Annotated in this window: 46 protein-coding genes and 1 tRNA gene (2 of these 47 only partly in view); 21 read left to right on the forward strand and 26 right to left on the reverse strand. The window is 66.9% G+C overall.

All coding sequences use genetic code 11. From position 1 onward, the window contains the following. The 5 genes from NQJ30_RS01025 to NQJ30_RS01045 all read left to right on the forward strand — a co-directional run. A protein-coding gene (locus tag NQJ30_RS01025; protein ID WP_255767865.1) for a TatD family hydrolase crosses the window boundary here: on the forward strand, window positions 1–63 show its 3' end. The gene continues 843 nt to the left of window position 1, outside the view; only the last 63 of its 906 coding nucleotides appear in the window; its start codon lies beyond the left edge, outside the window; its stop codon occupies window positions 61–63. Between the two features lie 281 nt (window positions 64–344). Next, window positions 345–1,502 carry a ubiquitin-like domain-containing protein gene (locus tag NQJ30_RS01030; RefSeq protein ID WP_255767866.1) on the forward strand — a complete coding sequence of 386 codons (1,158 nt, stop codon included), beginning with the start codon at window positions 345–347 and terminating at the stop codon, window positions 1,500–1,502. 185 nt (window positions 1,503–1,687) lie between these two features. Next, window positions 1,688–2,560, forward strand: a complete 873-nt coding sequence (rsmA, locus tag NQJ30_RS01035) for a 16S rRNA (adenine(1518)-N(6)/adenine(1519)-N(6))-dimethyltransferase RsmA (protein ID WP_255767867.1) — start codon at window positions 1,688–1,690, stop codon at window positions 2,558–2,560. Next, window positions 2,557–3,519, forward strand: a complete 963-nt coding sequence (locus NQJ30_RS01040; RefSeq protein WP_255767868.1) for a 4-(cytidine 5'-diphospho)-2-C-methyl-D-erythritol kinase — start codon at window positions 2,557–2,559, stop codon at window positions 3,517–3,519. Before rsmA ends, NQJ30_RS01040 begins: the two co-directional genes overlap by 4 nt. Before the next feature lie 39 nt (window positions 3,520–3,558). Beyond that, window positions 3,559–5,394 carry an ABC-F family ATP-binding cassette domain-containing protein gene (locus NQJ30_RS01045; RefSeq protein WP_255767869.1) on the forward strand — a complete coding sequence of 612 codons (1,836 nt, stop codon included), beginning with the start codon at window positions 3,559–3,561 and terminating at the stop codon, window positions 5,392–5,394. A gap of 104 nt (window positions 5,395–5,498) precedes the next feature. Here NQJ30_RS01045 and NQJ30_RS01050 read toward each other — a convergent pair whose 3' ends face one another. Further along, window positions 5,499–6,125: a TetR/AcrR family transcriptional regulator gene (locus NQJ30_RS01050; RefSeq protein WP_255767870.1), complete on the reverse strand. Its 627-nt coding sequence runs from the start codon at window positions 6,123–6,125 to the stop codon at window positions 5,499–5,501. 161 nt (window positions 6,126–6,286) lie between these two features. Here NQJ30_RS01050 and NQJ30_RS01055 point away from each other — a divergent pair. From NQJ30_RS01055 to sufU, 9 genes are all read left to right on the forward strand, one after another. Next, a tRNA-Gln gene (locus NQJ30_RS01055) sits at window positions 6,287–6,358 on the forward strand. Window positions 6,359–6,466: 108 nt separating this feature from the next. Further along, on the forward strand, window positions 6,467–7,942 hold the full coding sequence (gene glmU, locus NQJ30_RS01060; RefSeq protein ID WP_255767871.1) for a bifunctional UDP-N-acetylglucosamine diphosphorylase/glucosamine-1-phosphate N-acetyltransferase GlmU: 1,476 nt from the start codon (window positions 6,467–6,469) through the stop codon (window positions 7,940–7,942). Between the two features lie 2 nt (window positions 7,943–7,944). Beyond that, window positions 7,945–8,925, forward strand: coding sequence for a ribose-phosphate diphosphokinase (locus NQJ30_RS01065; RefSeq protein ID WP_190988511.1), 981 nt, complete (start codon window positions 7,945–7,947; stop codon window positions 8,923–8,925). 217 nt (window positions 8,926–9,142) lie between these two features. Continuing rightward, window positions 9,143–9,733: a 50S ribosomal protein L25/general stress protein Ctc gene (locus tag NQJ30_RS01070; RefSeq protein WP_255767872.1), complete on the forward strand. Its 591-nt coding sequence runs from the start codon at window positions 9,143–9,145 to the stop codon at window positions 9,731–9,733. Window positions 9,734–9,813: 80 nt separating this feature from the next. Beyond that, window positions 9,814–10,404: an aminoacyl-tRNA hydrolase gene (gene pth, locus NQJ30_RS01075; protein WP_255767873.1), complete on the forward strand. Its 591-nt coding sequence runs from the start codon at window positions 9,814–9,816 to the stop codon at window positions 10,402–10,404. 119 nt (window positions 10,405–10,523) lie between these two features. Beyond that, a complete protein-coding gene (locus NQJ30_RS01080; protein WP_255767874.1) occupies window positions 10,524–13,262 on the forward strand; it encodes a LuxR family transcriptional regulator in 2,739 nt (912 codons plus the stop codon). A 70-nt stretch (window positions 13,263–13,332) separates the two neighbouring features. Further along, window positions 13,333–15,915, forward strand: coding sequence for a helix-turn-helix transcriptional regulator (locus NQJ30_RS01090; protein ID WP_374113205.1), 2,583 nt, complete (start codon window positions 13,333–13,335; stop codon window positions 15,913–15,915). 489 nt (window positions 15,916–16,404) lie between these two features. Beyond that, window positions 16,405–17,730: a SufS family cysteine desulfurase gene (locus NQJ30_RS01095; protein WP_255767877.1), complete on the forward strand. Its 1,326-nt coding sequence runs from the start codon at window positions 16,405–16,407 to the stop codon at window positions 17,728–17,730. A 25-nt stretch (window positions 17,731–17,755) separates the two neighbouring features. After that, a complete protein-coding gene (gene sufU, locus NQJ30_RS01100; RefSeq protein ID WP_255767878.1) occupies window positions 17,756–18,205 on the forward strand; it encodes a Fe-S cluster assembly sulfur transfer protein SufU in 450 nt (149 codons plus the stop codon). Between the two features lie 91 nt (window positions 18,206–18,296). Here sufU and NQJ30_RS01105 read toward each other — a convergent pair whose 3' ends face one another. Genes NQJ30_RS01105 through NQJ30_RS01115 form a run of 3 tightly spaced genes read right to left on the reverse strand, consistent with a single transcriptional unit; the run spans window position 18,297 to window position 20,600 of the window. Beyond that, complete coding sequence (locus tag NQJ30_RS01105; RefSeq protein ID WP_255767879.1) at window positions 18,297–18,518, reverse strand: SCO4848 family membrane protein; 222 nt, start codon at window positions 18,516–18,518, stop codon at window positions 18,297–18,299. A 4-nt stretch (window positions 18,519–18,522) separates the two neighbouring features. After that, window positions 18,523–19,020, reverse strand: coding sequence for a DUF2505 domain-containing protein (locus tag NQJ30_RS01110; protein WP_255767880.1), 498 nt, complete (start codon window positions 19,018–19,020; stop codon window positions 18,523–18,525). A gap of 47 nt (window positions 19,021–19,067) precedes the next feature. Continuing rightward, entirely contained in the window at window positions 19,068–20,600 is a 1,533-nt protein-coding gene (locus tag NQJ30_RS01115; RefSeq protein WP_255767881.1) for an SDR family oxidoreductase, read from the reverse strand. A 226-nt stretch (window positions 20,601–20,826) separates the two neighbouring features. On the opposite strand from NQJ30_RS01115, the gene mfd reads away from it, so the two are divergent. Further along, a complete protein-coding gene (mfd, locus tag NQJ30_RS01120) occupies window positions 20,827–24,501 on the forward strand; it encodes a transcription-repair coupling factor (RefSeq protein WP_255767882.1) in 3,675 nt (1,224 codons plus the stop codon). Window positions 24,502–24,507: 6 nt separating this feature from the next. Continuing rightward, window positions 24,508–25,329 (forward strand): metal-dependent hydrolase, encoded by an 822-nt coding sequence (locus NQJ30_RS01125; RefSeq protein WP_255767883.1) that lies wholly within the window; start codon window positions 24,508–24,510, stop codon window positions 25,327–25,329. A gap of 109 nt (window positions 25,330–25,438) precedes the next feature. On the opposite strand, the gene NQJ30_RS01130 is transcribed toward NQJ30_RS01125, so the two are convergent. From NQJ30_RS01130 to nirB, 6 genes are all read right to left on the reverse strand, one after another. Continuing rightward, window positions 25,439–25,684 carry a hypothetical protein gene (locus NQJ30_RS01130; RefSeq protein ID WP_255767884.1) on the reverse strand — a complete coding sequence of 82 codons (246 nt, stop codon included), beginning with the start codon at window positions 25,682–25,684 and terminating at the stop codon, window positions 25,439–25,441. Window positions 25,685–25,747: 63 nt separating this feature from the next. Next, window positions 25,748–26,473, reverse strand: a complete 726-nt coding sequence (gene deoC, locus NQJ30_RS01135) for a deoxyribose-phosphate aldolase (RefSeq protein ID WP_255767885.1) — start codon at window positions 26,471–26,473, stop codon at window positions 25,748–25,750. Window positions 26,474–26,663: 190 nt separating this feature from the next. Continuing rightward, a complete protein-coding gene (locus tag NQJ30_RS01140) occupies window positions 26,664–27,524 on the reverse strand; it encodes an FAD-dependent oxidoreductase (RefSeq protein ID WP_255767886.1) in 861 nt (286 codons plus the stop codon). 182 nt (window positions 27,525–27,706) lie between these two features. Then, the gene (locus NQJ30_RS01145; protein WP_255767887.1) at window positions 27,707–28,855 is read right to left on the reverse strand and encodes a uroporphyrinogen-III synthase; all 1,149 of its coding nucleotides are present in this window, start codon (window positions 28,853–28,855) and stop codon (window positions 27,707–27,709) included. A gap of 14 nt (window positions 28,856–28,869) precedes the next feature. Further along, the gene (gene cobA / locus NQJ30_RS01150; protein ID WP_255767888.1) at window positions 28,870–29,904 is read right to left on the reverse strand and encodes a uroporphyrinogen-III C-methyltransferase; all 1,035 of its coding nucleotides are present in this window, start codon (window positions 29,902–29,904) and stop codon (window positions 28,870–28,872) included. 2 nt (window positions 29,905–29,906) lie between these two features. Continuing rightward, entirely contained in the window at window positions 29,907–32,564 is a 2,658-nt protein-coding gene (nirB, locus tag NQJ30_RS01155) for a nitrite reductase large subunit NirB (protein ID WP_255767889.1), read from the reverse strand. Window positions 32,565–32,855: 291 nt separating this feature from the next. Between nirB and nirD the strand changes: the two genes are divergently transcribed. Further along, entirely contained in the window at window positions 32,856–33,227 is a 372-nt protein-coding gene (gene nirD, locus NQJ30_RS01160) for a nitrite reductase small subunit NirD (protein WP_255767890.1), read from the forward strand. Between the two features lie 9 nt (window positions 33,228–33,236). Here the strand turns inward: nirD and NQJ30_RS01165 are convergent, their stop codons facing one another. Both NQJ30_RS01165 and NQJ30_RS01170 read right to left on the reverse strand, forming a co-directional pair. Beyond that, window positions 33,237–35,090, reverse strand: a complete 1,854-nt coding sequence (locus tag NQJ30_RS01165; RefSeq protein WP_255767891.1) for a phospho-sugar mutase — start codon at window positions 35,088–35,090, stop codon at window positions 33,237–33,239. Window positions 35,091–35,232: 142 nt separating this feature from the next. Further along, window positions 35,233–36,051 (reverse strand): purine-nucleoside phosphorylase, encoded by an 819-nt coding sequence (locus tag NQJ30_RS01170; RefSeq protein ID WP_255767892.1) that lies wholly within the window; start codon window positions 36,049–36,051, stop codon window positions 35,233–35,235. Window positions 36,052–36,168: 117 nt separating this feature from the next. On the opposite strand from NQJ30_RS01170, the gene NQJ30_RS01175 reads away from it, so the two are divergent. Together NQJ30_RS01175 and NQJ30_RS01180 are read left to right on the forward strand one after the other, a co-directional pair. Continuing rightward, complete coding sequence (locus tag NQJ30_RS01175) at window positions 36,169–37,587, forward strand: NAD(P)H-quinone dehydrogenase (protein WP_255767893.1); 1,419 nt, start codon at window positions 36,169–36,171, stop codon at window positions 37,585–37,587. Window positions 37,588–37,652: 65 nt separating this feature from the next. Next, on the forward strand, window positions 37,653–38,336 hold the full coding sequence (locus NQJ30_RS01180; protein ID WP_255767894.1) for a hypothetical protein: 684 nt from the start codon (window positions 37,653–37,655) through the stop codon (window positions 38,334–38,336). A gap of 44 nt (window positions 38,337–38,380) precedes the next feature. Here the strand turns inward: NQJ30_RS01180 and NQJ30_RS01185 are convergent, their stop codons facing one another. The 7 genes from NQJ30_RS01185 to NQJ30_RS01215 all read right to left on the reverse strand — a co-directional run bounded on the left by NQJ30_RS01185 (window position 38,381) and on the right by NQJ30_RS01215 (window position 47,604). Beyond that, window positions 38,381–39,838, reverse strand: a complete 1,458-nt coding sequence (locus NQJ30_RS01185) for an aldehyde dehydrogenase family protein (RefSeq protein ID WP_255767895.1) — start codon at window positions 39,836–39,838, stop codon at window positions 38,381–38,383. A gap of 73 nt (window positions 39,839–39,911) precedes the next feature. Beyond that, window positions 39,912–40,613, reverse strand: a complete 702-nt coding sequence (locus NQJ30_RS01190) for a hypothetical protein (protein WP_255767896.1) — start codon at window positions 40,611–40,613, stop codon at window positions 39,912–39,914. Between the two features lie 116 nt (window positions 40,614–40,729). Next, window positions 40,730–41,743 (reverse strand): pirin family protein, encoded by a 1,014-nt coding sequence (locus NQJ30_RS01195; protein ID WP_255767897.1) that lies wholly within the window; start codon window positions 41,741–41,743, stop codon window positions 40,730–40,732. Beyond that, complete coding sequence (locus NQJ30_RS01200) at window positions 41,740–42,246, reverse strand: carboxymuconolactone decarboxylase family protein (protein WP_255767898.1); 507 nt, start codon at window positions 42,244–42,246, stop codon at window positions 41,740–41,742. Before NQJ30_RS01200 ends, NQJ30_RS01195 begins: the two co-directional genes overlap by 4 nt. Before the next feature lie 159 nt (window positions 42,247–42,405). Next, entirely contained in the window at window positions 42,406–43,968 is a 1,563-nt protein-coding gene (locus tag NQJ30_RS01205; RefSeq protein ID WP_255767899.1) for an FAD-dependent oxidoreductase, read from the reverse strand. Further along, window positions 43,965–46,187, reverse strand: a complete 2,223-nt coding sequence (locus NQJ30_RS01210; protein ID WP_255767900.1) for a molybdopterin oxidoreductase family protein — start codon at window positions 46,185–46,187, stop codon at window positions 43,965–43,967. Before NQJ30_RS01210 ends, NQJ30_RS01205 begins: the two co-directional genes overlap by 4 nt. 1 nt (window position 46,188) lies before the next feature. Beyond that, window positions 46,189–47,604: an MFS transporter gene (locus tag NQJ30_RS01215; RefSeq protein WP_255767901.1), complete on the reverse strand. Its 1,416-nt coding sequence runs from the start codon at window positions 47,602–47,604 to the stop codon at window positions 46,189–46,191. Window positions 47,605–47,875: 271 nt separating this feature from the next. Between NQJ30_RS01215 and NQJ30_RS01220 the strand changes: the two genes are divergently transcribed. Continuing rightward, the gene (locus tag NQJ30_RS01220; RefSeq protein ID WP_255767902.1) at window positions 47,876–49,288 is read left to right on the forward strand and encodes an MFS transporter; all 1,413 of its coding nucleotides are present in this window, start codon (window positions 47,876–47,878) and stop codon (window positions 49,286–49,288) included. A gap of 128 nt (window positions 49,289–49,416) precedes the next feature. On the opposite strand, the gene NQJ30_RS01225 is transcribed toward NQJ30_RS01220, so the two are convergent. The 6 genes from NQJ30_RS01225 to NQJ30_RS01250 form a co-directional block, all read right to left on the reverse strand. Further along, the gene (locus tag NQJ30_RS01225; RefSeq protein ID WP_255767903.1) at window positions 49,417–50,148 is read right to left on the reverse strand and encodes a glutamine amidotransferase; all 732 of its coding nucleotides are present in this window, start codon (window positions 50,146–50,148) and stop codon (window positions 49,417–49,419) included. Between the two features lie 126 nt (window positions 50,149–50,274). Further along, entirely contained in the window at window positions 50,275–50,715 is a 441-nt protein-coding gene (locus NQJ30_RS01230) for a YybH family protein (protein WP_255767904.1), read from the reverse strand. A gap of 18 nt (window positions 50,716–50,733) precedes the next feature. After that, window positions 50,734–52,548: an acetyl/propionyl/methylcrotonyl-CoA carboxylase subunit alpha gene (locus NQJ30_RS01235; protein WP_255767905.1), complete on the reverse strand. Its 1,815-nt coding sequence runs from the start codon at window positions 52,546–52,548 to the stop codon at window positions 50,734–50,736. Window positions 52,549–52,678: 130 nt separating this feature from the next. Further along, a complete protein-coding gene (locus NQJ30_RS01240) occupies window positions 52,679–53,347 on the reverse strand; it encodes a Maf family protein (protein WP_255767906.1) in 669 nt (222 codons plus the stop codon). 9 nt (window positions 53,348–53,356) lie between these two features. After that, complete coding sequence (locus NQJ30_RS01245) at window positions 53,357–55,882, reverse strand: MMPL family transporter (RefSeq protein WP_255767907.1); 2,526 nt, start codon at window positions 55,880–55,882, stop codon at window positions 53,357–53,359. Window position 55,883: 1 nt separating this feature from the next. Further along, on the reverse strand, window positions 55,884–56,552 hold the full coding sequence (locus tag NQJ30_RS01250) for a TetR/AcrR family transcriptional regulator (RefSeq protein ID WP_255767908.1): 669 nt from the start codon (window positions 56,550–56,552) through the stop codon (window positions 55,884–55,886). Between the two features lie 162 nt (window positions 56,553–56,714). Between NQJ30_RS01250 and NQJ30_RS01255 the strand changes: the two genes are divergently transcribed. Next, a complete protein-coding gene (locus NQJ30_RS01255) occupies window positions 56,715–57,308 on the forward strand; it encodes a hypothetical protein (protein ID WP_255767909.1) in 594 nt (197 codons plus the stop codon). A gap of 134 nt (window positions 57,309–57,442) precedes the next feature. Here NQJ30_RS01255 and NQJ30_RS01260 read toward each other — a convergent pair whose 3' ends face one another. Continuing rightward, window positions 57,443–57,671, reverse strand: the final stretch of a protein-coding gene (locus NQJ30_RS01260; protein ID WP_255767910.1) for a dicarboxylate/amino acid:cation symporter. It continues 1,244 nt past the right edge of the window; the window shows 229 of its 1,473 coding nt (coding positions 1,245–1,473); the start codon falls outside the window, past its right edge; its stop codon occupies window positions 57,443–57,445.

A 57,671-nucleotide genomic window follows, 5' to 3' on the forward strand; every position in this document is an offset into this window, starting at 1 on the left:
CTCGCCGCGCTCTGCGCGAAGATCGGCGAAAATACCGTGCGGGCATACGGTTCCTGGGCTTAAATCCACCCGCGTTCCCGCCGCCCCCGCACATACTAAGTATGTGAATTTCTTGGCCGCTTTATAACGCTACGGTTACAGTGGAGAATTATTAGCCGGGGTCGGGGAAGGCCTTCGGATAATTTCACTTCACTCGCAGAAGTCCAGGCACGTCTCTGATGCTGCCTGCCCCGAGAGGGAAGTGTGGCGGCGCAATGATGCCCGGAGCTGTCCCCAAGGGCCTGCGCCGGCTATTTTACTGCGTTTTTCCCCGTGCCCGGATGGATCTAAAGTTACGGGCAATCGTGGTCAAGCTCTTCACAACGGACGGCAAGTTCAGTTTTATCAAGATTGGCACCCAACTCGTGGTGCTCTGCGCGCTGGTGGTAGGCCTCGTCGCCTTCGTCGGAAATAACAAAACCGTTACCCTGAACGTCGACGGGAAAGTGACTTCGCTCCAGTCCTTCGGTGGCACGGTTGGCCAGGTAGTGAAAAGCGCAAACGTGGAACTGAAGCCGGCTGACCGCGTCTCGCCCTCGGCGGACGCGAAAGTGGAGAACGGCACTGTTATCAACGTCAACATGGCCAAAGCCGTGAAGGTCAGCCTGGACGGCGCGGAGAAGACCGTCAGCACCACCGCACCGGATGTCGATGGCCTCGTCACCGAGCTCGGTGTCTCCAGCGCCTCGTCGGTTTCGGTGCCCAAGGAAGCCCAGCTCGCAGTGGCAGGCTCCTTTGTTTCCATCTCCACCCCCAAAACCGTCAGCATCGTCGCCGACGGCAAGGTCTCCACGGCCACCACGACGGCGGGAACCGTCGCCCAGGTGCTCGATGATGCCGGCGTCACCCTCGGCGTCGATGACCGCACGTCGCAGCCCGGCAACGCGCACGTCGTGAACAACATGGTGGTCAAGGTCTCCCGCGTGGACACCAGCCAGACGGCCGCCACCACCGAGGACGTGGCCTTCGACAGCATGAGCACCGAAAGCGCCGACCTTTTCAAGGGCGAAAAGAAAGTCACGCAGGCCGGCGTCGCCGGCAAGGTCGACAAGACCTTCAAACTGGTCATGGTGGACGGCCGGGAAGCTTCCCGGACGCTGGTCTCCGAGGCCGTCTCGGTCCAGCCTGTGACGGAAAAGGTCACCGTGGGCACCAAGCCCAAGCCGGCGGCAGCAGCAGCGGCCGGCGCCAACACCGGCGCAGCGGCCCCGGCCATGATGAACGAGGCCATGTGGGACAAGATCGCGCAGTGCGAGGCCGGCGGTAACTGGTCCACCAACACGGGCAACGGGTACTACGGCGGCCTCCAGTTCGATGTCCGGACCTGGATCGGTTCCGGCGGCGGCGCGTACGCACCGAATGCCAGCCTCGCCACCAAGGCGCAGCAGATCGACATCGCCAACAAGGTCTACGCACAGCGCGGCCTGCAGCCCTGGGGCTGTGGCTGGGCCGCTTCAAGCTAGGCACCGTTCAAACACCTGTGCCGGCGGCAGCTGACCACAGCCGCCAGCGAGACAGGCATCAGTGGCCGGTCCCGGGAAACCCGGGGCCGGCCACTGCCGTTAACCCGGATCGGAGAACGCCCGGACCATCCGGGAACGCGGCGAAGCGGGCGGTGCGCTGATGGCCGCCGGGATAGGATACCTACGTGACTGAACCGACTGCCGCTGCGCCCGCACCCCTCTTCGGTGCCTCCGACATCCGCCGGCTGGCAGACGAAATCGGCATCCGGCCCACCAAGACCCTTGGCCAGAACTTCGTCATTGACGGCAACACCATCCGCCGCATTGTGTCCGTGGCCAGCATCGGGTCGGAGGAGACCGTACTGGAAGTCGGCCCGGGCCTCGGTTCGCTCACGCTGGGCCTGCTGGACGCCGCGAAGGCCGTGGTCGCCGTCGAAATTGATCCGGTCCTCGCCGCGAAACTCCCGGAAACCGTGCGGACCTGGCGGCCCGGGGCGGGGGGCTCCTTCCACCTTGTCCAGGCCGACGCGATGAAGGTCACGTCCCTGCCCGTTCAACCCACCGCCCTTGTGGCGAACCTTCCGTACAACGTGGCCGTGCCGGTGGTCCTGCACCTGCTCCAGCACTTCCCGAGCCTGCAGCACGGACTGGTGATGGTCCAGGATGAAGTGGCGGACAGGCTGGCCGCCGGGCCCGGTTCGAAGACGTACGGAGTGCCGTCCGTCAAAGCCGCCTGGTACAGCAGCATGCGCAAAGCCGGGGTGATCGGCATGAACGTGTTCTGGCCCGCTCCGAAGATCCACTCCGGCCTCGTGGCGTTTACCCGGCGGGAAGCGCCCGTCACAACAGCCACCCGCGAGCAGGTTTTCGCCGTGATTGACGCCGCGTTCGCCCAGCGCCGCAAGACCCTGCGGGCGGCCCTGGCGGGCTGGGCGGGCGGTGCGGCAGAAGCCGAACGCTGCCTGGTGGCCGCCGGCGTGGACCCCACAGCGCGGGGCGAAGTCATCGACATCAACGCCTTCGCACGGATTGCCGAAGCCCGCGGGGCCACGGCGTGAATGCCCTGGCCGGGCGGTTCCCTGCGCGGACAGTGCGGGTGAAGGCGCCGGGAAAAGTCAACGTTTCCCTGGACGTAGGGCCGCTGCGCGCGGACGGCTACCATTCGGTCGCCAGCGTCTACCTGGCGGTCTCCCTCTATGAGGAGGTCGCGGCCACCAGCACGCAAACGCCCGGCATCACCGTCAGCATCAGTCCGGCGAGCACCCTGGACCTGGACGGGGTGGACATCCCGCTGGATGAAAACAACCTGGCCTACAAGGCCGCCGCCATGATGGCCGATGTGTCGGAGCACGCCACCGGCGTGCATCTGGAGATCACCAAGCGTGTCCCGGTGGCCGGCGGCATGGGCGGCGGCTCGGCCGACGCCGCCGCCACCCTCCTCGCCTGTGACGCCCTGTGGAACAGCGGGCTGTCAAAGGACGAGCTGGCACACATCGCCGCCGACCTGGGCGCCGACGTCCCCTTTTCGCTGCTCGGCGGCACCGCCGTCGGGCTCGGCGTGGGCGACGAACTCTCACCGGCACTGGTCAGGGCACAGACGGACTGGGTCCTGGTGGCGGCGGATTACGGATTGCCCACGCCGGAGGTCTTCCGCACCCTGGACCGGCTCCGGGCAGCCGAAAGCCTCGATGCCGCCGAGCCGACCGCCGTGGATCCCCAGGTCCTGCAGGCACTGCGCGGCGGGGACGCGGACGCCCTGAGCAGGGTCCTGGTCAACGACCTCCAGCGGGCCTCCATTGAACTGGCCCCTGGACTCCGCGCTACGCTGGGACGTGGCGAAGCGCTCGGTGCCCTCGCCGGGATCGTCTCCGGCTCCGGACCCACCGTGGCACTCCTGACCCGCAATCCCGCCGCCGCCGAAAGCCTCGCCGAGGACCTTCGGCATTACGGGCTCACGGCATTCCCTGTCCACGGGCCCGTCCATGGCGCCCGCATCATCTCCGATACCCTCCTCTAAGCTCCCAACCCTTTACCCCGCAGCAGAAAGCAGTCCCCTTTGGCACACCTTCTTGGCGGCGAAAACCTCACAGTTTCGTACGCAACGCGAACCGTCCTGGACGGGATCACCCTCGGACTCGAGGAGGGTGACCGGATCGGCATGGTGGGCCGGAACGGTGACGGCAAGTCGACACTGATGCGCCTGTTGGCCATGCGGTCTACCCCGGACTCCGGCCGGGTGACCAAGCGCAGTGACGTCAACATCGGTTACCTCGACCAAAGCGACGTGCTCGACGGCGACCTCACCGTCGGCGCCGCGATCGTGGGGGACCAGGCCGATTACGAATGGGCCCGCAACCCGCAGATCCGCGAGGTCATGGGCGGGCTGGTGTCCGACGTCGACTGGCACGCCAACGTCCACGCCCTCTCCGGAGGGCAGAAGCGGCGCGTGGCGCTGGCCAAGCTCCTGATCGAGGACCATGACGTCATCATGCTGGACGAGCCGACCAACCACCTCGACGTCGAAGGTGTCGCCTGGCTCTCCCGGCACCTGAAGACCCGCTGGCGCGCCAACCAGGGCGCTTTCCTGGTGGTGACCCACGACCGCTGGTTCCTCGACGAGGTCTGCACCAAGACCTGGGAAATCCACGATGGCATCATGGACCCGTTCGACGGCGGCTACGCGGCCTACGTCCTGGCCCGCGCCGAGCGTGACCGGGCAGCCTCGGTGACCGAGAGCAAACGCCAGCAGCTTGTGAAGAAGGAACTCGCCTGGCTGCGCCGCGGCGCCCCGGCCCGCACGGCCAAGCCCAAGTTCCGCATCGAGGCCGCCAACGCGCTGATTGCGGACGTCCCGGAGCCGCGTGACTCGACGGCCCTGAGCAAGATGGCCACGGCCAGGCTCGGCAAGGACGTCCTGGACCTCGAGAACGTGTCCCTGGACTTCCAGGGCGGCGATGCCGGCCAAAAGCTCTTCGACAACATCACCCTCCGCCTGGCCCCGGGCGAGCGGCTGGGCCTGGTGGGCGTCAACGGCGCCGGCAAGACCACCCTGCTCAAGCTTCTGAACGGTGAGATCCAGCCGAGCTCCGGCAAGTTCAAGCGCGGCAAGACCGTGGTCACCGCAGTGCTCACCCAGGAAGTCAAAGAGCTCGACGACGTCTCCGACCTTCGCGTCATCGAAGTCATCGAACGCGAGAAGCGGTCCTTCAACGTGGGCGGCAAGGAGTTCACGGCCGGCCAGCTTGTGGAGCAGCTCGGCTTCACCAACGAGAAGCAGTGGACCCCGGTCAAGGACCTCTCCGGCGGTGAGCGGCGCCGCCTCCAGCTGCTCCGCCTGCTCGTGGGCGAACCCAACGTGCTGATGCTTGATGAGCCCACCAACGACCTCGACACGGATACCCTCGCCGCCGTCGAGGATGTCCTGGACGGCTGGCCCGGCACCCTGGTGGTGGTCAGCCACGACCGCTACCTGCTGGAACGCGTCACCGACCACCAGATGGCGCTGCTGGGCGACGGCAAGATCCGTGCCCTGCCGCGTGGCGTGGACCAGTACCTGGAACTGCGCGAGTCCGCCCTCGCCGGCTCCACCATCACCGGCGGCGGCAACCCCGTGACCGGCGCCGGCGGCAGCCCAGCCCCCGCCGCTGCAGCAGCTTCCGGAGCCTCTGAAGCCGAAAAGCGCGACGCCCGCAAGGCCAAAAACCGGATCGAACGCCAGCTCGGCAAAGTCGAGCAGGCCGAAAAGAAGATCCACGACCAAATGGTCAAAAGCACGGCCGAGTCCGACTTCGACGCCCTCGCCGAACAAAACAAGAAGCTCAAGGACCTGGCCGGTGACCGCGAGGCCCTCGAACTCGAATGGCTCGAAGCCCTCGAAGTCCTCGGCGAGTAGTCACCTTGGGTGCCGGAACCGGCCCTTCGACGTCGCTTAGACACGTCGCGTAGAAGGAGCAGCACGCAGAGGACAGGTGCCCCGCGCCCGAAGGCGACCACGGCTCATTCTTCGATCTGCAGCTCCGGGTCTTTTTTGAGGCCGGTCAGGCCGTTCCAGGCGAGGTTGACCAGGTGCGCGGCGACGGTGTGTTTGTCCGGCTCGCGGGCGTCCTGCCACCACTGGCCGGTCATGGCCACCATGCCGACGAGCATTTGGGCGTACATGGCTCCGTCCTGGGCGCTGAGACCGCGGCGGTCGAATTCGTCGGACAGGATGTGCTCGACGCGGGCGGTGACGTGTGACAGCAGGGTGGAGAAGGCGCCTTCGGGCTGGGACGGGGGAGCGTCCCGCATCAGGATCCGGAAGCCTTCGGTGTGGTCTTCGATGTAGGTGAGAAGGGCCAGGGCGGCACGTTCCACGAGGACGCGAGGCTTGGCTTCCTCGGTCAGGGCTGCGGTGATCGCGTCCAGGAGGATCCGGAATTCGAAGTCCACCACCTGGGTGTAAAGGCCTTCCTTGGAGCCGAAGTGCTCGTAGATCACGGGTTTTGAAACGCCAGCGCAGGCTGCGACTTCCTCGATGGTTGTCCCGTCGAGTCCGCGTGCGGCGAACAGCCCACGGCCGACGTCGATCAGTTGGCTGCGCCGCTGAACGCCTGTCATCCGTGCCCGGGGTGGGTTGTTACTCACATTTCCATCATGCCTTAGGGGCCTTGGCTGGCGCGGTTGAAACGGCCGGAAAGGCCTGCGGGACCGGACTTGGAAGGCTGTGTTTCCGGCCCGTGTCGCGAGCGGCCCTGAACCCATGGCAAAATAACTACTTGTGCCTTGGCCTTGCGCCTCCGGCACGGTCCGCCCTGGTGTAATGGCAGCACCCCGGCCTTTGGAGCCGTGGAGTATAGGTTCGAATCCTATGGGCGGAACTGCTGTGCCGAGAGCGTCCAGTAGTATGAACTCGGTGCCCCGTAAGGCTTGTGGCCGGCCCGGCACCGCCCCAGCGCCACGCGCAATCAAGCAAGGAGAGCCCGTACGTGATCCCCGAGAATACCGGCCCGGCCGCCGTCATCGTTCTGGCAGCAGGCGCAGGTACCCGGATGAAATCCCGTACCCCCAAGATCCTGCATGAGATCGGCGGCCGCTCCATGGTGGCCCACGCCCTCCTTGCGGCACGCAGCATCAACCCCGGCCGGCTGGCCCTGGTGGTCCGCCACGAACGTGACCTGGTGGCCGGCCACCTGAACGAACTGGACCCCGAGGCGCTGATTGTGGACCAGGATGAGGTCCCCGGCACCGGCCGCGCCGTCGAAGTGGCACTGCTCGCCCTGGATGCCAAGGAAGAACTGACCGGCACCGTGGTGGTGACCTACGGCGACGTTCCGCTGCTCAGCGGCGCACTCCTCGCCGATCTGGTGGCCACCCACGAACGCGAGGGCAACGCCGTCACCGTCCTGACGGCCCTGCTGGATGACGCCACGGGCTACGGCCGCATCCTCCGCGGCGACGACGGTTCTGTCACCGGCATCCGCGAACACAAGGACGCCACTGAGGCCGAACGCCTGGTCCGTGAGGTCAACTCCGGTATTTACGCCTTTGACGCCGCCGTGCTCCGGGACGCACTGGTCCACGTCACCACCGACAACTCACAGGGTGAAAAGTACCTCACCGATGTCCTCAGCCTCGCGCGCCAGGCCGGCGGCCGGGTTGCCGCGGTCGTCACCGAAGACCGCTGGCAGGTGGAGGGAGCCAACGACCGCGTACAGCTCGCCGCGCTCGGGGCGGAACTCAACCGCCGCACGGTCGAAGCCTGGATGCGTGCGGGAGTCACTGTCGTTGACCCCGCCACCACGTGGATCGATTCCACTGTCACCCTGGACGAGGACGTCCGCATCCTCCCCAACACGCAGCTGCACGGCGCCACCACTGTGGCGAGGGACGCCGTCGTCGGCCCCGATTCCACCCTGACGGATGTCCGCATCGGCGAGGGGGCAAAGGTGATCCGCACCCATGGTTCCGGGTCCGTGATCGGCGCGGGCGCCGCCGTCGGCCCCTTCACCTACCTGCGGCCCGGCACTGTGCTGGGCGAAACCGGCAAGATCGGCGCGTTTTACGAGACCAAAAACGTCACCATCGGCCGAGGCTCCAAGCTGTCCCACCTCGGCTACGCCGGTGACGCCGAAATCGGCGAGGACACCAACATCGGCTGCGGCAACATCACTGCCAATTACGACGGCGAGAAGAAGCACCGCACGGTGATCGGTTCGGGCGTCCGCACAGGTTCCAACACCGTGTTTGTCGCACCCGTCACCGTGGGGGACGGTGCTTACAGCGGCGCCGGCGCGGTGATCCGCAAGGACGTCCCGGCCGGGGCGCTCGTCCTGTCCGTCGCCGCCCAGCGCAACGCCGAAGGGTGGGTTGTTGCAAACCGCCCCGGCTCGCGCTCGGCAGAGTTGGCCACAGCCGCGTCAGACTCCTCAAATTCCCCAGCATCAACAGAAGAGGGCAAGTAATAATGAGCGAAATTACGGCACACGGCGAAAAGAAGCTGGTGCTAGCCGCCGGGCGGGCACACCCCGAACTGGCGCGGGAAATCGCGAAGGAGTTGGGGACCGAACTGCTGCCGATTGACGCCTACGATTTCGCCAACGGGGAGATCTACGTGCGCGCCGGCGAGAGCGTCCGCGGCACCGACGCGTTTGTCATCCAGGCGCACCCCGCCCCGCTGAACAACCACTTGATGGAACAGCTGATCATGATCGATTCGCTGAAGCGTGCCTCCGCCAAGCGGATCACGGTGGTATCCCCGTTCTACCCGTACGCCCGCCAGGACAAGAAGGGCCGCGGCCGCGAGCCCATTTCCGCCCGGCTCGTGGCGGACCTGTACAAGACCGCGGGCGCGGACCGCATCATGAGCGTTGACCTGCACACGTCCCAGATCCAGGGCTTCTTCGACGGCCCCGTGGACCACCTCATGGCCATCCCGCTCCTGGCGGATTACATCCGGACCAAGGTGGGCGCCGACAACGTCACGGTCGTTTCCCCGGACACCGGCCGCGTGCGCGTCGCCGAGCAGTGGGCGGAGCGGCTCGGCGGGGCCCCGCTGGCGTTTGTGCACAAGAGCCGCGACCTCACCGTCCCCAACCAGGCCGTATCCAAGACCGTGGTGGGCCAGGTTGAAGGCCGGACCTGCGTGCTGATCGATGACATGATCGACACCGGCGGAACCATCTCCGGAGCCGTCCAGGTGCTCATGAACGCCGGGGCCAAGGACGTCATTATCGCCGCAACCCACGCCGTGTTCTCCGACCCCGCCGCCCAGCGGCTGGCCGAATCCGGTGCCCGCGAAGTGGTGGTCACCAACACCCTGCCCATCGCCTCCCACCAGCGCTTCCCGCAGCTGACGGTGCTGTCCATCGCGCCGCTGATCGCCCGCGCCATCCACGAAGTGTTCGACGACGGCTCGGTCACCAGCCTGTTCGACGGCAACGCCTAAAGAGCTCCCGCGGCGCCGGCCCCGAATTCATGCGTTTTCAGTTTTCGGGTGCGGCGCTGGTAGGATTTTCACGATACCTTGGCGAGGGAGAGCAGTCTCCGTTATCGACTGGGTCTGAATCTCCCTTCCGGAAGGGCGCCGCACGGCGCCCGGCGTTGAAGGTCGCAACAGACCTCCGCCCTTGCTGAACACCAGTTATTCTTCCGAGGAGATACGCATGTCTGAGCAGAAGCTCGCAGCAGAAGTACGCACCGAATTCGGCAAGGGCTTTGCCCGCCGCGCGCGCATGGCCAACCTGATTCCCGCCGTCATCTACGGCCACGGCGCCGAGCCGATCCACATCACCCTCCCGGCCAAGGCCACCACGCTGGCAGTTCGCACGGCCAACGCCCTGCTGTCCCTGGACGTCAACGGCGACGAGCACCTGGCCCTGGTCAAGGACGTCCAGCGCGACCCCATCAAGCAGATCATCGAGCACATCGACCTGCTGACCGTCCGCAAGGGCGAAAAGGTTACCGTGGACATCCCCGTCCACGTTGTTGGCGAAGTTGCTCCCGGCAACGTCTTCAACCAGGAACTGACCGTTATCTCCCTTGAGGCCGAGGCAACCCACCTGCCCACCGCCGTCGAGGTTGACATCGAAGGCCGCACCGCCGGACAGCACATCCACGCTTCCGACCTGGTCCTGCCGAAGGGCGCCACCCTGCTGGCCGACGCCGACGCCCTGGTCATCAACATCTCCGAGGCCGTTGAGGTTGCAGAAGAAGGCGAAGAAGAGGCAGCAGCCGCACCGGCAGCAGCCGAGTAACCACTTCCCAGATTCGCAGCTGTGGCCGGACCCCTTGGGGTCCGGCCACAGCCATGTCCGGACCACCCTAGGATGGAACAATGACTGACACCTGGCTGATTGTGGGCCTCGGAAACCCCGGCACCGAATACAAAGGCAACAGACACAACGTTGGCCAGATGGTTCTTGACGAACTGGCCGGCCGGCTCGGCGGAAACTTCAAAACCCACAAGGCCCGGGCGCAGGTCCTCGAAGCGCGGCTGGGGATTGGCGGGCCGCGCCTGGTTCTTGCCAAGCCGATGAGCTACATGAACGTTTCCGGCGGACCCGTGGGAGCCCTGGCGAATTTTTACGGCATCGGACCGGATCGCGTGGTGGCGGTACACGACGAAATCGATATCCCGTTCAACACCATCAAGCTCAAATGCGGCGGTGGCGAGGGCGGCCACAACGGGCTGCGGGACATCTCCAAGGTGCTCGGCACCAAGGACTACCTGAGGGTCCGGGTGGGAGTCGGCCGCCCGCCGGGCCGCATGGACACTGCCGATTATGTGCTCCGTGATTTTGGCACCACAGAACGCAAGGACCTGCCGTTTCTGCTGGATGAGGCCGCCGATGCCGTGGAAATGCTGGTCAAAGACGGGCTCACCGCAGCGCAGCAGAAGTTCCATCCGGCGAAAACCGACGTGTAGCAATTAGGACCAATAACCCGTAATCCCTGTTCAGCCTTCCGTCCCTGGGGGTAGTCTTCTTCCTAAGCGGGGGGGCGAAGGGGCTTATCCCGCTTTATTGGGATGTAGGGGATAAGTTCATGTCAATCGAGCCACTTAGCTGGGAACGTGGGTCACAGGTCAAGGACCCTGAGCTGCGGACGGACACCTCCGGCATGTCAGAGGCGCAGCGATGGTCCGCGCCGGCACGCAGTGCCAATCTCGAAGCCGTGCGCACGGCGCTGACAAGCCCCGACTCCCTCGGGGTGGTCATCACCGGCGGCCGCGGTGTCGGCAAATCATCCTTGGCCCGGACTGCCGTATCCGAACTTGGCCCGGACGTCTGGACCCTGCAGTTGCGCAGCGGGAACACCGCGGGAGACACCCCCTACGGCTGCCTGGCATTCCTCCTCGCACGTCTTCCCCAGGCCTACATGGGCTCGCCGACTGCCATCCTGCGGGGCATCACGTCCCTGATCCGCAGCGACGCCGCCGGCCGCCAGTGCGTCATCACCCTGGACACCGCCGGCAGCATCGATGACATGAGCGCCGGCGTCCTGCTGAACATCCTGCTGACCGGAACCGCGCGAATCGTAGCCGTGGCACCCAAAATCAGCGACCTCCCGGCGGACTTCCATTGGCTCCTCACCGACCGCCGGCTGACTGAGGTCCGGCTGGACAACCTTAATGAGCTGCAGACCCGCCAGGTACTGCTTTCCCTGCTGGGCCACCGGGTCTCCTCGTCCCTGGTCAGCACCTTCCACACCATGGTGGGAGGAAACCCGCTGCTGCTCAAGGCGCTGGTGGCCGAGCAGCAGCAGTCCGGAAACCTGGTGCTGTCGGATTCCGTCTGGACGCTGCGGGACAAGGTAGTGCTCGACGGCGCCGCGAGCCTTGAGGACATCGTGCGGTCACGCTGGTCCCGGCAATCCCCGCAGGAGCGGGAAGTCATCGAGATGCTCTCCTGTGCACGGCGGGTGGAGCTGTCAAGGCTCACCGCTGTCTATGGCGCCGGAATCGTGGCGGACATGGAGGATGGCGGACTTCTGGAGATCGACGCCTCCGAGAGCCGCTGGGTGGCACTGCGTGAAATGTACCTCGGCGACGTCGTGCGCTCCTGGCTCAGCATTACCCGGCGGCGGGAACTGCGGAGCCTGCTGCTGGACGGCCAGGAACCGGACCCCGCAAGCATGACCATGGAAGAGCTGATGGCGTTCGCCGCCTGGACCCATGAGTGCGAGGCAGAGCTGAGCCCGCGCATGGCGCTCGCTGCGGCTGAAGCGGCCGTGCAGGTCTTTGACCCGCACTACGCCCTCAAATATGCAGAGACGCTGAAACGCAACGACGCCCAGTGGGTGGCCGGCCAACGGCAGAAGGCTGCCGCCTATCTGCTCCTTGACCTTCCCGTCCAGGCGATGGCCGCACTGGACGACATCTCACAGCCGCAGCTGGACAGCCTGGGCGTCCTGGAATACGCCCAGGTCATCGCGGCAAAATCACGGGTCATGGTGTGGCTGCCGGATCATGCTGCCAGGGTACCGGCCCTCCTGCAGACGGCACGGGAGCGGCTCGCCGCGGAGCCTGACAATGCGAAGGAATGGCCCGACACTGCCGCCGTTGCGGCCAACAGGATTAGCCTGAGCGAATTCGAGTATCAGGTGTTCGTGGGGGACTACGCAGCAGCCATTCCGGGTTTGGAAGCCGCCGCCGACCCCGAGCTGAACCCCGATCTTTGGTTCCGGATGAATTCAGGAATGATCCTGATGACGGCGCTGGCCATGACCGGGCGGGAGATGGATGCCCTAAGCCTGATGAGGCAGCTGGGCGGCCAAATTTCGGACGCCGGCCACATCGTGGGACTGCGCGAGACTTTCACGGAACGGGCTTACAACGTCCTGCTGACCGCCGGGCAGTGGCGCCGCTGCATCGACCTCCTGCATCCGTCCGCCTCCCGGGAGGCCCACCAGCTTCCCTATCGAAGCGCGGCCACTGAGCTGGCGGCCGGGATCGCCTACGTCTTCGCAGGCCGGGGCGCCGTGGCGCTGGATTCGCTCCTGTCAGCTGTGGCGCAACTCGAACTGCGCCCGGCCCAGGGGATCCGCCGTGAAGCCTATGCAGCGGTTGCGTTCGCTTATGCGCAGTTGGGAAATGCCGGCCAGTCCAGGAAATATCTGGACAAACTGCACCGGACCGGCGGCGTCGCCGACCATGCGACCAGGAGCATCACTGACTTCTGCGCGGACATGGCCGGCCGGTGGCTGAACGACACCGAGGCGGTCAACCGCCTGAAGGAAGCTGCCCGCCGCGACATCGCGGCCGGCAGGTACACGCTGGCCGGAATCAGCCTGCTGGGGGCCACGGTTCACGGGACGGAGGCTGACTTCCGCCTGCTCGAGGAAGTTGCCGGTCACCGCCAGGGTCCGTTGGCGGAAATTTCGCGTTTGATTGCCGTGGGTACCCGTACCCATGACGCCAAGACCCTGCTTGCCGGCGGGGAACTGTCCGCCACCCTGGAACTTGATGCTGTTGAAGCCCGTTGCATGGCGCTGGCGGTGGACTTTGCCCGCCAGGCCGGCGACCCCGCCGCAGCAAGGACTGCCCAGGCACGGCTGGACATCCTGGCTGGCACGGTGCCCAGCCTGCCCATCGTGCCCAGCAGCGGCAGCCCGCTCTTAACCAGCAGGGAACGGCAGATTGCGCGGCTCGCGGGCAGGGGTGCGTCCAACCGCGACATTGCGCTGGACATGGGCGTCTCCGTACGCACCGTCGAAGGCCACCTTTACCAGGTTTTTACTAAACTTGGAGTGACATCCAGGGGTGATCTGACTGGACTCGTCTAACGGCCACTCATCGAAACCGGGCCGCCTGCTCACGGGACGGCGGCAGCCGCTGGATCGGATCTGCAACATTATCCGGAGCCGAACCAGCCAGGCAGTGTTCCTGATGGCGGGCCCCGGCATTGGCAAGTCCGCGTTGACCGAAGCCATCACCGAGCGGTTGGCGTCTGACATGATTATTGTTCAGATCCATGGAAGTTCCTCGCTCTCCCGGGTGCCGTTTGGCATCCTGGCACCGTACACGGCCGAGCTGACCGCCGAGGATTCGGTCTCACCCGTGGCCGTCCTGCGGTCCGTATGGAGCTACTTTGAAAAACTCAAGGCAGGACGGGACGCGCCGTTGCTGCTCGTGATGGACGATGCCCATCACTTGGACGAGGCTACGGCCGCCATCGTGGCAGACATGATCTCCGCCGGCTGGGCCAGCGTTGTGGCGGCAGGCAGGCCCAGGCCCGGACTGCCTCAGCCCCTCGCGCAGCTCTGGTATGACGGACTGGCCGAACGCGTGGACCTTCGACCCTTGAACCGGGAACAAATCGAGGAAGTCCTTGCCCACGCACTGGCCGGCACGGTCCCCGCCGAAACTGTCGACACCATCTGGAACGCTTCCGGCGGCAATCCACGGCTCCTCGATGCCCTGCTCCATGACGCCGCAGAAGGAGGCCAGCTCGCCAAGCGGAACGGGATCTGGATGCTGCTGGATCATTTGCCGGCCGAAGGTCCGCGGCTGATGGATGTTGTGGTGAAGGACATGCTGCGCCGCACGCCCGAAGAGCAGGAGGCCCTGAAACTTATCGCGCTTGCGGGGCCCGTGAGCCGCAAAGTGATCGAGGACATCTGCGGCGCCGAAGTGGTGCGCTCCCTGCTTGACCAACAGATGGTGGTTGAAGGTCAGGGCACCCCTGCAGATCTCCGGATCTGGAACGCGATGTTCGGAGACGCCCTCCGCCTGACCATTTCCGTATCCCGCAGCCTGCAGTTGCTGGAAACGGTGCGCGGGCACTTGGATACGTCCCCGGCCGGCCCGGAAGGGCGGTTGCGTGCCGTCGAGTGGGCGCTTGAATGCGGACTGAAAACACCGGAGCCCGAACTGCTCGAAGCGGCCGGGACCGCGTTGGCGCACTTCAGGAACCGGAGCGCCCGGACCATGGCGGCCAAGATTTCCGACCCGGCACTCGTGCCCGAGGCCCAGGCCATCCAGGCCAGGGCCCTGTTCAACGAAGGCGACCATGCCGGCGCGGCAAAGCTTCTGGACGAATGCTGGCTGCAGCTTGGTTCCGGCGCCGCGGCCGCCCCGGCGCTTATGCTCAGGGCACTGGTCCATCAGGCACTCGGAACACCGCTGGCACTCTTCGCAGCCGAGTCCCGCGAGCTGCTGCGCCGCGCCTCCGCTGCAACCGGCACAGCCACGGCCTGGCAGGAACAGCTTCTGCGAATCCTGGAATTCGGCGAAGCCGGGAACTGTGAAGCACTCGACCACGAGGTCCAGGACCTTCGGAGCAGAAACCCCGCCAGCGTGACCGACCACGCCCTCCGCACGGTCGGAGCCGCCCTGTTGGCACAAGCCCGCGCGGCAGCCGGGTCCGCCGTTCAGGGCCTGGATGCCGCCCTGTTGGCGGCTTCAGAAGTCGCCGCCTTGGAAAGCGGCGTGTTCTTCTTCAAGGAGTTGGTCCTCGGCCGCTTGGCGGCCGACTATTTGGCCCTGGGAGACTGGGAAGCAGCGGAGCGGGAGCTGGTGGACTATGCAGCGGCTCAGCCCCGGGACGCGGCAGCGTTCGCCGGCAGCATCCAGGTGCTCCGCGGCTACTCACTGCTGCGGCAGGGGCGGATTGAACGCGCCTACCAGACCCTGTTGCCTGCCGTCGAGACCCTGAGGCTCAACGATCCACTGCAGGTCTTCCGGTTCGGGTCCGCGCTGGCTTTCTATGTGGCAGCAAGGCTGGGTGACGCCGCCCAGGCCAGCCGGCTTGAGCTCGATTACAAGGATTCCCCGCAGGGTTCAGCCGGCCAGGAGCTGATGGCAACCGCCTACGCCGCGGCGGGTTCGGAGTACGTGGCCCGTGACGGAAAGGGGCTTGCGTCCCTCCACACCCTGGCCACCATCCCGGAAGTCTCTGCCCGGGGCGGCATGCTTCTCGAACTGTTGGCGTTGTGCTGGGACTTGGGCGACCATTCGGTGATTCCCCTGGTACAGAACCTGGCGGGCAACGTCCAGGGCCGCTGGGCCGCGGCGCTGCTCACGCTCGCGGAGCATTGGGAGTCCGCCGACGGCGACGCCCTCATGGAGATGGCGGCCCGGCTTGAAACAGAGGGCTTCGTCAACGTAGCCAGGGAAGCCTACGCCCGGGCAAGTTCGGTGCTGGAAGCCGTCGGCGAACGCCGCCGGTCGCGGCAGGCGGTGGCTCTGCGCGAGAAATGCGACCACGAACTTGGCGAGCGGTTCCGGGAGGGACAGTTCATCGCAGCGGCCCCCACGGTTCACCTCACCCGCCGCGAACAGGACATCGTGGAGCTGGCAGTCCAGGGGCTCACGGACCGGGAAATCGCCCAGCGGCTCATGGTCTCCGTCCGGACAGTGGAGGGCCACCTGTACCGCACCTACGTGAAACTCGGGGTGCGGAGCCGTGACGAACTCTCCTCAGCCCTGGCGCACTAAATCCGCCACGCCCGCCAGGCAAACCAGGTCCGCCCCGCATGGTGCCTGCTGCCGCGCGCCCGGAGCGGGTTTACCTGCTGTGCCAAGGCCTGTTCTGGCTTCGAGTGTCCCCCCTGCCGGAATACGCGTATCAGCCGGCCAGGACCCGGTAGCCATACCGCCGAAGTAGAGTACTGCCTACTCGTGCTGTCCGGATCCACGTGCGATTAACTTGATTCGGGAGGAAAGAGCGGCGAAAGCCCTCCACCTCCCGCCATCAGACTTTCCAGGTCTTGTCTCAATGTAATTTTTCCGGCCACGTCGCCGGACCGAGACTGGGCCGGCGACGTCAGAGTCTTCTGAGACCGAGGCTCTCCCCCCAGCCGTCGCCGGCCCTCCTATCCGCGGGCTGAAGCCCGGAGCCGATGTGGCGGCCGTCCCCGGGCGGCCGCCACATCGGTGTTGTGGGACAATTGAATGTCAATCTATTGGCATCTCAAGGAGTTCACTTTGGCATTCGTAACCACGCCGGCCACGCTGGAACGCGCCGTTCCGGCCATGGACAACGCCGAGGTACTCAGAATCAGGAATGACTTCCCGGTGCTGGACCAGCTGGTGAACGGCCAGCCGCTGGTGTATTTGGATTCAGGCGCCACGTCACAGAATCCTTTGAGCGTCATCGAAGCCGAGCAGGAGTTCTACGAACAGCGCAACGCGGCCGTGCACCGCGGAGCGCATCACCTTGCGGTCGAAGCCACCGAAGTCTTTGAAGACGCCCGGCAGACCATCGCGGACTTCATCGGGGCCGATTACGCGGAAACCGTGTGGACTTCCAACGCCACCGAGGGCCTGAACCTTGTCAGCTACGCGCTCTCCAATGCCGCCCTGTGGTCGGCCCAGGGCCGCGGCGACGCCAGGCTTCGGGAGCTGGCAGTCGGCCCGGGGGACCAGATCGTGGTCACCGAAATGGAGCACCATGCCAACCTGATCCCTTGGCAGGAACTCGCCTTCCGTACCGGAGCCACCTTGCGCTACATCCCCATCGACGACGCCGGAGCCCTGCGCCTGGACGTTGCGGCCGAGATTCTGGGAACCAAAACCAAAGTCCTCGCCTTCACCCACGCGTCCAATGTCCTGGGAACCATCAACCCCGTCAGCGAGCTGGTGGCCCTTGGCCGCGCGGCCGGAGCCCTGGTGGTGCTGGACGCCTGCCAGTCCGCCCCTCACCTGCCCCTGAACGTCAAGGACCTCGACGTCGACTTCGCCGTCTTCTCCGGCCACAAGATGCTCGCACCTACCGGTATCGGGGTGCTGTATGGCAAACAGGACCTCCTGGATGTGCTGCCGCCGTTCCTGACAGGCGGTTCCATGATCACCACCGTGACCATGGAACGGGCCGAGTACCTGCCATCCCCACAGCGCTTCGAAGCCGGCACCCAGCGAATCTCGCAGGCCGTGGCCCTTGCCGCTGCCGCCAGCTACCTTACGGAAACCGGACTCGCCCGGGTGCACCGCTGGGAGGCGGACCTTGGTCAGCGGATGGTGGCAGGCCTTGAAGCCCTTCCCGGAATCCGCGTCCTGGGTCCCGCCGCCGGGCAGGAGCGGATTGGCCTGGCCGCGTTCGACGTCGACGGGGTGCACGCGCACGACGTCGGGCAGTTCCTGGACTCCCGGGGGATCGCCGTCCGGGTGGGGCACCACTGCGCACAGCCGCTGCACCGCCGTCTGGGGCTGACGGCCACCACCAGGGCGAGTGCCTACCTGTACAACACCACCGACGACGTCGACGCCTTCCTGGAGGCCGTTGCCGGGGTCCGCTCCTACTTCCGCGTCTGACGCGGTCACCGAAGGTATACCGAATATGAGCCTTGACCAGCTGTATCAGCAAATCATCCTCGACCACTCGAAGGCCCGCCACGGCAGCGGCCTGGCCGGCCTGGAAGCACCTAAGGGCGCAACCACCGGGCAGTCACACCAGCTGAACCCCGTCTGCGGGGACGAAGTTACCCTTCGCCTCGCGGTGGAAGACGGCAAAGTGGCCCAGATTTCCTGGGACGGAGCCGGGTGTTCCATCTCCATGGCGTCGGCCTCGGTCCTGAGCGAACTCGCGGAGGGGCTGACGGTGGATGAACTTCACGCGATCATCGGCAACTTCCGGGAAGTCCTGCGTTCGCGTGGAAAGGTCCACGCGGATCCGGAGATCCTCGGTGATGCCGCTGCATTCGAAGGTGTGGCCCGCTATGCAGCGCGCGTCAAGTGCGCCATGATTTCCTGGGTCGCTGCGGAAGACGCCCTCAACCAGGCAGCCTAGAAGTAGAGCGCAAGCAGAAGCGCCTCCGTGCCGGCGGGCACAGGAGGCGCTTCTTTGGTTTGTCGTCCGGCCGGGACGCTTTATTGGTTTGTCAGCCGAAAAGCCCCATCACGCCAATCACCGCGGTCGCGGCGCCCAGCACCATGGAAATGCTGACCAGCACCACGTGGACGGTGAGGAACTTCGTTGCCTTGCCCTCGGCGTCGCGCGCACGGGGATCCTTCATGACCCGGCGCAGGAACTGCGGCCACACCACCAGCGACCAGACGCCGGCGACGATCAGCACCAGCGCAGCAAACAAGGGAAGCTGCATGGAGTCAGTGGCTTTCGAGCCAGGCCTGGGCCTGCTGGGACTGGATGTTCAGGGCCTTGGCGACCATCGGTTCGGCTGCTTCGGCGATCTTGCTGCCCAGGAACGGCACGGACGAGGTGACGTTGCCTTCGAGTTCAATCCGGGTGCTGCCGTCCTCGGCAACGAGCCGCTGGACAGCAGTCACGTCGAGGGGAGCGCCGGCAATCTTCAGCTTGATGTTGCTCTGGCGGGACCCGTCAGCTGCCGGCGCCTCCCAGTTTTCCACTTGGGTGACGGTGAGCTTTTCGCCGACGAACTTGCGGGCAATTTCCGGCAGGCGGGTGGTGGGCAGGGTCCGGACCGAGGTGGTGCTGAAGGCGCCGGCCGTGTCGCCGTCCACGGCGAAGGACTCCAGCGTGCCGCCGACATATTCGCTGGTGTGCCGCTGGAAGTCCTCGTTGATGAAAACAGCAGCGACGCTGTCAACGGCATGCGGAAGGGTGGTGGTTGCACTCAGTGCCATGAATCCTCCAGTGATACGGGGTTGGTACGCTTTTTGCTCCCCACATCTTACGGGGCGGCGGGCGGGTTACTGGAACCGGCAGTCGTCCGGCCGGCATCGGCGATCTTCCGCGCGGCAGTGGTGATGTTCCGTGCCATCGCCGGAAAAATGAGGCTGTGGAAGGGCAAGACGGCCAGCCAGTAGAGCCTGCCGCTGAGGCCTTTGGGGAAGAAAATGGCGCGCTGCCGGTAGCGGCTCCCGCCGCCGTCGGGCTCAACGGACAGTTCAAGCCACGCGCGCCCCGGCGCCCGCATTTCCGCCCTCAGGCGAAGCAGTTTGCCGCGGTCAATCCGTTCCACCCGCCACCAGTCCACCACCTCGCCGGGAGCGAGGTTGCCCGGGTGCCGGCGTCCGCGCAGGAGGCCCGCGCCGCCGGTGAGTTTGTCCAGCCAGCCGCGGACCCGCCAGGCCAAGGGCAGGGAATACCAGCCGTTCCGGCCCCCGATCCCCTCGATGACTGTCCACACGTGTGCCGGGTCCACGTCCCCGTGGAACGTGCGCTCATCCACGAAGACCTTGTGGCCGGCCCACTCGGGGTCGCTGGGCAGGGGATCGGCGTCCACGCCGGCGCTGGCCCACGTGGTCTCCACCTGACCGTCGCGCTCCTTGCCCAGGGCCAGGGCAACTGCACGCCGGTACGGAGTCAGGCCGTCCTCAGGCACGGGAATGATGGAGTCGATGTCGTGCTCGCGGGACACGGCGTCGTGCTGCAGCGACTGGACCAGCGGCAACGACATCGACAGGGGGATGGGGGTGGTCAGGGCCACCCACAGCCCTGCAAGTTTCGGGGCGGGGACCGGCAGCGCCAGGACCACCCGATAGGGCAGCCCGGCCTCGGCCGCGTATTCCTTCATCATGCCCGCATACGTCAGGACCTGGCGGCAACCGATGTCGAAAGTGCGGTTGATGTGCCCGGTGAGGGAGGCTGCTCTGACGAGGTAGTACAGGACATCCCGGACAGCGATCGCCTCGATCCTGTTCCGAACCCAACTAGGCGCCGGCATCAGCGGAAGCGTTTCGGAGAGGTGCCGGATCATTTCGAAAGACGCAGACCCGGACCCGATCACCACACCGGCCTGGAAGACCACCGCGTCCACCGGGCTGTCCAGGAACACCTTGCCCACTGCCTCGCGGGACCGCATGTGAGTGGACAGTTCCACATCGGAGGGGTGGAGCCCGCCGAGGTACACGATCCGGCTGACACCGGCTTCAGCCGCCGCGTCCGCGGCTGTCTGCGCCATGGTCTTTTCCTTGGCCTCAAAGCCAGCCCCGGCAGCCATGGAATGGACCAGGTAATAGAGCACGTCGACGCCCGCCAGCGCGTCGCGGAGGGCACCGCCGTCGTCCAGGCTGCTCTGGACCACCTCCACATCCTTCAGCCAGGGCACGCCGGCGATCTTGGCCGGAGTCCGGACCAGGACCTTCACGGTGTGCCCCGCCTCGAGCAGCCGCGGAACAAGCCGGCCGCCGATGTAGCCGGTTGCGCCCGTGACCAGGACAGTGCGGGGTTCTGTGCGGGGTGGTTCGGTTGTGCCGGTCATGCTGACTCCTTCTTGTCACCCGCGATACGGAGCGCTTGTCACTTATGCCATTCGGAGCGGCAAGTCTTCCGGACGGCCTTGGATCCTGAAAGCTTAGTCCGGCGCGCTGCGCGGTAGGCTGGGATGACCCGGTATTCGCAGCGAATTTCGGCTTTTCGTGTTGCCTGAGCTTCCCCTGAAACACAGGGAAACGCCGCAGGCCTTGAACACCACAGGAGTTTCCGCCATGAGCCCCAGCGCCTCCCGCACAGGTACTGCCACGTCCGGCCCGCCGCTTGCCGGGCTGCGCAGCGTCCTCGCTGAAGACCGTACGTATGCCAGGGTCAAAGCCGAGGCGGAACGGGGCTTCGGTGTCCGCGGGCAGGATTACCAGATCAGCGCGCCGGCAGGGCTCCGGGCCGCTCTGCTCGCAGAAATGGCCGACGGCCTGGCCGCCGGGACTGAGGGAACGTCCGACGGCGGGATCCCCCCGATGGTCCTCGCCGTCACCGCCACGGGACGCGAAGCGGAAGACCTGACGGCTGCCCTGCGCGCCTACCTGCCGGCCGAGTCCGTGGCCGAGTTCCCCAGCTGGGAAACGCTGCCGCACGAGCGGCTCTCACCCCGCTCGGACACCGTGGGGCGGCGGCTGTCCGTGCTCCGGCGGCTGGCGCACCCGGAAAGCTCGACGGCGGGTCCACTGCGGGTGGTGGTGGCTCCCGTCCGTGCGGTGGTGCAGCCGATCGTGGCCGGGCTGGGGGAACTGGTTCCGGTCACCCTGAAGGTTGGCCAGGACGTCCCGTTCACGGACGTTGTCCGCCGGCTGGCCGATGCCGCCTATGCCCGGGTGGACATGGTCACCCACCGCGGCGAGTTTGCCGTCCGCGGCGGCATCATCGATGTCTTTCCGCCCACCGAGGATCATCCCATCCGGGTGGAGTTCTTCGGCGACGAGGTGGACCAGATGCGCTGGTTCGCCGTTGCCGACCAGCGCTCGCTGTCTGCCCCGGGCATCCACCACCCCACGGAACTGCATGCCCCGCCGTGCCGGGAAATCCTGATCACACCGTCCGTGATGTCCCGGGCCGCGACGCTGAAGACCCAGCTCCCTGCGGCCGCCGACATGCTGGAAAAAATCGCCGGCGGAATCGCCGTGGAGGGCATGGAGTCCCTCGCGCCGGTGCTGGTTGACGCCATGGTTCCCTTCGTGGAGCAGCTGCCTGCAGGCTCGATCTCGGTGGTCATCGAACCGGAAAAGGTCCGCACCCGCGCGCACGACCTCGCGGCCACCAACGAAGAGTTCCTCGAGGCGGCCTGGTCCACGGCCTCGGACGGCGGCACGGCTCCGCTGGACCTCAGCTCACAGGCCTCGGAAGCGCTGCACTCCGCCAGCTTCCGCTCACTGGCCGAAACCCGCACCTTCGCCCTTGACCACGAGGTCTCCTGGTGGTCCATCACGTCGCTGGCCACCGATGAGGAGCTGCTGCCGGAGATTGACGTCCTGAACCTGCACGCCCGGGAACCTCGCGGCTACCAGGGCGACGTTGCGGAGATGATGGAGTTCATCGGCTCGCATGTCCGCGACCAGTGGCGGATTGTGGTGGTCACGGAGGGTCCCGGCCCGGCCCAGCGCCTCGCGGAGCTGTTCCACGACGCCGATATCCCGTGCGCCCGGGTGGACACACTGGCCAAGGAACCACAGGCGGGCATCATCGAGGTGACCACTGCCGCCGTCGGACGCGGTTTTGTCCTGGACAGCCTCAAACTGGGGCTGCTCACGGAAGCCGATCTGCTGGGCCGGACCTCGGCGGGTTCCACGAAGGACATGCGCCGGATGCCCTCCAAGCGGCGGAACGCCGTGGACCCACTGCAGCTGGTGGCCGGCGACCATGTGGTCCACGAACAGCACGGCATCGGCCGGTTCGTCGAACTCATCCAGCGGAAGGTCGCGGGCGGCGGAGACGGCGTCCGCGAGTACCTGGTGCTGGAATACGCGCCGTCCAAGCGCGGCGCCCCGGGCGACAGGCTGTTCGTCCCCACCGACCAGCTGGACCAGGTCACCCGGTACGTCGGCGGAGATACCCCGGTGCTCAGCAAGATGGGCGGCTCCGACTGGGCCAGCACCAAGTCCAAGGCACGCAAGGCGGTCAAGGAGATCGCCGGCGAACTCATCCGCCTGTACTCGGCGCGGATGGCCTCCCGCGGCCACGCCTTCGGCCCGGACACCCCGTGGCAGCGCGAGCTGGAGGAGGCCTTCCCGTACGTGGAAACCCCAGACCAGCTGACCACCATCAACGAGGTCAAGGCGGACATGGAGCGCGAGATTCCCATGGACCGGCTGGTTTCCGGCGACGTCGGCTACGGCAAGACCGAGATCGCTGTGCGGGCCGCGTTCAAGGCCGTCCAGGACGGCAAGCAGGTGGCGGTGCTGGTGCCCACCACCCTGCTCGCCCAGCAGCATTACGAGACGTTCACCGAGCGCTTCTCCGGTTTCCCGCTGCGGGTCAAGGCCCTGTCCAGGTTCCAGAACGCCAAGGAATCCAAGGAGACCGTGGAGGGCGTCAAGAGCGGCTCCGTGGATGTGGTGATCGGCACGCACCGCCTGCTGTCCAAGGACTTTGCGTTCAAGGACCTGGGCCTGGTGATCGTGGACGAGGAACAGCGCTTCGGCGTCGAACACAAGGAAGCGCTGAAGAAGATGCGCACCAACGTGGACGTCCTGGCCATGAGTGCCACGCCCATCCCGCGCACGTTGGAGATGTCCCTGACCGGCATCCGCGAAACATCCACCCTGGCCACCCCGCCGGAGGAACGCCACCCCGTACTGACCTACGTGGGCCCCTACACTGACAAGCAGACCTCCGCCGCCATCCGGCGTGAGCTGATGCGCGAAGGCCAGGTGTTCCTGGTGCACAACCGGGTGTCCACCATTGAGCGGACCGCCGCGAAGGTCCGCGAACTGGTCCCGGAGGCGCGCGTGGAGGTGGCACACGGGCAGATGTCCGAAAGCCGGCTGGAACAGATCATCGTGGACTTCTGGGAGAAGCGCTTCGACGTCCTCGTCTGCACCACCATCATCGAAACCGGCCTGGACATCTCCAACGCCAACACCCTGATTGTGGACGGGGCGGACAAGTACGGCCTCTCCCAGCTGCACCAGCTCCGCGGCCGCGTGGGCCGCGGCCGTGAACGCGCCTACGCCTACTTCCTGTACCCGTCCGAGAAGCCGCTGGGTGAGGTGGCGCTGGAACGGCTCAAGGCCGTGGCCACGCACAACGAGCTCGGTGCCGGCATGCAGCTGGCCATGAAGGACCTCGAAATCCGCGGTGCCGGCAACCTGCTGGGCGGCGAACAGTCCGGTCACATCCAGGGTGTCGGCTTTGACCTGTACATCCGGCTGGTGGGCGAGGCCGTGGCGGACTACCGCGGCGACGCCGAGGAAAAGGCCGCCGAAATGAAGATCGAGCTGCCGGTGAACGCCCACCTGCCGCACGATTATGTGCCGGGGGAACGGCTGCGCCTGGAAGCGTACCGCAAGCTGGCGTCCGCGTTGACGAACGAGGCCATCGAGGAAGTCCTGGCCGAGCTGGTGGACCGTTACGGGGAGCCGCCGCTGCCGGTCAAGAACCTTATCGACGTGGCCCGCTTCCGGGTGGGCGCCCGCGAGGCCGGCCTGTCCGACGTGGCGCTGCAAGGGAACTTCATCAAGTTCTCCCCGGCCCAGCTGCCGGAGTCCAAGCAGATGCGGCTCACCCGGATGTACCCCGGCTCGCAGTCCAAGCCTGCCCTGGACGCGGTGCTGATTCCGAAACCGAAGACGGCCAGGGTGGGCGGCCGGGACCTGCAGGACGCCGAGATCCTGGAATGGGCCAACGGCGTCATCCGCAACATCTTCTCCGACGCGCCTCTGGCGGTGGGATAAGCATTGATGGGAGGACATCACGCCGCGTCAGGAGCCGCGGCGTGGGTAGCTATTGCCTCGACCGGCCCCTACACGCTGGGCTGGTATCCGCTGGACGCCACCGGCATCCTGATCGGCGGCATGGCGACGGCGGGCACGGCCCTGGTGTGCGACTGGGACCACCGGCACAGCACCGTGGCGAACTCGCTGCCGCCGCTGTCCAACGTCATTGCCCGCGGGATCGAGACAGCGAGCGGCGGCCACCGGCAGGGTACCCACTCCATCCTGGGGGCGGCGTTCTTTGTGGTGCTCGCCATGCTGGCCGGGCAGATCCAGGTGCAGACCAGCTGGGGCCTGCTTTCCGTCGGCGCCGGCCTGCTCTGCATGTTCATGATCAACATTGCAGCCAAGGCGCTCAAGCTGTTTCCGAAGTCCGGTTTCATCAGCAACTGGATCTTCGCCCTGGTCATGGCCGGGCTGGTGACGTGGTTCGCGCCGCACCAGTGGACCTGGCTGCCGGTGTCCATGCTGACCGGAGTTGTGGTCCACATCGTGGGGGACATGATCACCACCGGCGGAGTGCCGTTGCTCTGGCCGATCGTCATCAAGCCGCCTCGGTTCCTGCGCAAACTGCCGGTGCTCAATGACGTCTGGAAAGCCAACGGAGCGTTTTCCCTGCCGTTGCTGGGCCGGGCCGGGTCACGGCGTGAGTGGCTGGTGCTGATTCCCGTGAGTGCCTACGCCATGGTGGGAATGTGCGTGGCGGCCTGGGCGGTGGCCAGGGCAACGCTTCCCGCGGCCGCCGCACTGGGCAAGACAGCCGTCAGCCGCTTCCTGGGCGCCGGCTGACGCGCTCCAGGCGGCGCCGGCCGGACTGGATGCCGGCAACTTAAAAGGCTGTGGCCCCGGAGCAATCCGGGGCCACAGCCTTTTACTTTTGTGCCGCGCTCTGCGGGTGTTACTTCCCGCCCGCGGAATCGGAGCGGCCGGTGACGGTCTGCGGGATCCAGAACGCGAGGGCGAACAGGCCCAGGCAGACGGCCATCGGCCACGGGTTGTCCAGCGTGAGGAAGGAGAGCGAGTAAAGGGCGCCGAAGAACAGGGCGATCATCACCACGAACAGCATGATGCTGGTGACGAGGCTGTTCTCGTTCTCCGGGGTCTGCACCTGAGCACTGCTGGACGTTGTGGTCTTGCTGGACATTCATTCCTCCTCGGCCCCGCGGGGCTCAAATCTGTGGCGGCAGCGGCTGTTGCCGACAAGCGGTCAGTAACCGGCTGAACCCTGTTCACCCTTGACGATCGCAATGCCGGAGCTGGCACCTATACGTGTTGCACCTGCAGCAATCATAGCCTGAGCGTCAGCCAGGGAACGCACTCCGCCGGAGGCCTTGACGCCCAGTTCAGGGCCGACAGTCCGGCGCATCAGGGTGATGTCCTCCGCAGTGGCGCCCCCGCCGTTGAAGCCGGTGGAGGTCTTGACGAAGTCAGCCCCCGCTTCGACGGCTGCCTGGCAGGCAAGGACCTTCTGATCGTCGGAGAGGAACACCGTCTCGATGATGACCTTCAGAATGGCACCGCTCGCGTGGACAGCTTCGGCCACGGCGGAGATGTCATCCACCAGGGTCCCCTTGTCCCCGGCCCGTGCGGCCGCGATGTTGATGACCATGTCGATTTCGTCGGCACCGTCCAGCACGGCACCGCGGGCTTCGAAGGTCTTCACATCTGTGGGCGTGGCACCCAGGGGAAAACCGATGACCGAGCAGGTCAGCACCCCTGAGCCCTTCAGGGCGGTCTTGACCGTTTTGACCCAGACGGGATTCACGCAGACGGATTTGAACTGGTATTCGGCCGCCTCGGCGCACACCTTGAGGATGTCGGCCTCGCTGGCCTCAGGCTTGAGCAGGGTGTGGTCAATATAGGACGCGATGTTGCCCGGCGTTGTGTCCGTTCCGGCCTCGCGCCGGTCAGCAGAGAGGGCTTCGTTGCTCATGATGGTCCTTTCCTCGTGGCCTTGTGGGCCGCTGGAGCCACGGAGTGCAGGGCTCTTTTGGGAACCATCTTGCCACACGGAGAGGCCGTCGGAGGCTTCCGGTTCAAGGCAGGGCGGGGTCACATCCGGCCCGAAAACCTGCCCGTTTTGGGCCTGATGTGACCCCGCGTTGCGCTCCGCCGCCGGCCTGTCAGGCCGCTGCCTGCAGGACTGCACCGGAGGACGACGCTGACATCAGCTGCGCGGCGCAGGCACCGGCGGCCGAAGCCGCCGCGACCAGCAATCCCAGCCGGACGCCGTCGAACGTTGCGGCGTCACCGATCGCCCAGATCCCGGGTACCGAGGTGCGGAAATCCTGGCTGATGGCGATCCCGCCGCCGGGCGCTGTCCGGAGCCCTGCGCTGGCGGCGAGTCCGTCCAGGGAAACCCGTTCCTCGGCCAGAACCACGAGGTCGCCGTTCATGGTGCTGCCGTCGGGAAACACGATTCCGGTGGACTGCAGTCCCGGGCCTGGCGTCCGGGGCGTCACGGCGGCGGGCCGCAATGTGGTGCGGACGGGCCGGACGCCGCGGGAGCGTAGCACCGCCTCCGCCTGTCCTGCCGCCGCCCCGGTGCCCACCAGGATTCCCAGCGGCCGCCTGCCCAGTTCCGTGCTCAGGTCCTTGATGGCAGACCCAATGCGGGCGGCGTCGTCAATGGTGGAGTAGCTCAGGCAGTGGTCCGAACCCTCCACGGGGGCTTGCCCCGGGGCTGAACCTGTGGCGACCACCAGGTGGTCATAGCCGAATTCCATGCCGTCGGCCGTGGTCACCGTCCGCGTTCCCGCCTCAATGTAGCTGGCCGGTTGGCCGCACCGGAGCGAAACCTGGGGGAGGGCGGCCAGTTCCATGAGCTCCGCGGAGGCATCGTCGCGGTTGCTGAGGATGGTGATTGACCCGCTGAACCGGGCCCGGTCCAACTGGCTGACGAGCGCCCGGGCCGCGGGCCCTGCGCCTGCGATAACGATGCGGGTGGCGGTGGAGGAAGACGTGGAGGGTGCCGGAGCGGACATCTGCTGGCCCTTTCGCTGGCGGCCGCTGAACGGCCGGAACTTCGTGATGCTGCCAGCGTAGGCGGCCCGTTTTTCCAGCGTGTTTCCCCCGAATTTCCGGCTTGGTGAGTTTTGTCCGGATAATGCGCTTAAAACCAAGAATCCGCCGCATTATCTGGACAAAAACTCCTGACCGGCGTGGGTCACACCCTGATCCGGTAACCCCGCTTGACCACGGTCTCCACCAGCCGGCCGTCGGGCAAGGACGAGCGCAGCCGGCTGACGGTCATGTCCAGGGCGTGGACCGAGCCCCTCAGTTCGAGCAGGTCCGAGAGCGCTTCCCGGGAGAGCACCGCCCCGCCGGCGCCCAGCAGGGCACGCAGCAGCAGCAGGGGCGCCGGGGCCAGCTCAACGGGCTGCCCGTCCACCCGCAGGCTGCGGCCGCGCAATTCGATGCTGCCGGAACCGGTGTCCAGGCGCCGGACGTGGTTCAGGGCCAGGTGTTCACAGACGAGCCGGATCAGGGCACCCATCCGGAACCGCTCCGGAATCAGCGGACTCACCCCGGCGTCAAGCAGCGGCTGGGCTGTCACGGGGCCGACGACTGCGGTGGTGACGGTGGTCTTGAGGCTGTGGATCAGCTCTTTGTACACGCCCATTTCGTGCGCGGTGCTCCACATGGCGTCAACGGCGGGCGCGCTCGTGAAGGTGAGCACGTCCAGGTTCCCGCTGCAGGCAGCCTCGATGAGGCGCGGAAGCCGGTCTTCGCCGTCGGGCTTCACCCAGCGGTACGGGGTGACGGTCAGGACGGTGGCACCGGACATGCGCAGGCGCTCCAGCTGCCGGACATCCGTGTAGCCGTGCAGCTGCACCGCCACAGTCTTGCCCCGGACACCTTCGGCCAGCAGCATATCCACCAGTGTTGCGGTGGTTTCGTCGCTGCTGATTCCGACGTCGGCAAGTCCGGCCGCGCGGACGGCGCCGCGGGCTTTGGGGCCCCGGACAAACATCCGGCAGGCGCCCAGCGTTTCCAGCAGCTCGTCACCGATTCCGAAGGAATCCGCCGCCTCGCACCAGCGGCGCATTCCATACGCCGTGGTGGCGATGCAGAGGTCCGGCCGGGCGGCAATGATGGCCTTCGTGTCCTCAATGAGGCGGATATCCTCCTGCACCGGTGCGATCTTCAGGGCCGGCGCGTGCAACACCTCGGCGCCGCGCCGTTCCAAGGCCTCGATGAGGTCCCGTGAGCGCCGGTGTGAGGTGACGCCGATGCGGAAGCCCTCGAGAGCGGAGCCGGTGGCGTCGGACGCCTCGTCCGGCCGGGCGGTTTCTGCAGGTGCCAGTGCGTTCATGGGGGTCAATCCTTTCACGAACCCAGCAGCGAGGCCGCCAGCCTGTCCAGGTCGGCGGCGGCCCCGGCATGCGTGCTGTTGGCTTCGGCCACCCGCACCACCTCGCCGATGACCAGCACGGCGGGGTTGCTGCACCCGGCGGCGGCGGACGTGATGGTGCCCAGGTCAGCAATGGTAGTGCGCTGGCCAGGACGGTAACCGCGTTCGACGACGGCCATGGGCATTTCGGGGCGCATGCCGGCCTTGCGGAGTCCGGCGGCGAGCTGGTGCAGCGTGCCGATGCCCATCAGCACCACGATGGTGCCGCCCAGGCCGGCCAGGTGCATGTGTTCCTTTTCGGTGAGCGGCGCATGGCCGGAGACCACGGTGAACATGTGGCTGACCTCGCGGTGGGTAACAGGGATGCCGGCGGCCGCCGGAACGGAGATCGCGCTGGTGACGCCCGAGATGACACGGACAGGAACCCCGGCCGCGACGCAGGCGGCCACTTCCTCGCCGCCGCGGCCGAAGACGTAGGGGTCGCCGCCTTTGAGCCGGACCACGTTGTTGCCGTCCAGGGCGGAGGCGACCATGAGCTTTTCGATGTCGGCTTGGCTGACCTTGTGGTGGCCCGGTCGTTTGCCGACATCCACCAGTTCGGCCGAGGTCAGGAGTGGCAGGTCCCCGCACGGCGCCAGCCGGTCGTAGAACACCACGTCGGCATCGCGGAGGGCGTCAACGGCGGCCACGGTCAGCAGCTCCGTGGTGCCGGGACCGCCGCCCACCAGCGTGACATGGCCGGCGGGGCCGGCGGCGGGCTCAACAGCCACCGGGACTCCGGTTGTGCGGCACCGGGCGAGCAGCGGCTCCCAGCCCGGCTGGCCGTCGTCGACCGCTGCCACCAGGAAGGGACGCTCGGGCAGCGGTCCGTCATGGGCGGCGCCCTGCGGGGTGCTGAGGCGGGAGACGACGGCGCCGGCGGCCTGGTAACGGCGGACTGCCTGCCGGACTGCATGGTCGGATCCGGTGACCAGGACTTCGCGGCCGGTGAGATCGATGCTGAGCTGCATGCCTATGCCTCGTTCTTTTCGAGTTCCGGGGTGGAGGGACGCATCGGAATAGTGGCACCGATGAGAACCGGCTGCTGGCCGGCGGCGGCTTTCTCTTCCGGAGTCGCCGGCCGCATCTGGCCGCGCTCGTCGGGGACGAAGGTGATGGAATCGTCCTTCTGGTCCGGTGCGTTGACGAAGGAACGGAACCTCCTCAAACGTTCCGGATCCTTCAGGGTGTCTGCCCACTCGTCCACGTAGGTGTCCACGTGCTTGGACATGGCCGCCTCAAGTTCCTCGGCGATGCCCAAGGTGTCCTTGACCACCACATCCTCGACGTGCTTGATGCCGCCGTCGAGCTCTTCCTGCCAGCGTGCGGTGCGCTGCAGGCGGTCGGCGGTGCGGATGTAGTACATGAAGTACCTGTCGATGTATTTGATCAGCGTCTCGTCATCCAGGTCCTTGGCGAGCAGCTGGGCGTGGGCCGGGGTGGCACCGCCGTTGCCGCCCACGTACAGGTTCCAGCCGTCGGCGGTGGCGATGACGCCCACGTCCTTGCCGCGGGCTTCGGCGCATTCGCGGGCGCAGCCGGAGACGCCCATCTTTAGCTTGTGCGGGCTGCGGAGTCCGCGGTAGCGCAGTTCCAGCCGGATGGCCATGGCCACGGAGTCCTGGACGCCGAACCGGCACCAGGTGGACCCGACGCAGGACTTCACCGTGCGCAGGCTCTTGCCGTAGGCCTGGCCGGATTCGAAGCCGGCGTCCACCAGCTCCTTCCAGATTTCCGGGAGTTCCTCCAGCCGGGCGCCGAACATGTCGATCCGCTGGCCGCCGGTGATCTTGGTGTAGAGGTTGTACTTTTCGGCGACGGCGGCGATCACGCCGAGCTTCTTCGGGGTGATCTCGCCGCCGGCGATGCGGGGGACCACCGAGTAGGTGCCGTCCTTCTGCATATTCGCCAGGGCGCGGTCGTTGGTGTCCTGCAGGGTACCGCGGCCGGCGTCCAGGACGTAGGCGCTGTTCTGGCTGGCCAGGATGTTGGCGATGGTGGGCTTGCAGATGTCGCAGCCGGCCCCCGTGCCGTACTTGGCCATGATCTCTTCGAAGGAGGTCAGTTCCAGGACGCGGATGGCATCGAAGAGTTCCTGGCGGGACAGTTCGATGTGCTCGCAGAGGGCCTTGGAAACCTCGACGCCGGACTTGGTTAGCTCGGTTTCCAGCAGCTTCTTCAGCATCGGGACACAGGACCCGCAGCTGGTGCCGGCGCGGGTGCAGCCCTTGAGCTCACCGAGTTCCCGGACCGGGGCGTTACCGTCGCAGGCGCCGCACCCGTTGATGGTGTCGCGGATGGTTCCGGCGGCTACGTTGTTGCAGGAACACAGTATGGCGCCGTCCGGGAGTTCAGTCTCCGGGGCGTCGCCGCCGCCGGCTGCCGTGAGGTACGCGCCGGGCTCGGCGCTCAGTTCGCGGCCCAGGAGCGGACGGAGGCTGGTGTACGGGGTGGCGTCGCCCACGAAGATGCCGCCCAGGAGGGTCTTCGCATCGTCGGTGGTGACGATCTTTTGGTAGACGCCGCGGGCGGGGTCGGCGTAGACGATTTCCAGGGCATGCTCGGTGCGGGCAAAGGCGTCGCCGAAGCTGGCCACGTCCACGCCGGAGAGCTTGAGCTTGGTGGCGGTGTCGAAGCCCGGGAAGGTGGCTCCCCCGCCGTGCAGCCGGTCGGCGACGATCTCTGCCATGGTGTTGGCGGGGGCAACCAGGCCCAGGCACATGCCTTCGAAGTTGGCCACTTCACCGATGGCCCAGATGCCGTCCACCTCGGTGGCGCAGTAGTCGTTGATGACCACCCCGCCGCGCTGCCCCAGGCCGAACAGCGGGTCTTCGCCCTCAGCGGCGCGGAACAGTTCGTCGCGGGGCCGGACGCCGATGGCAACGATGACCAGGTCGGCGTCGATGACGCGGCCGTCGGCCATGAGGACGCCGGTGACCTGGCCGGCGTCGTCGGCGAGAACTTCGGACGGGAAGACGCCGCCGTGGACGGTGAAGCCCTTGGCTTCGATGAGCCGGCCGAGTGCCTGGCCGGCGCCCTCGTCCAGCTGGGTGTTCATCAGCCAGGGTGCACCGTTGATGACCACGGGAGTGGCGCCGAGCTGTTCGGTGCCTGCCGCCGACTCGAGCCCCAGGAGCCCGCCGCCGATGGTGACGGCGGTGATCTTACGGCCGAGCTTCTCGGTCAGTTCGGCGATGGCCTTGTTGATGGCCCACACGTCTTCGAGCGTGCGGTAGACGTGGACGTGCTCGGCACCGGGGATCGGAAGGCGGGCTGCGTCCGAACCCGTGGCCACCACCAGATGGTCGTATTCGACGGTGCTGCCGGCAGCGGTTTCCACGGTCCTGGCGTCGGTGTTGATCTTCACCACGCGCTCGCCGGTCTTCAGCTCCAAGGACGGGTGGTCCCACATGGACGCTGATCCCAGGGTCAGGTCCACGCCGGTATCGGTGAGTGCCTTGGACAGCGCCACGCGGTCGTACGGCAGGTGGGCTTCTTCGGTGAGGACCGTGACATGCCAGCCTTCGAGGCCACGGGAATGCATGGCGTCGGCGAAGCGGTGGGCGGCGGGGCCGCCACCGGCGACGACGATGCGGCGCGGGTTCTCTGTGCTTGACGTCTGTTCGGTCACTGTGGGCCTTTCGCATGGGCCGCAGACGGTTGCTCTGCGACCTTCTCTGACGAGGTGTCCAATCAGACTAGGCAGGGGCAGTTTCGCTTCAGTTTCCCAATTGTTTCGTGGGCTTAACTTCTGCATCACGAATGGATTTCCGGCCGGGTGAGTTCTCTTTTACCCGCCAGACACATTCACTGCACGCCGCTGAAACACCTGTTGCCTAGGTTGTTTGGTACTGGTCCGGAAACGGCCCGGTAAACAAAAGACCCGGTCAACGAGAGACAAGTGCAGGGAGAGGAGCCGGACATGACGGCAACACTGGAATTAGGGGCACTCGACGCCACGACGGAAACCGCCGCCGGCTGGTACCGGGTGTGCGCAGTGGCGGAACTCGAGCTCGCATGGGGCGAGGCAGCACTCATCGCCGGCCGCCAGGTGGCCCTCTTCAGGACCGGTCCCGGTGAGGTCTTTGCTGTGTCCCACGAGGACCCGGCCACCGGCGCCCACGTCATGGCCCGGGGCATCCTGGGTTCCCGCGGCACCAGGCCAACCATCGCCTCGCCGCTGCACAAAGAGGTTTATGACCTGGAAACCGGTGAATGCTTCGGCACCGCGGCCGTGCGGCTGCAGACATTCAGCACCCGTATTTCCGACGGTTTCATCGAAGTGGCGGTCTGACCTGGTCCGCTAGAGCCCCAGTGCTTCCCGGACGTCGCCGATCACGGCATCCAGGGCCGCGCGTGCGGCCTGCCGGGCCTCCGGAAGTTCCGCCGCTGACTCCACCGGGCGGATGACCTCCAAGTAGCACTTGAGTTTCGGCTCGGTGCCGCTGGGCCGGATGATCACCCGGGTCTGGTCACGGGTCAGGTACAGCAGGCCATCGGTGGGCGGCAAATGCTCGCTCCCTTCGGCCAGGTCCACAAACGTCTCAATGGCAGATGAACCGAAGGACTCAGGCGGACCGACCCGCAGCCGGTTCATCATGGCGTCCAGCAGGCCCAGGTCCGCCACCCGGATACTGAGCTGGTCGCTGGCATGCAGCCCGTGCTGGAGGTAGAGCTCATCCAGGGTGTCGAAGATGGTCTTGCCGGCAGCTTTGGCGGTGGCGGCCATCTCGGCGATGAGCACCCCGGCCGAGATGCCGTCCTTGTCCCGGACCAAATCCGGCGCCACACAATAGCCCAGGGCTTCCTCGTAGCCGTAGAGCAGGCCCGGGACCCGGGAAATCCACTTGAAGCCGGTCAGTGTTTCCTCATGCGCGTAGCCGGCCGCCGCGGCGATGCGCGAGAGCAGCCGCGAGGACACGACGGAATTAGCGAACACTCCGCCGGATTCGGCACCCGCCGGTTCGCCGCCGTCGGACGCGCTGCTGCCCGAAGGTGCCCCGCTTCCTGAAGGTGCCGCACTCCCTGACAGTTCACCGCCGCCGGAAGGGGCACCGCTGCCGGAAGGATTACCGCTGCCGGCCGCGAGCCGGGCCACGACGTGGGCCCCCAGGAGCGCCCCCACCTCATCCCCGCGCAGCATGCGCCAGGTGCCGGTGTCAGGATCCTTGGCGGCCACCGCGGCACGGTCGGCATCGGGATCGTTGGCCAGGACAATGTCCGCGTCCAGGCGCGCGGCGGTCTCAAGTGCAAGGTCCAGGGCGCCGGGCTCCTCCGGATTGGGAAAGCTCACCGTGGGGAAATCCGGATCGGGCTCTGCCTGCTCGGCCACGAGCGTGACATCGGCAAAGCCGGCGGCAGTCAAGACCCTCACTGCCGTTTCGCCGCCGACCCCGTGCATGGGGGTCAGGACAATCCGCAGATCCCGCGCGGGGAAACGGGCAGGATCGGCGAGGGCCGCCGTCGCGCGTTCATAATCCGCGGACACTGACGCGTCCAGCACCGTCCAGCCGTCCGCGGCGAGGACGATGGAATCGAGCGTTCCCACGGCCGCGATCCGCTCGGCAATGCGGGTGTCGTAAGGCGCCACGATCTGCGCCCCGCGCCCGCTTTCCTCCACGGCGTGGCGGCCAAGGTACACCTTGTAGCCGTTGTCCTGCGGCGGGTTGTGGCTGGCGGTGACCATCACGCCGCCGTCGCAATCGAGGGCACGGACGGCGAAAGCGAGCAGGGGAGTCGGCAGCGCGGACGGCATCAGGAAGGTGTCGATTCCGGCCGCCGTGAAGATGGCTGCTGTTTCCGCCGCGAAGATGTCCGAGTTGTAGCGGGCGTCATAACCGACGACGGCGCGTGGCCGGGTACCGGACGCTGCCTCACCGACCACATCAACCAGGAATGCCGCGAGTCCGGCGGCCGCCCGGCGCACCACCACGCGGTTCATCCGGTTCGGTCCGGGGCCGAGGGCGGCGCGAAGCCCCGCGGTGCCGAACTGCAGGGTGCCGCTGAAGCTGTCAGCCAGTTCCTGCTGGGCGGCGGGAGTGCCGTTCTCTGCGAGTTGCACCAGCTCTGTGAGCGTAGTGGCGGTGGCGGAATCCGGATCCTGGGCAGCCCATTCGCGGGCTCGGCTGTACAAGGAGGCGGCATCGGAGGACGTCATGGGGTCAACGCTATCGTCATTGCTGCCGGAACGGTCCCGGACACTCGCCGGTGACGCCGGAAACCGCCCGAACAAACCAACGCGGGGGCACCTAACGCCCGAAAAAGGCCCGGAATTGAGCGTTTAGTGACCCCGCGTTGGCCTAGAGTTTGGCGATGATCCCGGCCAGCAGTTTGGAGATCCGCGGCCCGGCTTCCTGGCCTGACTCGAGCACCTCCTGGTGGCTGAGCGGCATGGCACTGATGCCGGCGGCCAGGTTGGTCACCAGCGAAATGCCGAAGACCTCCATGCCTGCGTGGCGGCCCGCGATGGCTTCCAATGCGGTGGACATGCCCACCAGGTCCGCGCCGATCCGCTTGGCGAACTGCACCTCGGCCGGGGTTTCGTAGTGCGGTCCGGAGAACTGGACGTACACACCTTCGTCCAGCGAAGAGTCCACTTCACGGGCGAGGTCCCGGATGCGCGGGCTGTAAAGATCTGTCAGGTCAACGAACGTGGCGCCCTCGAGCGGGGACGTGCCGGTGAGGTTGATGTGATCTTTGATGAGGACCGGCGTGCCCGGAGTCCAGCTTTCGTTGATGCCGCCGCAGCCGTTGGTGAGGACCAGGGTCTTGCAGCCGGCGGCGGCTGCCGTGCGGATGCCGTGGACGACAGCACGGACTCCTTTGCCTTCGTAGAAGTGGGTCCGGGCGCCCAGGACAAGCGCCCGCTTGCCTTCCTTGGTCAGGACGGAGCGGATGGTGCCCACGTGTCCCACCACGGCCGGGGCGTGGAAGCCGGGGACCTCGGCCGCAGGCAGGGTGGCCGAGGTGTCGCCGATCAGGTCGGCGGCTTCGGCCCAGCCCGATCCCAGGACCAGCGCGACGTCATGGCTGGCCACCCCGGTCTTCCCGGCGATGTACTCAGCGGCCTCGCGCGCAGCGTCGAAAGGGTCCATGGTCAGGAAGTCTGTATTACTCACTGGTACAAACTATCGTGCCGGCACCGATGTGCACAGCGTCACCGGTGCCGGTGATCCGCCCCATGAATCAGGCAATTTATTGATGTCCCGGCGCAATTGGGGAGAGAATGGTTGATTGTGACTACGCACCCAGACTTCAGCTCACCCCGGATCGCAATCCTGGGAGGTGGCCCGGGCGGATACGAAGCTGCCATGGTCGCAGCCTCCCTGGGAGCGCAGGTTACCATCATCGAACGCGCCGGGCTCGGCGGTTCGGCTGTGCTCACGGACGTGGTTCCCTCCAAAACGCTGATCGCCACCGCGGATTTGATGACCCGCGTTGGGGAGGCGGGGGAGCTGGGAGTGAAGTTCGACGTCGACGGCGGCGACTTTGTGCCTGTCATGCACGCTGACCTTAAACACATCAACGACCGCCTTCTTGGCCTGGCCCGCCAGCAGTCACGCGACATCACTTCCGGGCTGCAGCAGCACCAGAACCTCCGTATCCTGATCGGATCCGGCAGGCTCGTGGACAGCCACACCATCGAGGTCCTGACGGCGGACGGCACGGAAATGGTGGAGGCTGACACCATCCTGCTCGCAGTGGGAGCGCACCCGCGGGAACTGCCCACGGCCCGGCCTGATGGTGAACGGATCCTGAACTGGGCGCAGATCTACAACCTCGATGAGCTTCCCCGGGAACTGATTGTGGTGGGGTCCGGTGTGACCGGCGCGGAATTCGCCTCCGCCTACAACGGCCTTGGCTCCAAGGTGACCCTGATCTCCAGCCGTGACCGCGTGCTGCCCGGTTCGGACACCGACGCCGCCGTGGTGCTGGAGGAAGTCTTTGAACGTCGCGGCGTCCGTGTGCTGTCCCGCTCCCGCGCCGAAACCGTGGAGCGCACCGACGACGGCGTGGTGGTCACCCTCGGTGACGGTTCGAAGGTCACCGGCAGCCACTGCCTGGTCTGCGTGGGCTCCATCCCCAACACCGCCGGAATCGGCCTCGAGGAAGCCGGCGTGGCCCTCACCGAGAGCGGACACGTGAAGGTCGACGGCGTCTCCCGCACTACGGCGCCGAACATCTACGCCGCCGGTGACTGCACGGGTGTCCTGGCGTTGGCGTCGGTCGCTGCAATGCAGGGCCGGATCGCGATCGCCCACTTCCTGGGTGACGCCGTGATGCCCATCAAGCTGCACCAGGTGGCATCCAACATTTTCACCTCGCCGGAGATCGCCTCGGTGGGTGTCTCCGAGGCCGAGATCCAGTCCGGGAAGTACCAGGCGGACGTCATCAAGCTGAGCCTCAAGAGCAACGCCCGCGCCAAAATGCGCAATGCCAAGGACGGCTTCGTCAAGATCTTCGCCCGCAAGGGTTCCGGCACCGTCATCGGCGGTGTGGTGGTGGGCCCCAACGCGTCGGAGTTGATCTTCGCCATCTCCATCGCGGTGAAGCAGAAGCTGCACGTCGACGACGTCGCCAGCACGTTCACGGTGTACCCGTCCCTGAGCGGCTCCATCTCGGAGGCCGCGAGGCGCCTGCACGTCCACATGTAAGGGCCGAAAGGTCCGTTGCCGGTGAGCAATCCGTTGCTACACTCGGCACATGATCGGGCTTCCTTTTGCGGGAAACGCGCCGGTTCACGCCGGCATGGTCGGGCTGGGCCATAGGCGCAGCCCTCCTGTTCTACGCTTATGAGAAGCGCCGGCGGGGCCTCGCCGACCCGCGACTATGGCCTATCGCCGGCTTCGCGGTGGCTTTTGGCGGCATCGGTTCGCGTCTGCTCACGTGGGACGTATCCCGGCAGGTTTCCCTGGCTGATAGGTGGGGCAACGGCGACCGGAGCATCCTTGCGGGCCTGGTAGGGGCCTGGTTTGGCGTCCACCTTGGCAAGCGGCTGACACGTTACAAGGAGTCCACGGGAGACCTGCTGGCGCCTGCGGTGGCCCTGGCCATGATCATTGGAGGACCCAAGCCGTCTCAGTTCGTGCGCCGGAACGCCGCAGCACACTCCACCCCGCAGGATCCGGGCACCGGGAACCCCACGGACGAGGCACCCTATGATCCGCTTCGGCTCTGCATCTTTGCCACCGTTGCCCTGCTCGGGTGGCTGGCCGGACCTGCCGCCCTGGCCGTCTTCGCCGGGCTCGGATTCGCGGGCTACTGGAAGGCTAGGCGGCGGGGCCTGGCACGGTCTAAATGCTTCCTCCGAGACACGCGGCTCGTGCTTGCATATTTGGGTGCCCTCCTGGCTGCGGGGGCATACGGAATCTACGTGGCCGCGGGGCAGATATTCGGGGTGTGACAGGTACGCGGGGTGCATCCCGCGCACCTGGAACGGGTTCCGGCCTAGAAGGGGTACGGGGCGATGTCCGGCCGGACCGTGAGCCACTGGATCTCGGTGAAGGACGCCATGTTGGCATGGTGTCCGCCGATCCGTGAGCCGTTGCCCGAGTTCTTCGTGCCGCCGAAGGGTGAGTTCGCTTCGTCGGACACCGTCTGCTCATTGATGTGGATCTTGCCGGAGTCCAGCTGGTCGGCGATGGTCATGGCCATGCCCACGTCGCCCAGGATGCCGATCGAGAGGCCGTATTCGTTGCCGTTGGCGAGGGCCACGGCTTCCTCCGGGGTGGAGAACTTCATGACAGGGGCCACCGGGCCGAAGATTTCGTCCTTCCATGCCGGGCTGGCCACGTCGAGGTCGGCGAGGACTGTGGGCTGGTAGAACCTGCCGTCGTGCGTTCCGCCGGCCGCGAGCCGTGCCCCGCCGCTCACGGCGTCCTGGACGATCGAGTCGACCCGGTGCAGTTGCTTCGCGTCAATGATCGGGCCAAGCGCCACGTTCCCGGTCTTTGGATCGCCGACCGGAAGGTGCGTGGCCTTCTCTGCGAGCGCGCTGACGTAGTCGTCGTAGATGTCCTCGTGGACGATGTGGCGGCCGGCGGCCATGCAGATCTGGCCCTGGTGCATAAAGGAACCGAAAGCCGCAGCGGAGGCGGCCTTGGCAAGGTCCGCGCCGGGCAGCACAATAAGCGCGTTGTTTCCCCCGAGTTCCAGGTGGGCGTGTTTGAGCAGGCGCCCGGCGGCCTCGCCGATCTTCCGCCCGGCCGCCGTCGAGCCGGTGAAGGCGATGACGCTGACCTCCGGCGCTTCGACGACGGCGGCACCGATGTCGGCCCCGCCCGGCAACAGTGCCAGGAGCCCGGGAGGCAGTCCGGCTTCCTCGAAGATCCGGACCAGGGCGACCCCGCCGCAGACTGCGGTGCGCGGATCCGGCTTGAGCAAAACGGCGTTGCCGAGGGCCAGCGCCGGAGCGACGGCCCGGATGGAAAGGATCAGCGGGAAGTTGAACGGCGCGATGACGGACACAACGCCCACCGGGCGCCGACGGGCGAAGGACCAGCGATTCTCGTTGGAGGTGAGGACGTCCCCGGCCGGGAGGGATGGCAGTGCAGAGGCGTCGTAGCATTCGTTGGCCGCGGTGTGCGTTTCCACACCGGCCTTGGGCGGGATGCCGCCGGACTCACGCACGATCCAGTCCTTGACCTCGGCGGCGTGCTCCTCCCAGAGCATCCCCGCGCGGCGCAGGACAGCGGCGCGGTCCTCGGGGTTAAGTTTCGCCCAGTCCTTTTGGGCGGCCGCCGCCGTTGCGGCGGCTTCGCGGACGTCGTCCACGGAGGCGAGGCCATAGGTCCCCAGCGTTTCGCCCGTGGCGGGTTCGACGGCGTCAGCTGTCCCGCCGCCTCCGGGGCGCCAGCCGTTGAGGTAGATCTTTCCCTCCCAGAGGGAGGCATCGAGCAGAGACATGTCCTGTCCTTTCGTGGGGATGCGACGTACCGGATTGGCTGAGCCGTCCGGCCCGGGCCGGACGCAGGGCTGTTCAGGGTCTGGCGTAGGCCGGCACCACGTCTCCTGGTGCAAAGGGCGTGAACCACTGCTCGAAACCGAGGCTCGTGGGGGCCTCGGGAGGGGTGCCGTCTGTTTCCGGCTCGGTGTACAGCGCCTGGCTGTCCGCATCCTCCAACAGGACCTCCTCAACCTGTGCCCGCCAGTCCTCGGGCAGGTCCAGGTCGTAGATGTCCTCGGTGATTTCGGCCTGGTCGAGCAGGCAGCGGACGGCGAGTTCTGCCGCGATGCAACCGGGAGCGGCCCAGCCGCGGCCCAGCGAGGCAGCGACATCCGAAGCCACAACAATGAACTTCCGGGTGAACCCGGCGTCGTAAGTGGACGCGAACCGGGGCGGCAGCGAGGACAGCACCGAGGACGCGGCAATCTCCTGCGGGGTGACGGCATCCAGCGCCTGCAGGGACCCGAGGTCGCGGAAGAGCTGGTCCAGGAGGACGCCTGATGAGTTCCAGAGGAGGCCGGCCAGGAGGCGGGTCTGGCCCACAGCCTTTTGCCTGTCCCCGGCTGCGACGGCGGCCATCTCGTCCAGGTCCTCCGGGTCGAACTGGAGCCGCTGTTCCGGGGTCATGTCATCGGGGTGCGGATCAAGGCCCAGCAGTTCAAGGCTCAGGCCTGTCAGCTTGCCCGCATCGGCGAGCAGTTCTTCGGTGATGTCGTCATCTTCGTCGGCATTCATGGCCCCGATGCTACCGGCAGGCCGCCCCTTGCACGATTCCTGTTACTTGGTTATGTGCCTGGCCGCCGGAGGCCCGGTGGCCGCAGGGCAGCGATTGGTGGCTGGCTGTTGGTGTTTCAGCCGCGGGCGCGCAGCTGGGCGTTGGGAAGGGCCGGGGCGGGAAGTGGGGACGGGTACCCGTCCGGGAACGGTCCGAAGCGAGGGTACGGGGTTCCGTCCGGATAGGTGCCGTCGGCGGGAGGGTCGGCCGGTTCGGCGCCGATCTCGGCCTGCCAGGCGGTCCGGTAGGCCACGACTTCGTTGTGGGTGCGTCCGACGAAGTTCCACCACATCACGATCTGTTCGCCCAGCGGCTCGCCGCCGAGGAGCAGCACCCGGGCCGGGCTCTGGCCCGCTTCCAAGACGATGGTGCTCCGGCCCGGGCGAAGGTAGTGCAGGTGGTCAACGGCCAGAGGGGTGCCGTCGAGGGTGAGGTTGCCCGTGTCGAGGAGGATTCCATGTTCAAAAGCGGGGTCCAGGTCAAGCTCGAGGCGGGCGCCGGCCCGGAGTACGGCTTCTGCGCCCAGCAGCGGCGGGGTGTACGTGGGCACGGGCGAGGATGCTCCGGCGAGGGAGCCGAGGAAGACCCGCAGTTCTGTGCCTTCGCCCCGGACGGGTTCGGGAGTGTAGTGCTCGAAGGTCGGGGGCATGTTCCGGGTGGCGTCGGGCAGTGCGAACCAGAGCTGGGCCCCGTGCAGGACGTCAGTATCCGGGGTTGAGAACTCCTGGTGGGAGATCCCTCGTCCGGCGATCATGAGGTTGACCTCACCGGGACGGACGGTCGCCTCGAAGCCTGCTGAGTCACGGTGGGCGATTTCGCCGGTGAACAGCCAACTCACTGTTGCCAGGCCGGTGTGCGGGTGGCGCGGGACCCGCATACCGCCGGTTTCGGGGACTAGGTCCGGTCCGTAGTGGTCCAGGAAGCACCAGGCGCCGATGAGGCTGCGCTGCCGTTGGGGGAGCGTGCGCCGGACGGGCATGGCACGCGGGCCGCCGAGGGGGACTTCCCGCGGGGCCAGGAACTCGATCGCTGCGCCACCGGGTTCTTCGGTGCAGATGATCTCTTCGGGGGTTGCCTCGAGGTTGCTCATGAGTGAACGCCTGCGGTGGCCGTCGGGATACTGTCGGTGCCGGCGGCGGCCCGGGGGCGGACGGGATGGCCGCTGAGGATGGAGACGCGATTGAAGGCGTTCATCGCGATCGCGCACCACTGCAGCGCCGAGAACTGTGCCTCAGTCAGGGCGGCGCGGGCTGCGGCAAGCTCACCGAAGGATTTCCCGTCGTCGTGCAGTGCGGTGGCGGCCTCGCCGATGGCCAGGGCGGCCCGTTCGGTCTCATCGAAGACGGCCGCCTCGCGCCAGGCGGGCAACACAGCCAACTGCTGGGTGCTGACCCCGGCTTCACGGGCGAGCCGGTCGTGGAGGTCAAGGCAGAATGCGCATCCGTTGAGCTGGGAAACGCGGACGTTGAGCAGCTCCAGGACAGCCCGGCTCAGGCCCGCTGCTTCGGCCGCCGAGGCGACTTTCAGGGCGAGCCCGTTCAGCGCCCGCCAGCTTCCGGGATCCGATTTGTCCAGAAAAAATGAGCCGACCATGACTCTCCTTCACTACGTGACGACGCCGGGTGGCCGGCGCAGTGTCCTGGCACCGCCGTGCGAACGCTATGCGAACCTGGCGGAACTCTTGATGATCTTTTCAACAGACTGCCCCTGAGGCAATGGGGCACGCTGGGCCCATGGTGCGCAAGAGCCGGCTCAGCCTGCGGGAGCCGGCTCGAAGTGTTCTTCGATGAGCCCCCTGATGTCATCGTGGCAGCCGCCGCAGCCGGTGCCTGCCCGGGTTGCCTTGGATACGCCGGCCACGGTGGAGCAGCCGCCTTCGACGGCGTCCCGGATCGTCGCTCCGCTGACTCCGGCGCAGCGGCACACCGTGCCGGCAGGATCGGCCGGACCAGACGCTGCCAGCTGGTCGGGGCCATCCAGGCGCAGCAGCAGGGACCTGTCCGCCGGGAGCTCTGCACCGCGCTCGAACAGGCCCACCAGTTCGGCGGCCGTCCGCGGCATGCCTACTGCCACCAGGCCTTCGAGGACCCCGCCGCGGGTGGTCATCTTGATGTAGCGGCCGTGTTCCGGGTCTGCCCACTGGGCGATCTGCAGGCGCGGACGGCCGTGGGCCGCGCCGGCGCTCAGTACTTCGTCATCCCATGGCTCGGCCGCGTTGTCCCCGGCCACGGCCATGTTCATGCCGCGGGCCTTGAGGACAATGACGCTGGACCGTTCCGCGGGCAATGCTGCCAGCGTGTCTGCTTCCTCCGGAGTTCCGGTGGCGAGCAGGGTCAGGTATTCGGCGAGCCATTCGGCCTGGCGCCAGCCGGGCCCTACCAGCCCGGAAGGACCCTTCGCCGTGCGGCAGTCAGCGCACGACGGGTCCGGGCAGTGCACCTCGGCGCAGTCGCCGATGGCGAAAATGTGCGGTTCATGGTGCGCGCGGAGCCGGTGGTCCACCAGGATCCCCGTGCCGGTGGACAGGCCGCAGCCCTCGGCGAGTTCGGTCCGGGGGCGGACACCGCACGACAGCACCAGAAGGTCGCCGTCGATCGCGGATCCGTCATCGAGCAGCAGCGCGGAGAAACCGCCGTCAGGAGCGTTATGCTCCACCCCGGTGGACCGGGCGTTGCCGGCCATCCGGACGCCGCACTGGCGCAGGCTGGCCGCGAGGACCGCCCCGCCGCCGCGGTCGATGTTGCGGCCCAGCGGATGCGGCCCGTTGTGGACCACCGTGACGGTGGCACCCTCCTCGGCAGCGGCGAGCGCCGTCTCGAGGCCGAGGACACCGCCGCCGAGCACCACCACCCGCTTGCCGCCGTCGACCGCTGCGCGCAGTACCGAGGCATCGCGCAGGTCCCGGAGCGCGGTGACGCCGGCCGGAAGGACGGGGGAGGAGGGGTCCGGGTTGATGCCGGTGAGGTTGGGGATGACGGGACGCGAACCCGTAGCAAAGACCAGCCGCTCGTAATGGACTGACGTGCCATCGCTGAGGACCACCTGCTGCCGCGCCCGGTCCACCCGGCGGACCCGAACACCCAGGCGGACGTCCACGCCGTCGGCGATCAGGGCGGCCGCGTCGGAAAGTGCCAGAGCGTCCGCGGTGGTGCGGCCGACGCCCAGATCGGCGACCAGGACGCGGTTGTAGGCGGCCTCTGCTTCCTCACCCACCACGGTCAGATCGACCTGCCCGAGGCGGACCGCGGGCAGCAGTTCATCGATCAGGCGGGCCGCCACCGGGCCGAATCCGACAAGGACAATCTGCTCGCTCATGAGGCCTCCGCTGTTTGAAGATCGCTGTGCTCAACATCGCCATGCTCAATATCGCTGTGCTCAAGATGGCTGATCGCAGCCCGGACCCGGACCGTGTTGAACTTGAATTCGGGCATTCCGGAGATCGGATCGGTGGCGGCTTCCGTGAGACGGTTGGCGCTTTCGAGTTCCGGGAAGTGGAAGGGAAGGAACACCGTTTCCGGGCGGATGGCGGTGCTGAGTTCGGCCCGGCAGACAACTTCGCCCCGTTCGTTGGCGACGGAGACGAGGGCGCCGTCGGCGATGTCCAGGGCGGCCGCTGCTGCCGGGTGGATCTGCACTTTCGCGTCCGGCTGCGCGGCCAGCAGTTCGGATACGCGGCGGGTCTGGGATCCGGACTGGTAGTGCTCCAGGAGGCGTCCGGTGATAAGGGTCATGGTCTTCGCGGCAGTGACGGCACCGTTCGCGAGAGGAGCAACCGGCGTACGACGGCGGCGGGGCGCCACCGGGGTCATCACCGCCTTCCCGTCGGGGTGCGCAAAGGTGTCGAGGAAGAGCCGCGACGTGCCGGTGCTGCCGGCGGGGTACGGCCAATAGGCGGCTTCGCCGCGGTCCAGCATGGCGTAGTCGATGCCCGAGTAGTCGGCCAGTCCGCCGGCAGAGGCCAGGCGCAGCTCCTCGAACACCGTCTCCGGGTCCTCGCTGTAGGTGGAGGGCGCCTCCAATGCTTCGGCCAGCCGGGCCATGATCCACAGCTCGCTGCGGGCGCCGGCCGGCGGCTGGATGGCGCGGCGGCGGCGGAGCACCCGGCCCTCAAGGTTGGTGAGGGTGCCTTCCTCTTCGGCCCACTGCAGCACCGGCAGGACGAGGTCTGCCTCGGCGGCGGTCTCGGACATAAAGAAGTCGCAGACCACCAGGAAGTCCAGGCTGCGGAGCCCGGCGATCACGGCGTTCGCATCGGGGGAGGCCACGGCGATGTTGGAGGCATGCACCAGAAGGCACCGCACGCCGTCGGGCTTTCCCATTGACTTCAGCAATTGGACGGCGGGGAGGCCGGGGCCGGGGATCGTTTCTACCGGGACGCCCCAGACGCCGGCCATGTGGGCGCGCGCGGCGGGGTCCGTGATCTTGCGGTAGCCGGGGAGCTGGTCGGCCTTTTGGCCGTGCTCGCGCCCGCCCTGGCCGTTTCCTTGGCCGGTGAGGGTGCCGTAGCCGCTGCGGGCCGATCCCGGCAGGCCCAGGAGCAGGCTGAGGTTGATGGCGGCGGTGGCGGTGTCCGTGCCGTCGACGTGCTGTTCCACACCGCGGCCGGTGAGGATGTAGCTGCCGCCCTTGCGGGCGCCGTCGGCCAGCCGGCGGGCCGTTTCGCGGATGAGGTCAGCCGGCACGCCGGTGATGGACTGGACCCGTTCGGGCCAGAACGAGTTGACGCTGCGGGCCACGGCATCGTAACCGGACGTGCGTTCGGCTACGTACGCGGTGTCCATCAGGCCCTCGTGGATCACCACGTGCTGCAGGCCCAGCAGGAGCGTGAGGTCGGTGCCCGGCAGGGGCTGGAGGTGGAGGCCGCCGCCGTCGGCCGTGAACTTTGCGGTCGCGGAGCGGCGGGGATCCACCACGATCAGCCCGCCGGCGTCGCGGGCGCCCTGGAGATGCTGCACAAACGGCGGCATTGTTTCGGCGACATTGGAGCCCAGCATCAGGATGGTGCCGGCCGTGTCCAGGTCCGTGAGCGGGAACGGCAGGCCGCGGTCGACGCCGAACGCCCGCATTCCTGCCGCCGCGGCGGAGGACATGCAGAACCGGCCGTTGTAGTCGATGCGGGAGGTGCCCAGGGCAAGCCGGGCGAACTTGCCCAGCATGTAGGCCTTTTCGTTGGTGAGGCCGCCGCCGCCGAAAACGCCGACGGCGTCCTTCCCGTAGCGAGTCTGGGTGTCCTTTACTGCATTGGTCACCAGGGCCAGGGCCTGGTCCCAGCCGATGGGGCGGTGGACGCCGTCCGCGCCCTTCAGGAGCGGTTGGGTGACCCGGCCTGGATGGTTCAAGAGGGTGGCCGAGGTCCAACCCTTGCGGCAGAGGCCGCCGCGATTGGTGGGGAAGTCGCGTCCGCTCACTTCTAGGGGCGGGGCTTCGAGAAGCGGGACATCGAGCGGCGGAACGTCCGGGCGGGCAGGAGACGTGAGCGTCATGGCGCACTGCAGGGCGCAGTAAGGGCAGTGCGTGTCGGCGCTGGTGCTCATGTTAGACGTGTCCCATCGCGTTTCGGTTGGCGTTGCGGATGTAGCAGAACCAGCAGACCGCCAGCATCAGGACGTACGCTCCGACGAATCCGTAGAACGCCGGTGTGTAGGAGCCGCTGGCGGTGTTGGACGCGTTGAGGACCTGCGGGATGACGAACCCGCCGTAGGCGCCGATGGCTGAGATCAGGCCGAGGGCCGAGGACGCCAGCCGCTGGGTGGCCACAGAGCCGGCACCGTTCCGGGCCGCCCGGCTGGAGGTGGCGAAGATGACCGGGATCATGCGGTAGGTGGCGCCGTTTCCGAAGCCGCTGGCCGTGAAGAGCAGCAGGAACAGGACCAGGAAGAGCCAGAAGTTCTTCAGCGGCAGGGTCCAGATCATGGTCAGGGTAATGACGGCCATGGAGGCGAATGCCGTCACGGTCATCCGGGCGCCGCCCATCCGGTCGGCCATCCGGCCGCCGTACGGGCGGGCCAGTGAGCCGACCAGCGGGCCGAGGAAGGCCAGGGAGAGCGCCACGGTGCCCACTCCGATGGCGGAGAACGCCGGGAAGTAGTCCTTGATGAGTTTGGGGAAGACGCCGGCGAAGCCGATGAACGAACCGAATGTGCCGATGTACAGCAGCGCCATGATCCACAGGTGCGGTTCCTTCAGCGCCGCGACGGAACCGGCCACGTCGCCCTTGGCGCTGGTGAGGTTGTTCATGTATTTGAAGGCGCCGAAGGCGGCCAGGAGGATGAACGGAACCCACATCCAGCCTGCCAGCGGCAGGTTGACGGTGCCCGCGTTGACAGTGCCCGCGGCCAGGAGGGTGATGACGATCGGTACGGCGAGCTGGGCGACGGCAGCACCCATGTTGCCGCCGGCAGCGTTCAGGCCCAGCGCCCAGCCTTTTTCGCGGGCCGGATAGAAGAACGTGATGTTGGCCATGGAGCTGGCGAAGTTGCCGCCGCCGAAACCGGCCAGGGCCGCCACCAGGAGCATCACGCCGAACGGGGTTCCGGGGTTGGCGACGCAGAGTCCCAGACCGATGGCGGGGATCAGGAGCAGCAGGGCGGACACGATGGTCCAGTTCCGGCCGCCGAAGCGGGGAACCATGAAGGTGTAGGGGATCCGGAGCGTGGCGCCCACCAGGCTGGGCATCGAGATCAGCCAGAAGATCTCCGAGGTGCTGAACGTGAAGCCTGCTGCCGGGAGTTGGACCACCACAATGGACCACAGCTGCCAGACCACAAAACCGAGGAATTCGGCGAAGATGGACCAGTTCAGGTTGCGGCGGGCAATGGTGCGTCCGGTGGCTTCCCACTGCTCCTTGTTCTCCGCGTCCCAGTTGGCGATCCAGCGGCCGGGAAGGAATTCCAGGGCCGGGGCGGCTGCGGTTCGGGTAGTTCGAATATCTGCGGTGCGGTCAGCAGTCAAGGCGTGCCTCCTTGGGGAATGTTGTTCCTCCACGCTAAGGACGGCGCGTTTCGCGGACGGTCGTGCTGTGTTAACGGGCTGTGACATTTGCCTATCGACGGCCGTCCGGGGGTGTGAGACGGTGGGTGAGTCCGGGAAGTGAGACGCATCCCACAAGTCCATATAGCGGACCTTTTGTCCATTGGCTGGACTCCGGGAACTAATATTGAACTCTAACTACTGCACGCCTGGCGGAACCACGCCCGGCCGGTTTCTCATGAAAGTGTTCTCCATGTCATCCACACAAACCACAGCGGAACCTGGATCCCCCAGGGAGGTGAACTCGCGCGGCCGCGTGATTGTGGCCAGCCTCATCGGCACCACCGTTGAGTTCTATGACTTCTACGTCTACGCCACAGCCGCCGTGCTGGTCTTCCCGGCGCTGTTCTTCCCCAACCAGAATGAGACCACCCAGCTGCTGAGCTCCTTCGCGGTGTTCGGCGTGGCCTTCGTCGCCCGCCCGCTGGGATCCATCGTCTTTGGCCACTTCGGTGACAAGTTCGGCCGCAAGGGCACGCTGGTGGCGTCCCTGCTGACCATGGGTATTGCCACGTTCCTGATCGGCTGCCTGCCCACGGCCCTCGTGCCGGGTTGGGAATTCTGGGCTCCCGCCCTCCTCGTAGTGATGCGCTTCGCCCAGGGCCTGGCCCTCGGCGGCGAGTGGAGCGGCGCAGCGCTGCTGGCCACCGAAAACGCCCCTGCCAACAAGCGCGCCATCTACGGCACGTTCCCGCAGCTGGGTGCGCCCATCGGCTTCATCATTGCCAACGTGATCTTCCTCGTTGCCAGCTACACCCTCTCACCGGAAGCCTTCCTGGCCTGGGGCTGGCGCGTTCCGTTCCTCATCAGCGCGGTGATGGTCATCATTGGCCTGTACGTCCGCCTCAAGCTGATCGAAACCCCCGCCTTCACCAAGGTCCTCGAGTCCAAAGAGGTGGCCAAGCTGCCCCTGGCCCGCGTCTTCAAGACCAGCTGGCGCCAGCTCATCCTGGGCACGTTCATCATGCTCGCCACGTACGTGCTTTTCTACCTGATGACCACATTCACCCTCACCTACGGCACCCGCGCCGCCAGCCTGGACGCCGCCAAGGCCGCGGCCGAGAAGGCAGGCAAGCCGATGACCGAGGCAGCCGCGGCAGCATTCGTTCCCGGCCTGGGCTTCACCCGCAACGACTTCCTCTGGATGCTGATTGCCGGCGTCGTGTTCTTCGGCATCTTCACCCTGGTTTCGGGCCCGCTGGCCGAGAAGTTCGGCCGCCGCAAAATGCTGCTCGCCGTGACCGCCGGCATCTTTGTGTTCGGCCTGCTGTGGGTACCGCTCTTCAGCAGCGGCTTCGTTGGCACCATGGCCCTGCTCATCATCGGCTTCTCGCTGATGGGGCTGACCTTCGGACCCATGGGTGCCATCCTGCCGGAACTCTTCCCCACAAACGTCCGCTACACCGGATCCGCCATCAGCTACAACTTCTCCAGCATCCTGGGCGCAGCGGTGGCACCGTTCATTGCCGTCTGGCTGTGGGAGATGGCCAAGGGCAGCCCGGTCCTGGTGGGTGTCTACCTCACGGTGATGTCCGTCCTGACGCTCTTCGCCCTGTTCGTCAGCAAGGAAACGCGGGACCTGGACTACGAGAACAACGTAGCCTGACGTCCCTGTTCTGAGCCGGAAATGCCCGGCGCGTCACCGGTCTTCCGGGGATGCGCCGGGCATTGCTGTGTTCGCGGCCGGCAAAACGGCCGGAGCGTACGACGGCGGCGCCCGCCACCGGGGAAAGCTCACCCCGCGTAGCGGGCCACGAAGTTCTTGAGGATGGTCATCGGCTCCGTGACGGCGACCCCGCGGGCCGCTGCCATCAGCTCCTCCGCGGACTCCGGCGGGAAGTAGCCGGCGTGGCGGTAGGTATCGATCCGGGTGAGCAGGCCCCCGACGTCCAGCTCGGGATGGAACTGGGTGGCGTACAGGTTCTGTTTGATCCGGAACATCTGGACCGGGCAGGCTCGGGAGGAGGCGAGCAGGACGGCATGCGAGGGGAGCGCGGTGCAGGCCTCTTTGTGGCCTGTGAAGGCCGTAAATATGCGTGGCATCCCGCGCAGGACCGGATCCGCGATGCCCGCATCGGTCAGTTCGATCTCCACCCCGCCCAGGGGTTCGCCGAACGTCCTGTCAATGACGGCACCCTGATGCTTTCCCAGTGTTCCCACCCCGTAGCAGGCCCCGAGGAACGGAAAGTCCTGCTCCACGATCCTGTCCAGCAGCCCGGCAAGCTCGTGCTCCACGCGATGTTGGGTGGGACTCTTCCGGTCCGCGGGGTCGCTGGAGGTGAAAGGGCTGCCGCCCACAATCACGCCTGAGTATCCGGAAAGGTCAAGCGCCGGCAGGGGAGCGGTCTCCAACCGGATGCGGTGAAGCTGTTCCGGTGCCAGCCCGCCATACCTGAGGTAGGCCGCGTATTCGTCCTCAGCGGCGGCATCTTCGGCCCTGGAGGCCAGGAGCAGGAAAGGCTTCACAAGCTAAGTCTGCCCGCGGTCACCGGCTGCACGCCAGCAGCTGGCGGCCTGCACCCAACTGACTGGCAGTTAACGCACTGAAAACGTGTTTTGCGAGCGTTAACTGCCAGTCAGTTGGGAAGTCACTTAGTTTCCGGCCGGCTGGGCCAGGGACCGCCGGGACTGCGGGCGGGCAGCGGGGTCGGCGTGCCGGTGGACCAGCTTCCAGTAGCCCTCTTCACGGCGGAAGACGCTAGTGACGCGGAGGGCGAACTCTTCCGTCACCGGGGCACCCTCCAGGCGGGCCCGGAAATGCTCGGTTTCCACCAGGTAGGCGGTGTCCCGTGCGGTGTAGGACGTGATGGTGTCGAAGCCCAGCATCTCGCCGTCCTGGAACTGCCTGGACGCCTGGTCCAGGCGCGCTTCCACCTGGGCCCAGCCACGGGCAATGCCGCCGAAGGGATTGGCCAGGGTGACGTCGTCCAGCCGTGAATACAGGTCCTTGACCGGCCCGGGGTTGCCGCGGGTGATCTCCGGAACTGCCAGGTGGTAACGGGCTACTTCTTCTTCAAAACTGGGTGCGAGCATGGGGTGCCTCCGGCCCGGCTAGTCTTCGATGCTGGCGATGACCGCGCCGGCGGCAATCGTTTCGCCGGCCGCGGCGCCAAGGCCGGAAATGGTCCCGGAACGGTGCGCGGTCAGCGGCTGTTCCATCTTCATGGCCTCGAGCACCACAATCAGGTCACCTTCAACCACCAGGTCGCCGTTGGCCACGGCAACCTTGACGATGGTGCCCTGCATCGGGGACGTCAGTGAATTGCCGGCGGCGGCTGCCGCGGCGCCGCCTGAGCGGAGCCGCTTCTTGGACTTGCCGGCCTTTGCTCCGCCCCCGGCACCCGCGCCGATGGATCCGAGCGAGGCGGGTAGCACCACTTCAAGGCGTTTGCCGCCGACCTCGACCACCACGCGCTGGCGCTCGCCCGCGTCCTCCGCGGAGGCGCCTGCGCCGTCCTGCGACCACGCGGGAAGGTCGTTGACGAATTCCGTTTCGATCCAGCGGGTGTGCACCTTGAAGGGACCCTCGACCGGCGCGAAGTCGGGGTTGGTGACCACGGCAAGGTCGAACGGGATGACGGTGGGGATGCCCTCTACAACCATCTCCTCCAGGGCTCGGCGGGAGCGCTGCAGGGCCTGGGCACGCGTGGCGCCGGTGACGATGAGCTTGGTGAGCATGGAGTCGAAGTTGCCGCTGATGATGTCGCCCTGCTCAATGCCGGAATCAATCCGGACACCGGGGCCCGTGGGATTCCGCAGGGTGGTGATGGTTCCGGGTGCGGGCATGAAGTTCCGGCCCGGGTCCTCGCCGGTGATCCGGAACTCGAAGGAGTGGCCGCGGACCTCGGGGTCGCCGTAGCCCAGTTCCTCGCCGCGGGCCAGGCGGAACTGTTCACGGACCAGATCGATGCCGGTGACCTCTTCCGACACGCAGTGCTCCACCTGCAGCCGGGTGTTGACCTCCAGGAACGAGATGGTGCCGTCCTGGCCCACGAGGAATTCGCAGGTGCCTGCGCCGAGGTAGCCGGCTTCCTTCAGGATGGCCTTGGACGACTCGTACAGGCGGCGGTTCTGGTCTTCGGTGAGGAACGGGGCCGGGGCCTCTTCAACAAGCTTCTGGTTGCGGCGCTGCAGGGAGCAGTCGCGCGTGGAAATGACAACCACGTTGCCGTGCGCGTCCGCGAGGCACTGGGTTTCGACGTGGCGCGGGGCGTCCAGGAAGCGCTCGATGAAGCACTCGCCGCGGCCAAAGGCGGCTGTGGCTTCCCGGACGGCGGATTCGAACAGTTCCGGAATCTCCTCGCGGGTGCGGGCCACCTTGATGCCGCGGCCGCCGCCGCCGAACGCAGCCTTGATGGCCACCGGCAGGCCGAACTTGTCCACGAAGTCCAGGATTTCCTCCGCCGACTGCACGGGATCGGCGGTGCCGGGGACCTGGGGCGCGCCCACCTTCTCGGCGATGTGGCGGGCCTGGACCTTGTCACCCAGGGCAGAGATGGCGGCTGGGCCGGGGCCGATCCAGATAATGCCGGCGTCGATGACCTTTGCGGCGAACTCCGCGTTTTCGGCGAGGAACCCGTACCCGGGGTGGATGGCGTCGGCACCGGACTGGCGGGCGACGTCGATGATCTTGTCCATCACCAGGTAGGACTCGGCGGCGGTGTTGCCCCCGAGGGAGTAGGCCTCGTCCGCGAGCCGGACGTGCAGGGCGTCCCGGTCCGGATCGGCGTAGACGGCAACGGAGGCAATACCTTCATCACGTGCTGCGCGGATGATCCGCACTGCGATTTCGCCGCGGTTGGCGATCAGCACCTTGGTGAGGTTCGACTGCACGGGACTTGCGGACTGCTCCAAAATTGCTGACAAGGCGTCTCCTTCTTTCCTTCAGGGAGCCTAGCGCGATTTTGAGGGTTCCGCCGATATTACTTGCGGAATCCGCGCGTAAACCGCCATTGCTTTGTAGGGAACCTACAAACGTCCGAGCAATCGGGGTGATTTACGGCGCGGGCCACAGCTCCGTGATGCGCACGTTGGCCTGGCCCAGGAGCGCCCGGAGCGTCGAAATGGAAAGCCCGACGACGGTGTGCGGGTCCCCGTCGACCTTGCGGATGAAGGCCCCGCCGAAGCCGTCGATGGTAAACGACCCCGCGCAGTGGAGCGGTTCCCCGGTGGCGATGTACGCGTCGATTTCCTCCGGTTCCATGACCGTGAAGTGGACCTCGGCGGAGGTGACCGCCCCGAGAGTGGCGCCGGACCCCGGCGCCGAGCCGCCGGCGTCGGACGCTTCGTCGGTGTCCTCCGCCGCCGTGGCGCGGCAGTCCACCAGCCAGTGCCCGGTGTGCAGCACCCCGCTGCTGCCGCTCATCCGGAGCATCCGTTCGCGCGCGACGTCGGCGGTGTAGGGCTTGCCGTGCGCCTCGCCGTCGAACTCAAACACCGAGTCGCAGCCAATGACCAGCGCACCCTCCGCCTCCGGCAGCGCAGCCACCGCCTCTGCCTTGGCGCGGGCCAACAGCAGGGCGGTGTCGTGCGGATCGGTGACGCCGTAGCGGGCCTGGACCGCGTCCTCATCCACGTCGGACACCAGCACCGAGTGCCGGATGCCGGCGTCTGCCAGGAGTTTGGTGCGGGCGGGGGACTGGGAGGCCAGGATTAAGCGGGTCACGGAATCAGCCTAGTGGACCGGCTGCGGGTGCTCCCGCGGCGTGCTTTCCCGGCGTTCGAGCTTGGCGCCCTCCACGTCCACGTCGGGCAGGATCCGGTCCAGCCACTTCGGCAGCCACCAGGACTTTTCGCCGAGCAGGTACATGACGGCCGGCACGATGGTCATCCGGACCACAAAGGCATCGAGCAGCACCCCGAACGCCATGGCGAAGCCCAGCGGCCGGACCATGGTCAGGTGGCTGAAGATGAAGCCGGCGAACACGCTGACCATGATGATGGCGGCGGCGGTGACCACGGCGCCGGCATGGCTGAAGCCGATCCGGACTGCCTTTTTGGCCGGCGCGCCGTGCATGTAAGCCTCCCGCATGCCGGACGCGATGAACACCTGGTAGTCCATGGCCAGGCCGAACAGCACGCCGATCAGGATGATCGGCAGGAAGCTCAGCACCGCGCCCGGATTGGCGACGTCGAACACCCCGCCCAGCCAGCCCCACTGGTAGACCGCAACCACCAGGCCGAACGCTGCGGCCAGCGAGAGCAGGAAGCCGCCGGTTGCCAGCAGCGGAACCACAATGGAGCGGAACACCAGGAGTAAAAGGATCAGGGACAGCCCGACGACGATGGCCAGGTAGGGCGGCAGGGCGTCGCCGAGTTTCGTGGAGACGTCGATGTTGCCGGCGGTCTGGCCGGTCAGCCCGATGGTGACTCCCGTATCGGCCTGGATCTGCGCACCGCGTTCGCGGAGGTCGCGCACCACCTGGACCGTACCTGCCTTGGCCGGCCCTTCCTCGGGGATGACCTGGAAAACGGCCGTGCGGCGGTCCTCGCTCAGTGCCACGGGAACGGCGGCCACCACATGGTCCACGCCGCGGATCTGATCCGCGACGTCGAACTGCAGCTTTTGTGCCTGAGTCGCGTCCAGGTTGGCCGGGAACTCGCCGACCACCACGATGGGGCCGGTGACGCCTTCGCCGAAGCTGCGGGCCGTGACGTCGTAGGCCTGGTAGGCCTCGGAATCGACGGGTTCGGAGCCGCCGTCCGGCAGGGCGAGCTGAAGCTGCGTTGCGGGCAGCGCCAGGGCGCCCAGGAGGAGCACGCCGGCCACCAGTGCCACGATGGGGTGCTTCGTCACCAGGCCGCCCCAGCCGCGTGTGCTCTTGGCCTCGTCCTTGGCCTGGTCGGCGGCCTCGTGTCCGGCCTCGGCGTTGTGGGCTTCGGCTTTGGCCCATGCCCGCCGGGAAATGATGCGGCGGCCGATCAGGGACAGCATGGCCGGTGTCAGCGTGAGTGCCACGAGGACCGCCACTGCCACGGTGCCCGCAGCTGCCAGGCCCATCACGCTCAGGAAGGGCAGTCCCGGCACCACCAGGGCGGCCAAGGCGATGATGACGGTCAGGCCGGCGAAGAGCACGGCGTTGCCGGATGTTCCGGTGGCCCGTGCCACTGACTCTTCAGGATCCATGCCCGAGAGCAGCTGGGTGCGGTGCCGGTTGACGATGAAGAGGGAGTAGTCGATGCCGACAGCGAGGCCCAGCATGAGGGCGAGCATGGGGGAGATGGAGCTCATGTCGAACGCGCCGGACAGGGCGAACGTGATGCCCACGCCCACTCCGACGCCGATGATGGCCATCAGCAGCGGCAGGCCCGCGGCGATGAGTGTGCCCAGCATGAGGATCAGGACCAGGGCGGCCACGGCAATGCCGATGATTTCAGCGGTGCCGAAGAGCTCGGAGATGTCTTCGGTGATTTCCTTGCTGGCCAGCGCCGTGACGCCGGCGGCCGACGTTTCGTGGGCGATGTCCTGGACCTGCTGGCGGACCGCGGGGGTCAGGGCGTTGATGGAGGTGGTGAACTGGACCTGGGCCACGGCGGCCTGGCCGTCCTCGGAGACGAACCGGATCCCGGCGGAGGCTTCCGCCTGGCGTTTGCCGAGCTCCAGCTTTGCCTTGGCGGCGTCAAGTTCCTTCGTGCCCGCGGCAAGCTGTTCCTGCCCCTGGGCCAGTGCAGCCTTCTGCTGTCCCAGCCGTGCGTCGATGACGGCGGCGGGCGCCCCGGCAGCCGTCAGCTGCTGCTCCGCGGCACTCAGCTGTGCTGCGCCGGCATCCAGCTGGGCGCGTGAGGTGTCCAGCTTGGCCTGACCGGCGGCCAGCTGCTGCGCACCGTCGGTGATGGCCTGTCCGGCCTGGTCCAGCTGCGCCTGGGTGGCGAACGGATCAGTGGTGGCTTTGACGTCCGGCAGATCCCCGAGTTTGGCCAGGGCCGCCGTGACGGCTGAACGGCTTTGGTCGGTGAAGCCCCCGGCGGGCGCCTCGAAGACGATCGTGGCGGAACCGCCGGAGGCTGCCGGCAGCTCTTGTTTCAGCTTGTCCGCGATGCGTTGGGTTTCCGTGCCGGGAATCTGGAAGTTGTTGGACAGTGTGCCGTGGAAGGCGGCAGCGGAGCCTCCTACCGCCACCAGGACGGCGAGCCAGAGTGAGATGACCAGCCAGCGGTGACGGTAGGAGAACTTGCCGAGGCGGTAGAGCAGCAGGGCCATGTCAGAGCCGTTCTTTGAGGGGGTTGGTGGTGGCGGTTGGAGCTGGGGCAGGGCTGCCGAAGCCGGAGCCGAGATGGCCCATGGCATCAATGAGCAGTTGGCGCAGGACGGCAAGCGAAGCCGGCGACAGGTCGGCGCCGCACTGGGCGAACCAGACGTCCATCGCCGCCTTTCCGCAGGCGATGACAGATCCGGCAAGGGCGCGCAGGTACAGTTCGTCGACGGCGGCGCCGGGATTGTCGCCGAGGCGTTCCCGGGCCGCGTTGATGATTTGCTCGGTGCACTGGTCCCAGGCTTCGAGTTCGGAGCGGGACAGGAGCGCGTTTTCCTGGGTCAGGGTGAAGAGCTCAGCCAGCGGGGCCACGGTCATGGGGTCCGCCAGCTGCATGAGGGCCGCCCGGGCGGATTCGAGGATGGGCTCGTCGGCGGGCCGCTGCCGGAACTGCTGCAGGGCGCTGTCCAGGAATCCGTTCGTTACCGAGGCCAGGGCAGCCTCAATGCTGCTGAAGTAGTTGAAGAAGGTCCGCCGCGAGATGCCGGCTGCCTCAGCGATGTCCTCCACGGTGAAGGTCCCCGGCCCGTTGGCACGCAGCAGGGTAAAGGCGGCATCGGTGATGGCCTGCCGGGTGGCGGCCTTGTTGCGTTCCCGCCGGGAGAGGGTGTCTGGCACGAAATTACACTACGTGCAAGTTTGCACAGTGCGCAAATTAATTCACAGGAAGATGAAAGGTTCCCAACAGCCGGGGCAGATCCTGCCGTAGGAGAGTGGAAGGGTCCCGTCAGGGAAGTAGATGACCCAGCCGTCCGTGGGCGGCAGATTCAGGAGAAACGAATGGCACGCACTAGGAGAATTACGCTGGGCCTGGCGGCCGCGGCGTTGGCCCTTGGGGCAGGCATCGGGGTTGCCGGGGTGGCCTCCGCAACCACCACGCCGACGCCGGCCCCCAGCGCCGGCTCGAGCACCTCCACGGACGGCAGCACCGGCACTGCTCCGACGGACGGCAGGGGCGGCCGCGGTGGCCATGGTGGCCATGGCGGCTTCGGCTTCGGTGGCGAGGACGCAACTGAACTGGCCACGAAACTGGGCGTGGACCAGACCAAGCTGACGGATGCCCTGAAGGCCTTCCGTGACGCCAACAAGCCCGCTGCCGGCACCGGGAAGGGTACGTCGGCTGACGGAACCCGCCCGGACCCCGCAGCGATGCAGGCTGAGCTCGCCAAGTCGCTCGCAGCGTCGCTGGGCATCGATGAAGCCAAGGTGACGGCCGCACTGGAGGAGCTGCGTACCGCTGAACAGACAGAACACGCCGCAGCGCTGAAGACCCGGCTGGATAAGGCCGTTACTGACGGCAAGCTGACTCAGGCCGAGGCCGACGCGGTCACTAAGGCGGTGCAGAACGGGGTGATTGGCGGCGGCGGCCGCTGACGTCCGGCCGCAGCCGGTTGCGCACAAAACGAAGCAGTCCCCGGGAGCTGGAGAGCTCCCGGGGACTGCTTCGTTGTCGACTCTTTGCCTGGATCAGGCCTCACGATCAAGCCTTCACGGTCAGGCCTTCAGGGTCAGGCCTTCGCGCCGGACAGCTCCCTGCCGGCGTCGGATGAGTCAGTAGCCCGGGCGGCGGCGGAGGGGTCCGCAGCGGCGGTGTCGGAGTCGGACTCGGTGTCGTCCGCGAACGGGTTGCCGTTGCGGGGAGCGTTGTACAGCGCCTCGTCCAGGATGCCCTGGCGCTTGGAGACGATGGCCGGGACGAGCGCCTGTCCCGCGACGTTGAGTGCGGTCCGGCCCATG

It is taken from the genome of Pseudarthrobacter sulfonivorans (genome assembly GCF_024391045.1).
Taxonomy (GTDB): domain Bacteria; phylum Actinomycetota; class Actinomycetes; order Actinomycetales; family Micrococcaceae; genus Arthrobacter; species Arthrobacter sulfonivorans_B.

Coding starts and splice junctions, on each gene's coding strand:
- NQJ30_RS01065 (WP_190988511.1), top strand. CDS start 7,945: ATGAGCGAAATTACGGCACACGGCGAAAAGAAGCTGGTGCTAGCCGCC.
- NQJ30_RS01070 (WP_255767872.1), top strand. CDS start 9,143: ATGTCTGAGCAGAAGCTCGCAGCAGAAGTACGCACCGAATTCGGCAAG.
- pth (WP_255767873.1), top strand. CDS start 9,814: ATGACTGACACCTGGCTGATTGTGGGCCTCGGAAACCCCGGCACCGAA.
- NQJ30_RS01080 (WP_255767874.1), top strand. CDS start 10,524: ATGTCAATCGAGCCACTTAGCTGGGAACGTGGGTCACAGGTCAAGGAC.
- sufU (WP_255767878.1), top strand. CDS start 17,756: ATGAGCCTTGACCAGCTGTATCAGCAAATCATCCTCGACCACTCGAAG.
- NQJ30_RS01105 (WP_255767879.1), bottom strand. CDS start 18,518: ATGCAGCTTCCCTTGTTTGCTGCGCTGGTGCTGATCGTCGCCGGCGTC.
- NQJ30_RS01110 (WP_255767880.1), bottom strand. CDS start 19,020: ATGGCACTGAGTGCAACCACCACCCTTCCGCATGCCGTTGACAGCGTC.
- NQJ30_RS01115 (WP_255767881.1), bottom strand. CDS start 20,600: ATGACCGGCACAACCGAACCACCCCGCACAGAACCCCGCACTGTCCTG.
- mfd (WP_255767882.1), top strand. CDS start 20,827: ATGAGCCCCAGCGCCTCCCGCACAGGTACTGCCACGTCCGGCCCGCCG.
- NQJ30_RS01125 (WP_255767883.1), top strand. CDS start 24,508: ATGGGAGGACATCACGCCGCGTCAGGAGCCGCGGCGTGGGTAGCTATT.
- NQJ30_RS01130 (WP_255767884.1), bottom strand. CDS start 25,684: ATGTCCAGCAAGACCACAACGTCCAGCAGTGCTCAGGTGCAGACCCCG.
- deoC (WP_255767885.1), bottom strand. CDS start 26,473: ATGAGCAACGAAGCCCTCTCTGCTGACCGGCGCGAGGCCGGAACGGAC.
- NQJ30_RS01140 (WP_255767886.1), bottom strand. CDS start 27,524: ATGTCCGCTCCGGCACCCTCCACGTCTTCCTCCACCGCCACCCGCATC.
- NQJ30_RS01145 (WP_255767887.1), bottom strand. CDS start 28,855: ATGAACGCACTGGCACCTGCAGAAACCGCCCGGCCGGACGAGGCGTCC.
- cobA (WP_255767888.1), bottom strand. CDS start 29,904: ATGCAGCTCAGCATCGATCTCACCGGCCGCGAAGTCCTGGTCACCGGA.
- nirD (WP_255767890.1), top strand. CDS start 32,856: ATGACGGCAACACTGGAATTAGGGGCACTCGACGCCACGACGGAAACC.
- NQJ30_RS01165 (WP_255767891.1), bottom strand. CDS start 35,090: ATGACGTCCTCCGATGCCGCCTCCTTGTACAGCCGAGCCCGCGAATGG.
- NQJ30_RS01185 (WP_255767895.1), bottom strand. CDS start 39,838: ATGTCTCTGCTCGATGCCTCCCTCTGGGAGGGAAAGATCTACCTCAAC.
- NQJ30_RS01190 (WP_255767896.1), bottom strand. CDS start 40,613: ATGAATGCCGACGAAGATGACGACATCACCGAAGAACTGCTCGCCGAT.
- NQJ30_RS01195 (WP_255767897.1), bottom strand. CDS start 41,743: ATGAGCAACCTCGAGGCAACCCCCGAAGAGATCATCTGCACCGAAGAA.
- NQJ30_RS01200 (WP_255767898.1), bottom strand. CDS start 42,246: ATGGTCGGCTCATTTTTTCTGGACAAATCGGATCCCGGAAGCTGGCGG.
- NQJ30_RS01205 (WP_255767899.1), bottom strand. CDS start 43,968: ATGAGCGAGCAGATTGTCCTTGTCGGATTCGGCCCGGTGGCGGCCCGC.
- NQJ30_RS01210 (WP_255767900.1), bottom strand. CDS start 46,187: ATGAGCACCAGCGCCGACACGCACTGCCCTTACTGCGCCCTGCAGTGC.
- NQJ30_RS01220 (WP_255767902.1), top strand. CDS start 47,876: ATGTCATCCACACAAACCACAGCGGAACCTGGATCCCCCAGGGAGGTG.
- NQJ30_RS01230 (WP_255767904.1), bottom strand. CDS start 50,715: ATGCTCGCACCCAGTTTTGAAGAAGAAGTAGCCCGTTACCACCTGGCA.
- NQJ30_RS01245 (WP_255767907.1), bottom strand. CDS start 55,882: ATGGCCCTGCTGCTCTACCGCCTCGGCAAGTTCTCCTACCGTCACCGC.
- NQJ30_RS01255 (WP_255767909.1), top strand. CDS start 56,715: ATGGCACGCACTAGGAGAATTACGCTGGGCCTGGCGGCCGCGGCGTTG.